The organism is Eubacterium album (assembly GCF_025336545.1).
Taxonomy (GTDB): domain Bacteria; phylum Bacillota; class Clostridia; order Lachnospirales; family Lachnospiraceae; genus Eubacterium_U; species Eubacterium_U album.
On record NZ_JAODBU010000008.1, the window covers coordinates 1 to 57,671 of the forward strand.

The following is a 57,671-nucleotide window of genomic DNA, read 5'->3' on the forward strand; positions in this document are numbered from 1 at the left end:
CAGTCAGGATTTGCAGGAATGAGATATTCAATATCAAATACAGCAGAATATGGTGATTATGTAACAGGACCAAAGATTGTTACAGCAGAAACAAAGAAAGCAATGAAGAAAGTACTTAGTGACATTCAGGACGGAACATTCGCAAAAGAATTCTTACTTGATATGTCACCGGCAGGACGTCAGGTACACTTCAAGGCAATGAGAAAGTTAGCTTCAGAACATCCATCAGAAAAAGTTGGACAGGAAATCAGAAAACTTTACAGCTGGAATAATGAAGAAGACAAGTTAATCAATAACTAAGATTGATTTTTAATGAAATGCGGTTAATTCGATAGGATTGACCGCATTTTTTAGGCTCTTTTTTAGCATGAGGTAATCCAAAGAGTATAATCAGGTTGCGAATAACATCCACAGTTTGGTATTTTTTATTTTAAAAGGTAGACAATTTAAACTTCAAGTAATAAAATTAAAAAGATATACAAATATAATAAAGAAATAAGACTAAGTAAAATGGGAATAGTGAAAAACAAAAAGAAAGACAGAGGTAAGTTTGATGAAAATATATAATGGATATAAACGTTTACCAAGAAATTATACTCTTATGACAGATGAATATGAATTTACAATGGCGAACGGATATTATCAGAATGGAATGCAAAATCAGATTGCTGCATTTGATGTTTTCTTTAGAAAAGTGCCTAACAATGGCGGGTATGCTATTATGGCAGGATTAGATAAAGTAATAGAATACATTAAAGATTTCAGTTTTGGAGAACAGGAATTATCATATTTAGAAAGAAAAGGATATGGTAAGTCATTTGTAGAATATTTAAAAAATTTGAAATTCTCGGGTGATATATATGCAATACCTGATGGAACTCCTGTATTTCCAAATGAGCCTATAATAACGGTAAAAGCACCTATAATTGAAGCACAGATAATTGAAACTGCAATTTTATCTATGGTTAACGGAGCAATGGAACATGCAACAGGAGCAAGAAGAATAGTAGAAGCTACTCCTGATGATGTGACAATAATGGAATTTGGAGCTAGAAGAGCAGATGGTTGTGAAGCAGCAATAGATGCGTCAATATATGGAATTATGGCAGGATGTGATGGAACAAGTAATGATATTGCTGCGGATATGCTTAATATGAAAGGACTGGGAACTCAGGCACATAGTTGGATTGAGTCATATGACACTGAGTATGATGCATTTTTAGCATATGCAAAAGCTTATCCGGATAATTGCTTATTATTAGTTGATACAATTGATACTCTAAGAAGTGGCGTTCCAAATGCTATAAGAGTTGCAAAAGAGTATTTAGTTCCAAACGGTTATAGATTAAAAGGAATTAGAATTGACTCAGGAGATTTAGCTTATTTATCTAAGAAAGCAAGAAAAATGCTTGATGATGCAGGATTAGAAGATGCAGGAATATGCTTAAGCAATGGACTTACAGCTGAATCAATAGAATCATTAATTATACAGGGAGCAGAGTTCTCAAGTCTTGGTGTTGGCGATAACATTTCTAAACCTGAAGGAAGAATGGGATGCGTATATAAAGAAGTTGCATTAAAGAAAGATGGAAATTGGATTCCTAAAATAAAATTAAGTAATGATGTTTCAAAGACAATCAATCCTGATTTTAAAAAATTATATAGAGCATATGATAAAGAAACAGGATATGCAATTGCAGATATAATGGCAAGAAGAATAGAAAATGTATCAAGGGATAAAATAGTTATTGCTGATCCGGCCAATATATTAAAACATACTACAATTACTAATTTTAAATTAGAAAAATTACAAAAAACAATATTTAAAAATGGTGAATTAGTGTATGACGATCCGGAAATTTTAGAAAAACAGAAGTATTGTAATGAACAAATGAAAAAAATTTATCCTGAAGTAAAGAGAACAAAAATGCCACATGAGTATTATGTTGACGGAACTGAAGAATATGTGGAATTTAAAAATGTTTTGATTGACGAAACAAAGAAAATAGCTAAAAATAAAATATAAAACTTAAAAAGTTGAATAGAAACTAAACTTTTTGCTTAATTTTTATTCAATTTTTTAGTTTATATGCAATAAAAATCAGTTTTGCATTTAATTTATGCAATAAAAATTGAACATATCACGTTTAATTAGTAGATAATAGAGTATGAGATGATACTAATTACGGGGTGAATAAAAAGGGGATATAATAAGGTAATATTTATGCAAAGTGAAAATAATAAAATAGATGAAGGATTATTTGCAAAAATAGCAGATGGTGATAATGAAGCTTTTGCACAATTATATTATGCATCGTATAAACAATTGTATGGGTTTTTATTATCGCTTACGAGAAACAAAGAAGATGCAGAAGATATGCTGCAAAATACATATATAAAAGTGCGTAATGGAAGTCATTTATACACAAAACAAGGTACACCTATGGGGTGGATGTGTCGTGTCGCAAAAAATGTATATCTCGACCACATAAGAAAATATGGAAAAATTACAAAAGTTGATTTTGATTTGGTGGAGAATTATGTGACAGATAATGAAAATAATGTTAGTGAACAACGAATTTTATTAGAACAGGCACTTGCGTCATTAAAAAAAGAAGAAAGAACGATTGTAATTATGTACATATATATGGGGATGAAACATAGAGAAATTGCTGAAATTACAGGATTACCGCTATCAACTGTATTATCTAAATATAACAGAGCATTAAAAAAAATGAAGAGTAAAATTGAAGCATAGGAGGCATATGATGAAAGAAAAGGATATAAAAGAAATTTTAGATGACAAATTTGAATCAATGGCTCCGGATTTAGTTAATAAAATTTGTGAAAATAAAATAGAAAAAATAAAAGACGAGTCTGAACTTTTTGGTAATGATGAGCCGTTATTTAGAAATAATAATAAAGTTATATTTGGTGGTATTGTTACTGCTATGGTGGCGTGTATTATGATTGTTATAATGGTATTTTCTCCAAAACAGCAGTTTAAGGAGGAAAAATATGCTTTTTCCATAATTGTAGATGTTAATCCAAGTATTACGGTACAATTTAATAAGGAAGGATGCGTTGAAAAAATTGTAGCAGGAAACAAAGATGCAAAGTTAATTGTAAAAAAATTGAGAAACAAATTGGATGAAAAATCTAAATGCGAAGATGTAATGAATGGAATTATAAAAGAAATATCGAATGAAGGATATTTGAAAAAAAATAAGAATTCTATGCTTGTAACAGTTGTGTCAGATAATGCAAAGACAAGAAAAGAAGTACTAAATTCAGTTCAATATAATACTGAAAAATACGAAATTGATAAGGGAAAGAAATTTAAAACAATTTATCAGGATATAAAAGTAGATAAAAAGGTTGAAAAAGTTGCAAAGAAAAATAATGTTTCACTAGGAAAAGCTGCATTGTGTATAAAATTGGCAGAAGCAGGAAAGGAAGATTATAATAAACTATGTAGGAAAAGTATTAATACCCTGGCAGGAGAAGTTGAAAAAAAGGGTGTGGCAAATGACGATGATGAGCTAATATTGAATATAGAACCAGCAATAGTTGAAGAAGAGATTTCTGAACCTTTTACTGAAGAAGAAATCACAGAAACGATAAGTGAAACAGAAAGTCAGGAAACTACTTCTGAATATGAAAGTGAAGTAACGACAGAAGAAACCAGTGAAGTAGAAAATACACAGGAAATTGAAACTACACAAAGTCAGGAAATACAAACAACTCTTGAGAGCGAAACAAAACAAGGTGTAGTTAAGTAAATAGTTAGTTGATAACTTTACTCCCTTGAATAATGTCCATATCAGATAAATATTTATTGAGAGTATTTAAAACTAATTTTTTATTTCCGCTCCATAAAGGCTCTATTAATAAAGATTTTGGACCATCTCCGGTTAATCTATGAATAACAATGTTTGAAGGAATGTGCTCAAGACATTTGCCTATCAGGGAAACATATTCATCCATAGTGAAAACATGAAAAGGATTTCGCATATAAATATCTGCAAGAGTAGTGTTTTTTAATATGTGGAGTAATTGAAGCTTAATGCCTTGAATATGTAAGGAGCAAACATAATCAACTGATTGTAATATATCTTCCATAGATTCTCCGGGAAGTCCTAATATTAAATGTACTATAATATCTATATTAGCTTGATTGAGACGTGTTACAGCGTTATTAAAACAATCCAAATTATAACCGCGATTAATGAATTCTGCAGTTTTTTCGTGAATTGTCTGTAATCCAAGTTCAATCCAGACAGGTTTAATTGAATTTAATTCATTTAAAAGTGCAATTACTTCGTCAGGCAAACAGTCAGGTCGTGTCCCAATTGACAAAGCAACAATATCAGGATGATTTATTGCTTCTGTAAATATTTTTCTTAAATATTCAACAGAACCATATGTATTTGTAAATGATTGAAAATAGGCTATGTATTTACCTGATGATATTTTCTTTGAAACTTTTTCTTTTGCTTCCTCAATTTGGGCAGTTATTGAATATGAAGGATTGCTGGCAAAGTCACCTGAACCACCTTCACTACAAAAAATACAACCACCCGTACTAATATTACCATCTCTGTTAGGACATGAAAGGCCGGAACTTATAGACAATTTATATACTTTACATCCAAATTTATTTCTTAAATAAGCATTTAAAGAGTTGTAATACATTGCGGATACTCCTTTATAAATTAGTAAAATGATAAAAGTGACAATATTGAAATTGTCAGCATAAATAATAGTATAAAGTTTATGCCAGGGGCAAAAGGTTTAAGGCCACATGAGCTTGCTAATGAGTGGGTGAAAGACCTTTTTGATTCCAACATAAAGTTATAAACTATTATACTAAACACACTTTGTTGTTTCACGCTTTTTTGTTTTGACATAATAATATATCTTATCATAAAAAGTAGCAAAAATAAAATATACATACAGGTGAAATAAGATGTAAAAATAACCAAAAAAGAAGACGTTATATTGGCTATATTTGTCCGTGGAAAAACAAGCTTAGTCATAGAAAAACAAAGGAAAAAATGATATAATTTTATATAAATAAAGGAATCGGATTTTAGAAAGGAGGAATTCATTATGGAATTTTATGAAAACAAAAAAGGAATGGTGATTTTCTTCGGATATTTAGCTGTTATGTGCTTTTTATTATGGTGTTTTATGATGGCAGTGTAATTTGATTTCATAAGGTCAAAGTCACGTAAACGAAAAAACTCATCTTACATGAAGAGTAATGCATGTGAATATGCAAATAATCATGTAAGATGAGTTTTGTTGTTATATACAAAAAAGTCATGTGTATAACAAGAGAAAAGCGGAGCGAGTGGGATTCGAACCCACGTGCCCAAGTAAATGGACAAACTGATTTCGAGTCAGTCTCGTTATGGCCTCTTCGATACCGCTCCAAAAAGCAACAAGAAATTTATAACATATTTTAAAGAAGAATGCAACAAAACGGAAAAAGAAGAACACTATATATTTGAAGGGTAAAGTGTACACAACCTGGAAAACACTATTGTTTATTCAGGAATAAATTATGGAGAAAACAATATGAATTATGAAATCAATGATGTAGAAAAAGCAAAGGTGGGAAATAAGACTGCATTTGAAAATCTGTATTCAGCAGTATATAGAGATTTGTACAAATTTGCATTTTACACAATAGGAAACAGTGAACAGGCTAAAGATGCAGTAAGTGAAACATTTTTAGATGCTTATAAAGGAATTGGAAAACTAAAAAACACAGATAAATTTGATATTTGGATTATAAAAATATTATCAGGCAAATGTAAAAGACAAATGCGGGAAAAATATGATAAAGTAACAATTCAAAATCCTAAAGTTATCCAATTTGATGAATTAACAGGTGTTGAAGGAAAAACAGATAATAAAGAAGAAAAAATCGACTTGGAAAGGGCTATGAGCATATTGAATAAAACAGACAGAATGATTGTGACTTTATGCATTATAGAAGGATATAAAAGTGAAGAAGTCGGAAAAATATTACATATTAAATCATCAACCATAAGATCTAAATTGAATAGAAGTTTAAACAAATTGAAAAAATATTTGGAGGATTAGGAATGGATAAGAAAGATTTTTTTGAGGATGTAAATAAAGAAAACAAAAAAATTGCAAGTTTAATAAAAGAGGAATCTGATAAAACAATAATTCCTGACAAAATGAACAGTGAAGAATTAAACGGATTATTAAACAAAAGTAATGAAAGAAAAAAACAGGGAAAAATACTTAAAATTGGAACAATTGCCGCATGCCTTGCGTTAATTGTTGGAGTATTTAATGTTACATACAATTATATAACTAACGATAATAATAGTGGAACGTTCAATGTAGTTGTAAATGAAAAGAATAATGAGAGCAAATCAGACAATAATGAAAGTTATTCGGATATATATGATAAACTTAAAAATTTACAAATTGCAAATAATGCAATTTACTATGGAATGAAAGAAAGAAACGGACTTAAAACTGCAAAATCTGAAAGTACTAATGTAGCAGATTCTTCAGCATCATCACAATCTAAATCTTACAATACAAATGTACAGACGCAAGGCGTAGATGAAGCAGATATCGTAAAGACGAATGGCAAGAATATATTTCTTCTTAATCAAAGCAAGAGTAAAGTTTTAATATGCAATGCTGATGGAGAAAATACTAAACAGGTTGGAGCAATAAACTTATCATCAGGAAAAAATAAAAATAAATATGAGTATCAGGAAATGTACGTTAATGATAATAGACTCGTAGTTTTTGCAAGTAAATATAGTTCTTCAACCGGAAAAATGGGATGTTATGATATAGCAATTTATTCGGGAAATACAGAAGTATTGATTTACGATATAACAGATATTGAAAATGCTAAATTAGCATCAACTTTGAAGATAGAAGGCAATTATAATTCTTCAAGATTAGTTGGAAATATTTTATATACTGTTACAAATAAACCGATAGACAATATTTCAATAGATAATTGCGTACCATATGTTCAAAATGAAAAAATGGCAGCTTCGGATATTTATATTCCTGAAAATAGTGATGGTAGTGATTATGTTATTGTTACATCAGTTAATATTTTAAAACCCGACAAAATAATGGGAACAAAGGCTATAGCTGTCGGAAATACTAATGTTTATATGAGTGAGGACAATTTGTATTTATGCATATCAAAAAGCAGTGAGGAAGATATTTCTGACACAAAGGAAGGAAAAAAATATATAAGCAAAATAGATATAAAAGATAAAGATGTAAAAATAAGAAAGGAATATAAAAAATATCTTAAAAAAGCATATCCGGATATTAATTTTAATGAAGTATATGCAAAAGAAAAAGTTGTTTATGTACGTGAAAAAAGCAATACCGAAATAATAAAAATACAATGCAAAGATGGAAATTTGAAAATAATTGCAGATGGAGTTGTAGATGGAACAATAGATGACAATTTATCTGTTGATGAATATAAAGGGCATATTAGAATGGTTACAACCGTTAATGATTATAAAAATCTTGTTAGTAGAATTGTTGTTTATAATAAACAGGATGAAGTAATCGGATACGAAGACATATATAATGAAAAAGTTTTAGAAAATGATTTCTATAAAAATGATATGCACAATAATCTGTATGTTTTAGATTCAGGCATGAAAGTTGTTTCAAAAACAGAAGGATTAGCTGAAAATGAAGAAATTTATTCAGCAAGATTTATGGGCGATTATGGATATTTTGTTACATATAGAAATACAGACCCTCTTTTTGCAGTTGATTTTTCTGATATAGAAAATCCAAGTATTATTGGAAAATTAAAAATTTCCGGATACTCAGATTATTTGCATTTCTATGGAGAAGATAGTTTATTAGGATTAGGAATGAATACAGAAAATGAAAATAATCAGGAAATAAAACTTGATATGTATAATATTAAAAATGGAAAAGCTGAATTAGAATCCAGAAAGGTGATAAGTGGAACTGAATATTCAGAAGCGTTATATAATTATAAAGCGGTTATGGTATCTTATGAGAAAAATATAATCGGATTCATGGCTGAAGAATATAAAAATGGTAATATAGAAAATTATTATTATATATTTGGATATGATAAAGAAAATGAAAAATTTGTAAGAAGAGCAAAAATAAAAATGTCCGGAAATATATATTCTTCTAGAGGATTATATATAGACGATAATTTGTACGTTATTGGATTTGATGGAAATGTAATAGTTCTCGATATGGATAATTATAATGAATTGTTAAGATTTAAAATGAAATAAATAATTATCATCAATTGACGCTGATTGAATTTTGTTATAAAATAGTGCATTAGAATAAAAGCGTATTCAATTAAGGAGGAATCTGAACATGGGAATGACTATGACTCAGAAAATTCTTGCAGCACATGCGGGATTAGATAAAGTCGAAGCAGGACAGTTGATTGAAGCCAATTTAGATTTGGTTTTAGGTAATGATGTAACAGCTCCTGTAGCGATTGGCGAAATGAAAAAAATGAATGTTGATTGTGTGTTTTGCAAAGATAAAATTGCATTAGTACCAGATCATTTTACACCAAATAAAGATATTAAATCAGCAGAATTATATAAATGCGTTAAAGATTTTGCAGAAGAAAACGAAATTACTAATTACTTTGAAACAGGAAGAGTTGGAATTGAACATGCATTACTTCCTGAAAAAGGGTTAGTTGTTGCCGGAGACGTAGTTATTGGTGCAGATTCACATACATGTACATATGGAGCCCTTGGAGCTTTCTCAACAGGTGTAGGAAGTACTGATATGGCAGCAGGTATGGCTACAGGTCAGGCTTGGTTTAAAGTTCCATCAGCTATTAAATTTAATCTTACAGGTAAACCGGCTAAATGGGTAAGTGGAAAAGATATTATTTTACATATAATTGGTTTAATCGGTGTTGACGGTGCATTATACCGCTCAATGGAATTTGTTGGAGATGGAATTAAATACTTATCTATGGATGACAGATTCGCTATGACAAATATGGCAATCGAAGCAGGTGGAAAGAATGGTATTTTCCCTGTAGATGATTTGGCTATTCAGTATATGAAGGAACATTCTACTAAAGAATTTACAGTATATGAAGCAGATGAGGATGCTGAATATGATGAGGAATACACTATTGACTTAAGTAAATTAAGACCGACAGTTGCATTTCCACATCTTCCTGAAAATACAAGAACAATTGACGAAGTTGGCGAAGTTAAGATTGATCAGGTTGTTATTGGTTCATGTACAAACGGAAGAATTGAAGATATGAGAATTGCTGCCAAAGTATTAGAAGGCAGAGAAGTTAAAAAAGGTGTAAGAGCCATAATTTTCCCAGCAACTCAGGCAGTATATTTACAGGCAATTGAAGAAGGCTTAATTCAGACTTTCATTAAAGCCGGATGCGCAGTAAGCACACCAACATGTGGCCCTTGTCTTGGAGGACATATGGGTATTCTTGCAAAGGGAGAAAGAGCAATAGCTACAACAAACAGAAACTTTGTAGGACGTATGGGAGACCCTGAATCAGAAGTTTACCTTTCAAGCCCTGCAGTAGCAGCAGCAAGTGCAGTTACAGGTAAGATTTCAGGACCAGAAGAATTAGGACTATAGGAGGCAGAAATGGAAGCTAAAGGAAGAGTATTTAAATATGGCGATAATGTTGATACAGATGTAATTATTCCAGCAAGATACTTAAATGTTCCTGATGCAAAGGAACTTGCAAAGCATTGTATGGAAGATATAGACGTTGATTTTGTAAAAAATGTCAAAGAAGGCGATATTATAGTAGCTGATAAGAACTTTGGATGTGGTTCATCAAGAGAACATGCACCAATAGCAATTAAGGCATCGGGTGTAAGTTGTGTTATAGCTGAAACATTTGCCAGAATTTTTTATAGAAATGCAATAAATATTGGTTTGCCAATTATTGAATGCCCGGAAGCTGCTAAAGGCATTGAGGCAGGAGACGTGGTAAGAGTTAATTTTGATACAGGTATGATTTACAATGAAACAAAAGGAACTGAATTTAAAGGTCAGGCATTCCCGGAGTTTATGCAGAAAATCATTAAAGCAGAAGGTTTAATAAACTATATAAATAACAAATAAGGTTATCAGTAGGAGGAAAAGATGGAAGTATTATACAGAAGTACCCGTGGACAAGGTGGAGAAGTAAAGGCATCACAGGCTATTTTAAAAGGATTAGCAGATGATGGAGGATTATTTGTACCTACAACTATTCCAAAGTTAGAAGTATCTGTAAATGAATTGTCAAAAATGACATATCAGGAAGTTGCATATGAAGTTATGAAATTATACTTTACAGACTTTACAGAGGAAGAATTAAAGAATTGTATTAATAAAGCATATGATTCTAAATTTGATACAGAAGAAATTGCTCCATTAGCAGAAGTTGATGGCGCATACTATTTGGAACTTTTCCATGGCGCAACAATAGCATTTAAGGATATGGCATTGTCAATACTTCCACATTTACTTACAACATCAGCTAAAAAGAATGATGTTAAAAATGAAATTGTTATTTTGACAGCTACATCAGGTGATACAGGTAAGGCTGCTTTGGCAGGATTTGCAGATGTTAAAGGAACAAGAATTGTAGTATTTTATCCACATGGTGGAGTAAGCCCTATTCAGGAAAAACAGATGGTTACACAGAAAGGTGATAACACATTTGTTGTAGCAATAAATGGAAACTTTGACCAGGCACAGAGTGGAGTTAAAGCTATATTTGGAAATAAAGAACTTGCAAAAGAAATGGATGAAAAAGGATTCCAGTTCTCATCAGCAAACTCAATTAATATTGGACGTCTTATCCCACAGGTTGCTTATTATGTATATGCATATGCAAAATTATTTGCAGAAGGAAAAGTTGCTAAGGATGAAAAAATTAATGTTGTAGTTCCAACAGGTAACTTTGGTAACATTTTAGCAGCTTACTATGCAAAGAATATGGGACTTCCGATTGATAAATTAGTATGTGCTTCAAATGACAATAAAGTACTTTATGATTTCTTTGAAACAGGATGCTATGATAGAAACAGAGAGTTTATTTTAACAAACTCACCATCTATGGATATTTTGATTTCAAGTAATCTTGAAAGATTAATTTATAAAATTGCTGAAAATGATTCAGAAAAGAATGCTGAATTAATGGCAGAACTAGCAAAAGACGGAAAATATACTATTACTGATTCAATGAGAAAGCAACTTGCTGATTTTTATGGAAATTATGCTACTGAAGCTGAAACAACAGAAGAAATTAAACGAGTATATGACAAGACAGGATATATTATGGACACTCATACTGCAGTTGCTTCATGTGTATATGGTAAGTACAAGAAAGATACAAATGATGATAAGGTAACTGTTATTGCAAGTACAGCAAGCCCATTCAAATTTACAAGAAGTGTTATGAATGCAATTAATCCTGCATATGATAAGCTTGGCGATTTTGAATTAGTTGATGAATTAAGCAAGATTGGAAATGTTAAAGTTCCAAATGCAATTGAAGAAATCAGAAACGCAGAAATCCGTCATAATAACTTATGCAATGTAGATGAAATGGAATCTGTTGTAAAGAAATTTTTAAATATGTAAAGAGAGCATAATTGTGTAAACATGTAGTGCACAAGAGTTTGTGAAGTATTATTTTATTTCTCAGATATATATTTAAAAATTTGAAATATGAAGTTAAATAATATAAATATATTGTAAGCGAAGGTAATACCGTAAATTACAAATACAAAGGTCTTTTTGTTGATGATGTTTAATGACAAAAAGACCTTTGTATCTATTTAAAAGGTAGAAAACTTTTGTAATATGGAGAGAATAAATGAACAATTTTTTTGGTATGCTTGCCCGAATGAAATATATAAACAGATGGGGGCTTATGCGAAATACAATTCAGGAAAATATAGCAGAACATAGTTTAGATGTGGCTGTTATTTCCCATGCTTTAGCTACTATAGGAAATATCTATTTTAATAAACAAAATGATGCAGAACACATAGCGGTTTTAGCGATGTTTCATGATACATCCGAAATTATTACGGGAGATTTGCCTACACCTATAAAATATTATGCACCTGAAATAAGAGATTCTTATAAAAAGGTAGAGGAAGTGGCTACTAATCAGCTTATAAATGAATTGCCGGAAGAAATGAGAAAGGTTTACAGAACTATCTTAAAAGAAGAACAAAATGAAGAGTGGAAATATGTAAAGGCTGCAGATAGATTATCAGCATATATAAAGTGCATAGAAGAGTCAAAAATGGGAAATACAGATTTTGTTAATGCACAAAATTCAATTAAAAAGAGTATAGACGAAATGAAGATGCCGGAGATTGCTTTTTTTATTGAAAAATTTCTTCCATCATACAGTATTACATTAGACGAGATAAATTAATTACCGGACAAGGCAGGAGTGTTAATGGGAAAATCACTATTTATAGCAGAAAAACCAAGTGTTGCTGCTGAATTTGCAAAAGCATTAAAAGAGAATACAAAACGTGGTGACGGATATTTAGAAAGTGAAAATGCTGTAGTAACATGGTGTGTGGGTCATTTGGTTACTATGAGCTATCCGGAATGTTACGATGAAAAATTGAAAAAATGGAATATTCAGGATTTGCCTTTTATTCCGGAAGGAGAATGGAAATATGAAGTAATTCCTGGAGTAAAAAAGCAGTTTAATATTGTAAAAGGTCTTTTGAACAGAGAAGATGTAGAGACGATATATGTTTGCACTGACTCAGGAAGAGAAGGAGAATATATATACAGACTGGTGGCTCAGGAAGCAGGAGTACATGATAAAGTACAAAAACGTGTATGGATTGACTCTCAGACTGAAGAAGAAATTTTAAGAGGAATTAGGGAAGCAAAAGATATATCTGAATATGATAATTTGTCTGACGCGGCTTATTTAAGAGCGAAGGAAGATTATTTAATGGGAATTAATTTCTCTAGATTATTAACTCTTAGATATGGAAATTCAATTGCAAGATTTTTAAATAAAAAATACACAGTAATTTCTGTAGGTAGGGTTATGACGTGCGTATTAGGAATGATATGCAATAGAGAACGGGAAATAAGAAATTTTGTAAAAACACCATTTTACAGAGTAAATGGTAAATTGCAGATTGAAGATTACAAAGTAGATGCAGAATGGAAGGCAGTTGAAAATACAAAATATTTTGAAACACCATTTTTATATAAGGAAAATGGTTTTAAAGAAAGAAAGACGGCAGAAGAATTAATTGAGGCAATAAATGTTTCACAGCCGGTCGAATTAATGGTTAAGTCAATTACTAAAAAAGATGAAAAAAAGCAACCTCCATTGTTATTTAATCTTGCAGAACTTCAGAATGATTGCTCTAGATTATTTAAGATAAATCCTGATGAAACATTGAATGTAGTTCAGGAACTATATGAAAAGAAACTGGTAACTTATCCAAGAACTGATGCACGAGTTTTATCTACTGCGGTATCAAAAGAGATTTATAAGAATATAAATGGATTAAGAGGATTTACTCCGGTAAAAGGATTTGCTGAAAATATTTTAAAAGCAGGTTCTTACAAAGGGTTAGAAAAAACTAAATATGTAGATGATAAGAAGATAACAGACCATTATGCAATAATTCCTACAGGACAGGGATTAAATGGCTTAAATAGTTTAAAACCGGTTGCACAGAAAGTATACGTGCTTATTGTAAGAAGATTTTTAAGTATTTTTTATCCGCCGGCTATATACAAAAAAGCATCATTGATAGGAAATGTTAAATCTGTTTTCAAAGATGGTAGTGAAACAATGGAACAATTTGGAAGCAATTTTAAAATATTAGTTCAGAAAGGTTATTTTGAAATTGCAGGCGTTCCGGGCGAAAAGAAAAGCTCAAAAGATAAGCAGGAAAATGATGCTGAAAATCAGGATGGCACTAATGATAGTGAAAATCAGGAGTTAACACTAGACAGCAAATTTTTTGAATTGTTGAAAAATATAAAGAAAAATGATAAAATTTCAATGGTAGGTCTGGATATTAAAGAAGGTGAAACAAAACCACCAAAAAGATATAATTCAGGTTCTTTAATTCTTGCAATGGAGAACGCAGGTCAGCTTATAGAGGACGAGGATTTAAGAGCTCAGATAAAAGGAAGTGGAATTGGTACAAGTGCTACCAGAGCTGGAATAATAACCAAACTACAAAAAAATGAATACATTAAGTTAAATAGTAAAACACAGATTGTGACACCAATGCAATTAGGAGAAATGGTTTATGGCGTAGTTTATATGTCAATAAGATCTCTTCTTAACCCTGAATTGACAGCAAGTTGGGAATTAGGTCTTACCAAGGTTGCAGAGGGTGAAATAACAGCTGATGAATATATGAAGAAATTAGATGATTTTATAAGAGGTAGAACAGATAATGTTCTAAGAATCAACAATGCTAATCAGATGGTGAATTACTATAATTATGTGGCACAATTTTACAGGAGGAACAAATAATGTGTGGAATAGTAGGATATGTGGGCAGTAAAGACTGCGCTGATGTATTAATAGACTCATTAAGTAAACTTGAGTATAGAGGATATGATTCAGCAGGAATAGCAGTATTTGAAAAAGGTGAAATATCTGTATGTAAGGCAAAAGGAGAATTAAAGAACCTTACAGAAAAAATGAAAAAAGAACATAAACCATATGGACATTGTGGTATTGGACATACAAGATGGGCAACACATGGTGAACCATCAGACATTAACTCTCATCCACATGGAAATAAGAGAGTATCAATTGTACACAATGGGATTATAGAAAATTATAAAGAAATTAAAGATTTCCTAATTGATAAAGGATATACATTTGTAAGTGAAACAGATACAGAAACAGTTGCAAAATTATTAGATTACTATTATGAAGGTGATCCTATAGATGCAATAATTAAGACATTAAAAGATGTTACAGGTGCATATGCATTGGGAATTATTTTTAAAGATTTTCCTGATACAATTTATGCAGTAAGAAAAGACAGCCCGTTAATTATTGGAAAAGGTGAAGAAGAAAACTTTATCGCCAGCGATGTACCTGCAATCTTAAAATATACAAGAAATTATTATCTTCTTGAATATGGTGAGATTGCAACAATTAAGTCAGATAGAATTGAATTTTGTGATTTTCATAAGCAGAATATTAAGAAAGAAATTCAGGTTTCAGAACTTGATATGGATGCAGCTGAAAAGGGTGGATATGAACATTTCATGTTAAAAGAAATACATGAACAGCCAACAGCAGTAAATACAACAATTGCACCAAGAATTGTGAATGGTATGCCTGATTTATCAGAATGTGGACTTACACCTGAAAAATTAAAATCATATCATAAGTTATTTATTGTTGCATGTGGTACAGCAATGCATGCAGGAATGGTTGGAAAGTATGTAATTGAAAAATTAGCAAGAACAGAAGTCACAGTTGATATTGCATCAGAATTTAGATATAGAGACCCTATAATTGGAAAAGATGATTTGATGGTTGTTGTATCACAGTCAGGTGAAACGGCAGATACTAAGGCAGCATTGCAGTTAGCACATGAAAGAGGCGCAGAAGTACTTTCAATTGTTAATGTTAAGGGCTCTTCAATTGCAAGAGAATCAGATATGGTTCTTTATACTCATGCAGGTCCTGAAATCTCAGTAGCATCAACAAAAGCTTTCTCAGTACAGATGTCTGTTATGTATTTAATAGCATTTGAAATGGCATATGCTAAAGGATGTATAGACGAAGCAGAGTGTAAGAGACTTACAGAAGAGTTAAAGAATATTCCTGAAGTTTTAGAAAAAACAATGCAGGCTGAGAGTAAATGTAAATATATTGCCAGCAAGTTAATAACAGCGTCAAGCTTATTATATATTGGTAGAGGGCTTGATTATGCACTTAGTATGGAAGGCTCACTTAAGTTGAAAGAGATTTCATACATTCATTCTGAAAGTTATGCTGCAGGCGAATTAAAACACGGAACAATTTCTCTTATTACAGATGGTATGCCGGTAATAGCAGTTGCTACACAGAGTCACTTACTTGAAAAAACAGTAAGCAATATTGTTGAAGTTAAATCAAGAGGGGCAATGACAATTACTGTTTGTAAGGAAGGAGAGCAGTTTGCAGAAGGTGTAAATGATTATATAGTAGAAGTACCTGAATTAGAAGATGTATTAATGCCAATGGTAACAGTTATTCCGTTACAGATGATAGCTTATTATACTTCTGTATTAAAAGGATTAAATGTAGATAAACCAAGAAATCTTGCAAAATCAGTTACAGTAGAATAAGATCATATCGAAAAACTGTTACTTATATTAGTAACAGTTTTTCTTTAAATAGTGAAAGAAAAATAATTCACAAAGAGAGGTGCTAGAATGTACAAAATAAAAGATTTATATGATTTAAACGAAACAATTGCAGCTAAATTATTTGATGGGGTAGAATATCCATGGGAAGTATTAGCTAATATAGGTGATTTTATAATTGAATTAGGTAAGACTTTGCCGAAAGATAAATTTGACCATCCACAGGAAGATATATGGATTGCTAAAGATGTAACAATAGCAAAAACAGCAACATTAAACGGACCATTGATAATTGATGAAGGTACAGAAGTAAGACCTGGGGCATTTATCCGTGGAAAAGTTATTGTTGGAAAAGATTGTGTTGTTGGTAATTCTACAGAATTAAAAAATGTTGTATTATTCAATACTGTTCAGGTCCCACACTATAATTATGTTGGAGATAGTATTTTAGGAACGCATTCGCATATGGGAGCCGGATCAATTACTTCAAATGTAAAATCAGACAAAACATTAGTTGTGGTTAAAGATGGAGAAGAAAAGATTGAAACAGGTTTAAAGAAATTTGGAGCAATGCTTGGAGATTACGTAGAAGTAGGATGTGGTTCAGTCCTAAATCCGGGAACAGTCATTGGAAGAAATGTAAATATCTATCCTTTATCAAGTGTTAGAGGCGTAGTTAAAGCCAATTCAATCTACAAAAAGCAGGGAGAAATAGTAGAAAAAAGATAAGGTAAAAAATAGATTGTTATACGACAATCTTCAAGTGGAAATGCAAATTATAATGTTAAAGTTTTGTGAAAATAATAAATAGTCAGTATTTTCCATTGATAAAAAGAATAATATATTCTATAATAATATTACAAACAACACAGTCATTGATTGTGTTTGTTTCCTTGGAATGCTCGTAGACTTGTATATTTTGAACCTACATTTATCGAGACGGGATTCCTATATCTTTGCATGGATGTCAGGCCTCATATATGCCGTCAGTACATAGTACAGGTGGCTAGCTAGTGGAAGGCAGAAGTGTGAATGCGGTTGCCCACCTGGCGCAAGCTAGGACTCAAAAGGCAAGGACGGCATTTCGAGTATAAATCAAAAGATAAGTTGGCACAGCATTTTTGCTGTGCCTTTCTTATGTAATAGTAAATTTAGATATAAAGCTGTAAGTCGTATTTGAAAGGCTGGGTGCAAAAAATGAAAAAGATAATTTTTGCTTTATCTACAATACTTATAGTTACTTTTTGTGCATATACAATTAAGTGTCAGGATGTACTTATAAAAATCAATCAGTTAAAAACATATGGTCAGGATATCATAGTTAATAAAATTATATATGATGATGAAAGCAAAGCAAATGAAGAAAAAAATCAGACTGAAAAAATTATAAATATGGAATTGAATAATGTAAGAATAGTTCTTATGAATAGTGATTTTAGTTCGATTTATCACAATAATATAGAAATAAAGAAAAAAGAAAAAATAAATATTAATTATGGAAAAGACTTTCAAAATTCAGAAATTGTAAATGAAGATAAAATAATTTCATGTGGGTCAGAATATTTTAATGGAAGTAGTATAATAAAGATTTCAAATAATAAGAAAAAAATTCATATTAACTCGATAAAAAGAAATGGAAAAATTAACGGTTACAAAGGAGATATATATTTATATAAGACAGAAAATGGAATTGTTGTAGTAAATGAAGTGGGAATTGAAGACTATGTAGCGGCTGTTGTATCAAGTGAATTAAATAACTCATATCCAAATGAAGCATTAAAAGCCCAGGCTGTTTGTGCAAGAACATATATTGCAAAAAGAATTAATAATGAAAAATATAAGGAATATAATGCTTTTGGAGATGATAGTACAGCGTATCAGGTATACAATATAGTTGAGCCTGATAATAAAATAAAAGATGCGGTAGCACAAACAAAAGGCGAAGTAGTTACTTATAATGATAATTTAATAAACACTTATTTCTTTTCTACATCATGTGGGTATACTACAGATTATAAAATTTGGGGAACAAAAAAACAAAAATATCTGGAAAGCGTTCATGTAAAACAAAATTTAGAAGAAGCAGAAACGCAGGCAGATTTTGATACTTATATAAAAAAGAAATCTAAAACGGATTTAGAAAATAAATATCCGTTCTATAGATGGAATGTAAAAATGTCTAAGTCTCATTTAAGATATGTTGTAAATAATTATATAGGATACGATATAGGAAAAATTAGCAAAATAGAAATTAATAATAGAGGTGCAGGAGGTATAGTTTCTAATATTACCGTGTACGGAAAAAATAAGCAGATTAGCATAAGCAACCAAATTAATATAAGAAAAGCACTTAATCCATATGGCTTAGGGATAAAGCTTAATGATGGTGATATAAGGAGTAATATGTCAATGCTTCCTAGTAGTTTTTTTTCAATTGAAAACATTTATAGGAATGGAAAATGGTGGGGGATTAAAATATATGGTGGAGGATTTGGACACGGTTGCGGAATGAGTCAGAATGGTTGCAAAGAACTTGCACTTTCCGGCTATAGTTACGAAGATATAATTGAATTTTTTTATAAAAAAACAGCAATTGCCGTTATTGGTTAATTGCTGTTTTTTTTGAAATTTCAGGATAAAAATAAACATTTATTTCTGCTCCGATAAATAAAATGTAAATACAAAAGTAAATCCAAAACATCATAATTATAACTGCGGTTAAGCTGCCATACATATATGTCATATTAGAAAAATTATCTACATAAATTGAAAATGCAAATGAAAACAAAATCCATCCAAGAGAACTGAATACAGCTCCAGGTAATATTTTCCTGAATTTAGCTAACTTTAAATTTGCAACCTTGAATATTATTAGAAAGAATAGTGTTAATATTATAAAAACTGCCGAGTAACTTGTTATTGTATATAAAACAGAAACATTTATCAAAGGCGGAACAATTGAAATTGCAAGTTTAAACAGTTTGTTTCCAAATACTAAAAGTACTAATGTGACAACCATGGCAATTACAAAGAAAACAGTATATATCATAGAGATAAATCGTGATATAAAATAGTTCCTTGATGAATGCACATTATAAATATTATATATACCAAACATAACAGATAATACACCTTTTGACGCAGACCATATAGCGACAATAGCTGTAATGGAAATAACAGTACCGGATACATTTGAATACATCTCGTTTATTATTTGAATAATAAGAGGCTTAACGCTATCAGGTAAATAAGAATTTGCAAAATTAACTATGTAGTCTTCAGTGATTGGAGTAAGCCCAATCATATTTAAAATCAACATAGCAAATGGAAAAATTGAAAGCATAATAAAGAAAGAGGCCTGAGCACTATATACACCAACCTTGTCTTTACCAATTGCATTAACAAAATCCATGATAGTGTTGATAAATTTATTTTCTATTTTTTTCATAAATATACCCTTTTCATTTTAAATAGAAGAAAATGATATTACTTCTAATAAATAATTATATTCTTTTTGTATTTAAATAATTCCTTTAGTAATTTAAGGAAAACATATTTATTATAACATTTTTTGTTTAATGAAACAAGAAAGACGAAAACTAATAATGAACAGAGTAACAACAGCAGAATGGTTATTGCTGCAAAATGAGTTAAATAATGCCTAATTAGCGTGTTGACACTAAATTTTATGTGTGTTAGAATTACTAAAGTTAAAGGCAATGATAGTGTAAGTAAAGTTGCAGTATTCTTTAAGAGAGAAAGATTCATCGGCTGAGAGATTTTTTAGGTTACGCTGCAATTTGAATTTCCCACTGGAGCTGCATTTGTAAACGGAATTTTCTTAGTAATGAATGACGTTTATGCGCGTTAAGCATATAGAGAGCTTGATTATTTTAATCAGGAACTAGGGTGGTACCGCGGATATTTCCGTCCCTTAATCAAGGGTACTTTTTTTATGCAAAAAAATATTTTAAATAGTATCCGAAAATAAGTGAAAGGAAAAATAAATAATGAAGGAAAAGTTAAAAGCAATCAGAGAAGAAGCTGTTTCTAAAATCTTAGAATCAGAAAACTTAGATAAGTTAAATGAAATTAGAGTTGCTTATTTAGGTAAAAAAGGTCAGTTGACAGAAGTACTTAAAGGAATGAAGGACGTTGCTCCTGAAGACAGACCTAAGGTTGGACAGATGGTAAATGAAACAAGAACAGCCATCGAAGAAAAAATGGAAGAAGTAAAAAATAATTTGGCAGCTAAAGCAAGAGAGGCTAAATTAAAGGCAGAAGTAATTGATGTTACACTTCCTGCAAAGAAAAATAAGATTGGTCATTTACATCCAAATACAGTTGCATTAGAAGAATTAGAAAAGATTTTCGTAGGACTTGGATATGAAGTTGTTGAAGGTCCGGAAGTTGAATATGATTACTATAACTTTGAAGCTTTAAATATTCCGGCAAACCATCCGGCTAAAGATGAACAGGATACTTTCTACATAAACAGAAATATGGTTTTAAGAACTCAGACATCATCAGTTCAGGTGCATGTAATGGAAAATGAGAAACCTCCTATCAGAATTATTTCACCGGGAAGAGTTTTCCGTTCAGATGAAGTAGATGCAACACATTCACCATCTTTCCATCAGGTAGAAGGACTTGTAATAGATAAGAATGTTACATTTGCTGACTTAAAAGGAACATTACAGGAATTTGCAAAAGAATTATTTGGAGCAGATACAAAGGTTAAATTCAGACCTCATCATTTCCCATTCACAGAGCCAAGTGCTGAAATGGACGTTACATGCTTTAAATGTGGAGGAAAAGGATGCAGATTCTGTAAAGGTGAAGGATGGATTGAAATTTTAGGATGTGGTATGGTTCATCCTCATGTATTAGAAATGAGTGGAATTGATCCTGAAGAATATACTGGATTTGCTTTCGGCGTTGGTTTGGAAAGAATCGCATTATTAAAATATGAAATCGATGATATGAGATTGTTATATGAAAATGATGATCGTTTCTTATCACAGTTCTAATTTTGTTTATAGAGAAAGGAAGAATTAATCATGAATACACCATTATCTTGGATTAAAGCATATGTTGATGATTTGGATTGTACAGATCAGGAATATATGGATGCAATGACTTTGTCAGGTACAAAGGTAGAAGGATTTGAAAGATTAGATGCTGACCTTGATAAAATTGTTGTAGGTAAAATAGAAAAAATTGAAAAGCATCCTGATGCAGATAAACTTGTTGTCTGTCAGGTTAATGTTGGAAAAGAAACAGTACAGATTGTTACCGGAGCACAGAATGTATTTGAAGGTGCCATCGTACCAGTTGTTCTTGATGGAGGAAGAGTTGCCGGAGGACATGACGGCTCAAAGACTCCGGGTGGTATTAAAATCAAAAAAGGAAAACTTCGTGGAGTTGAAAGTTTTGGTATGATGTGTTCAATAGAAGAATTGGGCTCAACAAATGAAATGTACCCGGAAGCACCTGAAAATGGAATTTATATTTTCCCTGAAGGAACAGAGGTAGGAAGTGATGCAGTAGAAGCATTAGGATTACATGACAGTGTATTTGAATATGAAATTACATCTAACAGAGTTGACTGCTACAGTGTAATTGGTATTGCAAGAGAAGCTGCAGCAACATTTAGAAAACCATTCCATGCACCTGAAACTCATGCAGTTGGAACAGATGGAGATGTTAACGAATATATTAAAGTAGAAGTTAAAGATTCTGATTTATGCTCAAGATATTGTGCAAAAGTAGTTAAAAACGTAAAAATTGGACCATCACCTAAATGGATGCAGAGACGTTTAGCAGCTTGTGGAATCAGACCAATTAACAATCTTGTAGACATTACAAATTATGTTATGGAAGAATTTGGTCAGCCAATGCATGCTTACGATTTAGATACAATTGCAGGTAAACAGATTGTTGTAAGACGTGCAAATGATGGTGAAACATTTACAACACTTGATGGACAGGAAAGAAATCTTGATAGTGAAATGCTTATGATATGTGATGGAGAAAAAGCAATTGGATTAGCAGGAATCATGGGTGGAGAAAATTCAAAAATCACAGATGATGTTAAAGATATGGTATTTGAGGCAGCATGCTTTGATGGAACTAACATCCGTTTATCATCAAAACGTTTAGGCTTAAGAACAGATGCATCAGGAAAATTTGAAAAAGGATTAGACCCTAATAATGCTGAAGCAGCAATCAACAGAGCATGTCAGTTAATAGAAGAACTTGGAGCAGGTGAAGTTGTTGCCGGAATAGTAGATATCTATCCTGAAAAGAAAGAAGAAAATACAGTTAAATTTGAGCCTGAAAAAATTAACAAGTTATTAGGAACAGACTTATCAAAAGAGGAAATGTTAAGTTACTTCCCTGCATTAGAATTAAAATATGATGATAATACACAGTTAATTACAGTTCCTACATTTAGACAGGATTTATACAGAAAATGTGATATTGCAGAAGAAATCGCAAGATTTTATGGATATGACAAGATTCCAATGACACTTCCGTCAGGAGAATCAACATCAGGTAAGATTCCACTTAAAGTACAGATTGAAAAAATTGCAAGTTCAGTTGCACGGTTCTGTGGATTCTCTCAGGCAATGACATATTCATTTGAAAGCAAGAAAGTATTTGATAAACTTTTATTACCTGAAGATTCAGAACTTAGAAATACAGTTTCTATAATGAATCCATTAGGTGAAGATTTTAGTGTAATGAGAACTACATCGTTAAATGGAATGCTTACATCACTTGCAACAAACTTCAATAGAAGAAATAAGAATGTTAAGTTATTTGAACTTGGAAATATTTATCTTCCAAAATCAATGCCTGTAACAGAACTTCCAGATGAAAGAATGCAGTTTACACTTGGATTTTATGGAGAAGGTGATTTCTTTACAATGAAAGGTGTTGTAGAAGAATTCTTTTCACAGGTTGGAATGGATAAAAAAGTAACATATGATGCTAAAGCAGGAAAGACATTTTTACATCCGGGACGTCAGGCAAATGTTATTTATAATGATACAGTTGTTGGTTATTTAGGAGAAGTTCATCCTGAAGTATTAGATAACTATAATATTAAAGACAGAGTATATGTTGCAGTAATTGATATGCCATATATCGTTGAAATGGCATCATTTGATACAAAATATAAAGGAATTGCTAAATATCCTGCTGTAACAAGAGATATTAGTATGGTAGTTCCAAAAGAAATACTTGTAGGTCAGATTGAAGAAGTAATAGAGAAATGTGCCGGAAAGAATCTTGAAAACTATCAGTTGTTTGATATTTATGAGGGAAATCAGATTGAAGAAGGATTTAAGTCAGTTGCATATAAGATTGTATTTAGAGCAAGTGACAGAACACTTGAAGAAGCTGATATCACAAAGGCAATGAACAAGATTCTTAAAGGATTACAGGAACTTGGTATTGAATTAAGAGGTTAAAGGACAAAAATGGATCATATAGAACTTTTTAATAAAATGATTGAGTATTATGAAGGCGATCCAAAGAGAATACAGCATTTTACAAAAGTATTTGAATATTGTAGACTCATTGGAATAATGGAAAATATTCCTGAAAAAGAGCAGTTCGCTTTAGAAACAACAGCTTTAGTTCATGATATTGGAATAAAAAAAGCAGAAGAAGTACATGGAAAAGGAAACTGTAGTGGAAAATTACAGGAAAAACTTGGACCTGAAATTGCTGAAAAAATGTTAAATGAATTAGGTTATCCTAAAGATGTCATTGAAAGAGTAAGTTATTTAGTTGCTCATCATCACACATATAATGATATATGTGACAGCGATTACCAGATTTTAGTTGAAGCAGATTTTTTAGTTAATATATATGAAGACGGATTGCCGTCTCAGAATGTAAAGGCTGCTTATGAAGCTGTATTTAAGACAGAATCAGGCAAGCGTATATGCAGAACGATGTTTGGAATTAAATAATTTTAATTCATGCATTATTTGCAAAGTTCCAATAAAGAAAGGAACATTGTCTGTGCGGATGTATGTGAACAAAGTTTTTCATATATCTGTAGGATTAAATTAAACAGGGAAGGTTGGAATAAAATTTCAACCTTTCCTTTGTTGCTATAGTAGGAAACAAAATGAACGAAGTTCATTTTTTATAAATGTTTCCGACGAATAGCCGCTGACAGAAGGGCAGGGGCATTACATATTGCACAGGAGAATAAAATGAAATTTGTAATACAAAGAGTAAATCATGCATCAGTTAAGGTTGATGGAAATGTAGTAGGTAAAATAGATAAAGGCTATATGGTACTTATAGGTATATCTGAAAATGATACAAAGGAAATAGCAGATAAAATGATTAAGAAAATGATTGGCTTAAGAATTTTTGAAGATGAAAATGGAAAAACAAATATTAGTTTAAAAGATGTATCAGGTGAACTTTTACTTATTTCACAATTTACTTTGTATGCAGATTGTAAAAAAGGAAACAGACCTTCTTTTATCAATGCGGGAAAACCAGATATGGCAAATGAAATGTATGAATACATTATAGAACAATGCAAAAAAGAAATAAGCGTTGTTGAAAAAGGAATATTTGGCGCAGATATGAAAGTTAGTCTGGAAAATGATGGACCATTCACAATTGTTTTAGATAGTAAGGAAATTATAAAATAATGGAAAAAACAATGAATTTACATGATTTTTATTATGATTTACCACAGGAACTGATAGCTCAGGACCCACTTGAGGACAGAAGTAGTTCAAGACTTATGGTATTAAACAAAAACACAGGAAAAATACAACATCATATATTTAAAGATATTGTTAAATATTTGCATAAAGGAGATTGTCTTGTAATTAATAATACAAAAGTTATTCCTGCCAGACTTTTTGGAAGTAAAGTCGGAACAGATGCGAAGATTGAAGTATTATTATTAAAAAGAAAAGAAAATGATGTTTGGGAAACATTAGTTAAACCGGGTAAAAAATGCAAAGTTGGAACTGAAATTTCATTTGGTGAAGGACTTTTAGTTGGAAAGGTTATTGATGTTGTTGAAGAAGGTAACAGATTAATACAATTTAAATATGAAGGCATATTTGAAGAAATACTTGATAAGTTAGGACAGATGCCGCTTCCACCATATATTACACATCAGTTAAAAGATAAAAACAGATATCAGACAGTATATGCAAAGTATGAAGGTAGTGCCGCAGCGCCTACAGCAGGTCTTCATTTTACAAAAGAATTGTTAAATGAAATCAAAGAAAAGGGTGTTGAAATTGCAAATGTAACTCTTCATGTCGGACTAGGTACATTTAGACCTGTAAAAGTAGAAAATGTATTAGAACATCATATGCATTCCGAATTTTATGATGTAGAGGAAGAAGAGGCTAAAAAGATTAATGAATGCCGTAAAAATGGTGGACGAGTTATTGCTGTAGGGACAACAAGCTGTAGAACACTAGAATCTGTTACAGGTGAAGATGGCATTGTTAAGGCAGGAAATGGCTGGACAGAGATATTTATTTATCCGGGCTATAAATTTAAGGCAATTGACTGTCTTATAACTAATTTTCATCTTCCTGAATCAACACTTTTAATGCTTGTATCAGCACTTGCAGGAAGAGAAAATATTATGGCAGCTTATGAAGAAGCAGTAAAAGAAAAATATAGATTTTTCTCATTTGGAGATGCTATGTTTATAACAGATAATGAAACAGAAGAATAGACACATAAACTTATATGAGGATTAGTAATGACAGATGTTTATATAGTACAGAAATTAGAAAATAATAAAGATATTATTGTAAATGTGCCGGGTTCAAAAAGCATAACTAACAGAGCATTAATGTTAGCTGCATTGTCTGATGGAGAGTGTAACTTAGATGGGGTACTTTTTAGTGATGATTCCAGAGCATTTTTAGATTGCCTTGAAAAATTGGGATTTCAATTATTTATAGACGAAAATGAAAAAAGAGTAAAGGTTGTTGGAACATCAGGGGAAATACCAAATAGAAAAGCAACAATAGATGTAAGAAGCGCTGGAACTGCAGCCAGATTCCTAACGGTTATGCTTGCAGTTACAGGAGGAGAATATACTCTTAATTCTTCAGAACAAATGAAAAAAAGACCGATGGGTGAAATTATTGATTTGATAAGAAATGCAGGAGTTAAGATTAGTTGTTTAGAAGAAGAAGGTCATTTTCCATTTATTATTTCTTCAAATGGTTTAGACAAGAAAGAAGTTTCGATTAACACAGATACAAGTAGTCAGTATGCAAGTGCATTATTAATGGCTGCTGTTATGACAGGTTTGAAAATAAAACTAACAGGAAAACGTGTTAACGGTGCATATATAAAAATTACCTTAAATATGCTTAAGCAATTTGGAATTAAATATGTTCAATTTGAAGAAAATAAATATAATATAGAAAAACAAAGGTTCAGATTAGAAAAATATCAGATAGAACCTGATATGTCAGGAGCATGTTATTTCTATGCAATGTCATTAATGATTAAGAAAAAAGTTTTGGTAAAAAATCTGCATTTAAATTCAATGCAGGGAGATATTAAATTTTTATATGCTTTGAAAAAAATGGGATGCCTTGTAAAAGATACTGATGAAGGGATTATAATTGATGGTTCAAATGTATCTGAATACAAAGGAATAGAAATTGATATGAATGATTTTTCTGATCAGGCATTGACAATGGCGTGTGTAGCTGCATTTGCAAAAAGTAAAACATTAATAAAAAATGTAGGACATATAAAAATGCAGGAGTGTGATAGAGTAAATGCCATAATAACTAATCTTAATTGTTTAGGAATAAAAGCAAGAGAAGAATTAGCGGATGGTAAAGTTAATATTTGCATTGAACCGGGAAAAGTCAACAGTGGAGAGATAGAAACTTTTAATGACCACAGAGTTGCTATGGCATTTACACTTATTGGGTTAGTTTGCGGAGGCATAACTATAAAAAATCCGATGTGCTGTAAAAAAACATTTGAAAATTACTTTGATATAATTGATTCGTTGTATTAAATAAAAAAGTGTAACAATTATTTTTGTTAATTGTTACACTTTTTGTTATATTTATTGTCTCTTTACTATGTCATATTTATGTCTTTCAAGCATTTCTACAGCTCTATCAGCTGAATCCTGGTCATAGAAAGAAATTTTAAGAACACCATCTTCAAATTCCCTATTATGAACAATTCCGATATTTTTAATGCTGACGCCACTTGTTGCAAGGATAGTTGCAATAGTAGCAATTGCACCTGATTCATCGATAATATTACAGTAAATTCTGTAACTTCTAGGTATGATAGAATTGTTATGTTCTTCAATGTTATCTCTGTAATCACGGCTTTCAGTAATAAGAGCATTGATGTCTGAGCCACGTTTGTTATCAAGGCTTGATTTAATATCTTTTAAATCATGAATATATTTGTCAAGCATAATGCTGATGTTTTTGGTGTTAGTCATACAAATCTGTTCCCACATTTCAGGTGAAGAACTGGCGATTCTTGTTATGTCTTTAAAACCTCCGGCAGCTAAAGTTTTCATATACTCTTCCTTTGAGTCGTTATGTTTTACTAAGTTAACAAGACTGGCTGCAATCAAATGAGGAAGATGACTAATTGCTGCAACAACTTTATCATGTTCTTCATAAGATATACGAATTGGAATTGCTCCAATCATTTTAACAATTTTAGTTAATTCATCTACATATTTTTGCTCGACTTTATTTGTAGGAGTAAGAGGGTAGTATGCATTTTCAACAAGTCGGTCATTAGCATTTTCATATCCTGTTTTCTCAGAACCGGCCATAGGATGTCCGCCGATAAAATGTTCTTCAAGACCAATGGCATTTACAGCCTGATGAATATTTGTTTTTACACTACCAACATCTGTTATAATACAGTTATCATTTATAATTTTTTTTAAAATACTTAGGTATTCAACATTTTTTTCAACAGGAGTGCATAAGAAAATATAATCACATTGTGAAAATGTTGAATCAACCTTATCAGTTGCAATATTTGCAGTACCATCATTTAAAGCTAATGTTCTGGATGATTCACGTCTGTTATATACAATAATTGTTGATTCAGGTAAAACACGTCGAATAGCTTTTGCAATAGAACCACCAATTAATCCGATTCCAATAAATCCAAATGTTAGTTTTCTCATTTTTTAAGTCCTTTCTTCCCGTAAATTAATCTTCCAACTTTAACGCTTTAAAGTTTAGCACTTTAAAGCAAGATATTCAATATAAAATTTAAACTTTATGTATTAAATAAAAAATTATAAGAATTATTCAAGGCATTATAACCCATTTTATAGGAAAAAACAAATTTTTATTGTAACGTTTTTTAACATAGAGGAATGTTGTAAATCATATAATAATTTTGTAAAATAGATTATATGATAATGAACGGATTAATTAAATATTAAAAATGGTGAACGAAATTATTTTTTATAAATGTTTCAAGAAATAAGCCACCAACCACTGGAAGGGGCAATACATAATAATATTAGGAGGGTACAGCTATGAATGTGTATAAAACATCTCAGGTTAGGAATGTAGTTTTTTTAGGACACGGAGGCGCAGGTAAAACTACATTAGCAGAAGCAATGGCGTACGCAACAGGAGTGATAACCAGAATGGGCAGTGTCGATAATGGAAACACTATAAGCGATTATGACTCAGAAGAAATTAAGCGTAAGTTTTCTATTAATGCGGCAGTTATTCCAATAGAATGGAACGGATTAAAGATTAATATATTGGATGCTCCGGGTTATTTTGATTTTGTCGGACAGACAGAGGATGCCATGAGTGTGGCAGATGCAGCTGTAATAGTAGTAAATGGCAAAGCAGGATTAGAAGTAGGAACGATAAAGGCATGGGAAATATGTGAACGAAGAAAAATTCCAAGAATATTTTTTATTACAGGAATGGATGATCCTAATGCTAAATATATGGAAACCGTAAAGCAATTAAAGGAAACATTTGGTAAACAGATTGCTCCGTTTCATTTGCCAATAATTGAAGATGGCATTTTAACAGGATATGTAAATGTTGTTAAAATGGGTGGACGAAAATTTGTAGGTGATAATGGCGAATATGTGGAAAGAGATATACCGGATAATCTTGAAAGTGATTTGATTCCATGTAGAGAACAGCTTATGGAGGCTGTGGCGGAGTCAGACGAAGAACTTATGGATAAATATTTTAGTGGGGAAGAATTTTCAAATGAAGAAATATCAAAAGCACTTAGAAAAAGTGTAATAAGTTGTGACATAGTTCCTGTACAAATAGGAGCAGGTATTAACTGTAAAGGTGTAAATATGCTTTTACAGACATTCGAAAAATATTTCCCATCACCTGATAAGGCAGAGGTATTTAAGAAAGGAAAAAATCAGGATACAGGTGAGGATGTAATAGCTGATTTTGATGAAACTAAACCTGTAACGGCATATGTATTTAAAACAATAATGGATCCGTTTGTCGGTAAATATTCATTAGTAAAGGTAAGAACAGGTATACTTAAGGCATCAACTACAGTTTATAATCCGTCAAAAGGAATCGAGGAAAAATTAGGAAAACTTTATACTATATGTGGCAAAAATATTTCTGAAATAACCGAATTACACGCAGGAGATATAGGAGCGGTAGGCAAGCTTACAAGCACCAGAACAGGCGATACTTTAGCAACAAAGGAATGGCCGGTAGTTTATCACCCAACTACAATGTCTAAACCATATACATATAAACGATATAAGGCAGTAAAGAAAGGTGAAGAAGATAAATTAGCACAGGCATTGGTTAAGTTGTGTATAGAAGATTTGACACTTAAGACAGTAAGTGACGAAGAAAACAGACAACTTTTACTTTATGGTATAGGAGATCAGCAGTTAGATGTTGTAGCAAGTAAATTAAAGGAAAAATATAAAGTAGAAATTGAATTGTTAAAACCAAAATTTGCATTTAGAGAAACAATTAAAAAGAAAGTTCAGGCTCAGGGCAAACATAAAAAACAGTCAGGCGGACATGGACAGTATGGCGATGTAGTAATTGAATTTGAGCCATCAGGAGATTTATCAAGACCATATGTATTTGAAGAAAAGATATTTGGTGGTTCAGTTCCTAAAAATTATTTTCCTGCGGTCGAAAAAGGAATACAGGAAAGCGTTTTAAAGGGACCTCTTGCAGGATATCCTGTTGTTGGAATTAAGGCAACATTAATTGATGGTTCGTATCATCCTGTAGATTCGTCAGAAGTTGCATTTAAAACAGCAACCATGATTGCATTTAAGAAAGGATTTATGGAAGCGATGCCTGTATTACTACAGCCAATGGCATTACTTACAGTTACAATACCTGATAAATTTACAGGAGATGTAATGGGAGATTTAAATAAGAGACATGGAAGAGTTGTTGGAATGACTCCTGATAAAAATAATATTCAAATTATAGAAGCAGAAATTCCTATGTCTGATTTGTATGGATATTCAACAAGCCTTAGAGCAATAACAGGTGGACTTGGCGAATTTGAATATGTATTGTCCAGATACGAGCAGGCACCGGTTGATGTACAGGAAAAAGAAGTGCGTGAAAGAAGTGAGGCTAATAATAAATAATTTTGCATGATTCTTGTGTAAAGTATTATGTTTGAAATTATAAAAACTAAATGATATGTTAAATGTAAGTGACTATAGGGTTATTTGCTTAAGCAAATAATCCTATAGTTTAATATTGTGGTAGGATTGTGAGAGCGCGTAGCACAGAACAATCCGTAGGCATCAAAAACTCAATATTATATTGTAAAAGAAAATAAAGTGAACACGACTCATTTAGTTTAACGTTTCTAACGATTAGTTGTTAAATAAAGAAAAATAAATTATAAAGGAGAGAATGAGATGGATATTAAAGAAATATTATCAAAAGTTGATCATACGTTATTAAGACCGGAGGCGACATGGAATCAGATAAAAAATATATGTGATGAGGGCATTAAATACAATACAGCTTCAGTATGCATACCTCCTAGCTTTGTAAAACAGGCTGCAGAATATGTTGATGGAAAAATTGCAATATGTACGGTAATTGGTTTCCCAAATGGATATAATACTACAGAAGTAAAATGCTATGAAGCACAAAGTGCCGTTAAAGATGGTGCTAGTGAAATTGATATGGTTATAAATATTGGATGGGTAAAAGAGGAAAAATGGGGAGAAATATTTAATGAGATTAACAAAGTAAAAGATTCATGTAATGGAAAATTACTTAAAGTTATTATTGAAACCTGTCTTTTAACAGATAAAGAAATAGAAAAAATGTCAGAAATAGTTTCTCTTTCAAAAGCAGATTATATAAAGACATCAACAGGATTTTCCACAGAAGGGGCAACTTTCCATTCGGTAAAATTATTTGCTGACAATGTATTCAACAATACTAAAATTAAAGCCGCAGGTGGAATCAGTAGCTTAGAAGATGCAGAAAAATTTATTGAATTAGGAGCAGACAGACTTGGAACAAGCAGAATTGTAAAAATAGCTAAAGAAAAAGAAGAAAATCAGTAGGGAATATCATATATCAGGGCTTATGAGCGACGTCTATATTCTATTGCAAAAATAACCATTTGTTGTATAATATAACAGTATGCGTGAAATTATGGGAAGGAATGATTTTGTGAGTAGAAAAGATAATTCAAAAGCTAAAAATTTAAAAAATATAATTACAACATTAATAGAGGTTATTATTGTTGCAGCTATTATTTTTGGCGGCCTGATGTATGTTCAGCATAGATTACAGTCAAGAGGAACTGCAAGTACACAAGGAAAAGGAATTGACAGTAAAGAAGAAACACAGGATGAAGAGCAGAATAGTGGGACAGGTAAATATAATCTTGTGGTCAATATAAAAAAGAATGCTCTCATTGTATACGAGACAGACAAGGATAATAATGAGGTTCCTACCTATGTCTTTCAGTGTTCCGTTGGAGATGGAATAAATGAAGGCAAGGGTAAGGTTCAGAAAAAATACACTTGGCTTGATATTAATAAATCATGGCATAAATATAACTCACAGATTTCTGAAAACAGTTGGATTCAGTCAGTTAATTATAGTGAAAAATATAGTTGGACTTTAAATAAAAAATCATATAACAGTTTAGGAGAAAAGCAAAAAGCAGGTTCATGTATTTTGCTTACTGCAAGAGATGCAAAATGGATATATGATAACTGTGGAACAGGAACTAAAGTTAAAATTGTAAAAGGTTCAAAGAAGGATGTATTACCTATGGAACCGCTTACAAAGACTGAAACATATAAAAAATGTGGGTGGGATCCTACTGACACTGATGAAGCTAATCCTTATTTAAAGCTTGCTAACAGTACAATTGCTGTTGGTGATAAGGTTGTATATGTTGAAAAAGGTACAGATGTAAAATACCTTGAAAATATAATTGCAATTAATGCTAACGGACAGGATGTTACATCGAAATTAAAATACAATAAAATAGATTCAGGCACGCTTGGAAAAAATAAAGTTAAATTTACATATAAAAATAAAGCCGGAGAAAAATTTTCTCAGACAGTTGTATTTAAAGTAATTGATACGACCTGTCCTAAGGTAACATTATCAACATATAAATTTAAATATGAAGTTAAGAGTGCAAGCATAAAAGATTATCAGAAAGATAAAGTAAAAAAAGCAATAGAAGATTTAGTTAAGTCAAAAGCAAGTTGTGATGAAAGTGGAGTTACAATTAAAGCAGTGGCTTTTCCTAAAGATCAATTAGAAATTGGAGATAATTCCGTTAAAGTAATTGCTACTGATGAATCAGGTAATATTGGAAACTGTGAAGCAACAGTTGAATTAGTTATTAAGGAAACTAAATTAAATAAGAAACCAAAAGTACCTGAATCGACTAAGCATAAAAAAGAAGAAACTACTACAAAGAAGAGTAAAGAAGAAACAACGACAAAGAAAAAGTCTGAGGAAACAACAACACAGAATTCTAAAGAAATAACTTCTCAGACTAGTGAAATGCAAACAGCAGCAAATTTAGCTGAGTAAATAATAAAATGATTATAAATTATAATCTATAATCTAGGAGGAAAAATAATTATGTCTACAGCTTATAATCATAAGACAGTTGAAAAAAAATGGCAGAAATATTGGCAGGAAAATGAGACATTTAAAACAGATGTATGGGATTTTAGCAAGCCAAAATATTATGCTCTTGATATGTTCCCATACCCATCAGGTGTAGGACTTCATGCAGGACATCCGGAAGGCTATACAGCTACAGATATTATGTCACGTATGAAAAGAATGCAGGGATACAATGTACTTCATCCAATGGGATATGACTCATTTGGACTTCCTGCAGAACAGTATGCGGTAACTACAGGTAATCATCCTGCAGAATTTACACAGAAGAATATTGCAACATTCTCAAAACAGTTAAGAGAGTTAGGATTTGATTATGATTGGTCTAAGATGATTGCAACATCTGATCCTAAGTTTTATAAATGGACACAGTGGATATTTAAAAAATTATATGAAGCAGGATATGCAAAACATATTGATATGCCTGTAAACTGGTGTGAAGAATTAGGAACAGTTCTTTCAAATGACGAAGTAATTGATGGAAAATCAGAACGTGGAGGATATCCTGTTGTTAGAAAGAATATGAAACAGTGGGTAATCGACCAGCCTGCATTTGCAGAAAAACTTTTGGAAGGCTTAGAAGAAATTGACTGGCCTGAATCAACAAAAGATATGCAGAGAAACTGGATTGGAAAAAGTACAGGTGTAGAAGTAGAATTCGAAATCGTAGACGGAGGAAAATTCTCTATCTTTACAACATGTATTGAAACAATATATGGAATTACATTTATGGTATTAGCACCGGATGGTGAAATTGTTAAGAGTCTTATGGACAGAGTAGAAAATAAAGAAGAAGTTGAGGCATATATTGCAGAAACAGCTAAGAAGAATGATTTTGACCGTACAGAATTAAATAAAACAAAATCAGGTTGCAGACTTGAAGGCATTTATTGTATCAATCCTGTAAATGGTAAGAAAGTGCCTTTATTTATTGGCGATTTCGTACTTGCAAGTTATGGTACAGGAGCTGTTATGGCAGTTCCAAGTCATGACCAGAGAGACTTTGAATATGCGATAGCACATAACATCGATATGATTCAGGTAATTGAAGGCGCAGATGTATCTGAGCATGCATTTGAGAAACAGGATTATCTTGGAAAAGGTTGCAAGCTTATTAATTCTGAAGAATTTACAGGCCTTACAGTTGAAGAAGCAAAAGTTGCAATTACAAAGAAATTAGTAGACATGGGAGTTGCAAAGGAAACAGTAAATTATCACTTCCGTGAATGGATTTTTGCAAGACAAAGATACTGGGGAGAACCTGTTCCTTGTGTATATAAAGAAGATGGAGAAATTTATTTCCTTCCTGACGAAGAACTTCCATTAATTCTTCCACCATTGGATGATTATAAAGGAAAGAATGGTAAAGCTCCTCTTGAAAATGCTGTTGAATGGAAGCAGTATGATAAAAATGGAATTAAGGGTGTGCGTGAAACAGCAACAATGCCCGGTTCAGCAGGATCTTCATGGTATTATATGCGATATATTGATCCTGATAATGATAAAGAATTTGCAAATCAGGAATTGTTAAAACACTGGATGCCTGTAGATTTATATGTAGGTGGTCCTGAACATGCTGTAGGTCATTTAATGTATTCACGTATTTGGAACAGATTTTTATATGACCAGGGTCTTTCACCTGTAAAAGAACCATTTAAGAAGTTAGTTCATCAGGGAATGATTCTTGGTGAAAATGGTATTAAGATGGGTAAGAGATTCCCTGAATTTGTTGTAAATCCAAGTGATATTGTAGAGGAATATGGTGCTGACACATTAAGATTATATGAAATGTTCATGGGACCAATTGAAGTTTCAAAACCATGGAATTCTGATGCAGTACAGGGAGCTTATCGTTTTATTAAGAGAGTATGGGCATTCTTTACAGATGAAGAGAAAATTGTAGATGAAAACGATAATACATTAACAAAGATTTATCATCAGACAGTTAAGAAAGTAACAAATGACTTTGAAGAGTTAGGATATAATACAGCTATTGCTCAGATGATGACATTTGTTAATGAAGTATACAAAGCAGGAAAATGTCCAAAAGAATATGCAGAAAACTTTATTAAAATGTTTTCATGTATATGTCCTCATGTAGGTGAAGAAATCTGGCAGATTTTAGGTCACAATGATACAATTGCATTTGAAAAATGGCCTGAATATGATGAGAGCAAGATGGTAGAAGATACAATTAAAGTTCCTGTACAGATAAATGGTAAAACAAAAGCAGTCGTAGAACTTCCGGCTGATGTTTCAAAAGATGATGCTATTTTAGCAGGAAAAGAAGCAATAGCAGACAAGCTTACAGGAAACGTTGTAAAAGAAATTTATGTTCCGGGACGAATCATTAACATAGTAATGAAATAATTGGGACAAAAAACACAATAAAATAATTTCTTGAAATAAAATAGAATTTATATTTCGGGAAATATAAAATGACGCAGGTAATGTTATCTGCGTCATTTTTATCTTGGGATTCTGCTAATCAGTTTGTATCCATTTTCCTTTATCCATTTTCTTTGAACTCTGTAATTTGGTAATACATTTTCAACAATAGACCAAAAACGGGGAGAATGGTTCATTTCAATTCTATGACTTAGTTCATGAATAACAACATAATCAATTACGTCTTTAGAAGTAAGCATAAGCAGAGCATTAAAATTAAGATTGCCCTTACTGCTACAACTTCCCCATCTCGTTTTCTATGTTCTAATTGAAATACGGTTATAGGAAACACCCATTATTTTTGCAAAATAAGAAACACGTGTTGGAATATAATCGGAAGCAGTAGATATTAAATTGTTTATTTCATCTTTTGTCAAATAATTATTTTCTAAATCAGCCTGATTGTTTTTTATTTTGCTTAAATGGGAATTAATCCAGTCCTGTTTACTGTTAACAAATTTTAATACGTCATTGTTTCCCATGAAAAACGGAACTCTTACAATAAGCGTTCCGTCATGTTTTATTTCTAAACACATAGTTTTTCTTTTACTTTTAATTATTTTAATAGGATATTCGCTCATCTTTAAGGTACCTTTCATATCGTCAAAAGCATAGATAGTGTATGTAAATAATTTGAATTACATGCAAGTTATAGTATTTAAAACATCCATATTTAATTTAATTTACACGCAGATTACAGTATTCAAACTGTCCATATCTAATACAATTTTTACACAATCTAATACAATTTATACATAATCTAATAAATATATATATGTAATAAATATACTTATTAAAATGAGTAAAATCAAGAAGCTATCTTGCAATTTTAAATTCTATCAAATTATCAGGAAAAATCAGCTCTTCTTATTTTTGCTCATTAATTTTGTAAGACGCTTAACCATTTCAATTCTTTGTTGCTCTTTTGGAGTCATTTTTTGTTTTAAGACATTTAGAATTGCATCGGTTTCTTCATTTGTAAATGAAGCTCCCTGTTTTGTTGCTTCATTTGATGCTTTAATGAAATAAGGAATCATTTGCTTTGCATCCATTTCACCTGTGTTTTCAACAATATCTGTAAGAATCTTTAATTTTTCATTAGAAATACCTGATAAAACAGGGTCATTCATCCATTCGTTATTGCTCATATAAAATCTCCATTCTGCCACAATAAATGCAGCACATAATAATTTTTAATCTGCATTATTACACGCACAAATTCTTATAAAATGTATAATGAAAGCAGATAAATTTAAGTTAAAACATTTCTTTAAACATATCCATATATTCACCAAACATAGATTCTTTTGCCTCGTCATCCATTGAAAACATATCCATCATACCAATAAAGGTTTCAAACATTTCCTGTTCCTCAGTTGTAAGATAATCTTTTATAATGGGATATAAAGTAGAAAAATCAAGAGGCTTGTCACAATTCATGGCTTTATAATTTCCATTTTTATCTTTAATCATATATGAACCGGGGTTAATGGAAAATGAATTTTTTAATTCCTGAAATTTCACATATATTCCAAGAGATTTGCCCGTATCATAATCTATGTAAGGGAGAACAGCCTTTAGAATCTGCAGATTTCTGTTAGTAAGCATGCTGTCAAATAACGTTTGCTTCATATTTGCATTATCCATAAGGCTGACCTCCTTTTTAATTTAAATGCTTAATGCCATTAGTAATAAAAACAGATTCGTATCTTCTAAAAAATTAGTGGCAAGTTCATTTTCCAAAAGACATTCTAAATCATATTGATAATAATCTTTCGAATCAATTAACAGCCGCAACCATTTCCAAAGAAGCCACCGTTATTATTTCCGCATGCACAAAGAAGTACTAAAATCCAAAGAATGCTCTGGCAACCACAGCCATCGTTTCCTCCACAACCGCATCCGTTATTTCCACCACAGCAGAATAAAAGGATAAGAATTAAAAATAAAGTATTGTTTCCTCCTTCACAACCGCATCCACATCCGCAGTTTGTTGCTGCTAAATCACTCATATTTGTTTCCCCTAAAATATTGTTTACACTAAATAATATGTAATGAACTTAAAATTGTTTACAAAAAAATAAACTTTAAAAGAAAAAAACATATATTAAAGTATAGACAACATGAGAATTTTTATAGAGTTGCTTAGTACATATCATATTATTTATTGGAAAGTTGAAATGAATACAGTTAGAAAATTATTGAAAATAGATTATATAGAAGAAAAGGGAATATTTGGGCAGGATATTGTTGTAGCAATACTTGACACAGGAATGGCAGAACATCCTGATTTGAAGGGAAAAATTATATTATTTAAGGATTTTATTGGAGACAGGGAAAAATGTTATGATGATAATGGACACGGAACTCACGTTGCAGGGATAATAGCCGGAGAATCTAAGGATAGATTATATGGAAGAATGAATATAAATGGAATTGCAAAAAGGTCTCAGCTAGTTGTTTTAAAGGTTCTTAATGCAAAGGGAATAGGCATAGAAGATAAAGTTATAGATGGTATTAAGTGGATAATAGATAATTATGAAAAATATAATATAAAAATAGTAAATATATCCTTTGGAACAATTCATAATAATTGCTCAGAAATGCGCTTGGTTAAATATGTAGAAATACTATGGCAGTTAGGATTAGTTGTGGTTGCAGCTGCAGGTAATAATGGTCCTGATATAGGCAGTATAACTGTGCCCGGTGTGAGTAAAAAAATTATTACTGTTGGTGTAGTAGAGGATGGGAAAAAAGTAAATGTAAATGGGAGATACACATCGAATTATTCTGGAAGAGGTCCAACATGTGAATGTATTCAAAAGCCTGATTTGATAGCTTATGGTAATAATATTGTAAGCTGCAACAATAATTATAAATTGAAAAAATATACAGTAAAAAGTGGAACATCGATGGCAACACCTGTTGTTACAGGATGTGCTGCATTGTTGCTATCTAAATATACTGAATTAAAAAATATAGATGTGAAAAGAAAGATGATAGAATCATGCAAGGATGTTAATTTGCCGGCTAATATTCAGGGCGCAGGAGTTATAAATCCTGTAGAATTATTGGGTGTTAAATGATGATTGTTATATTTGCTTTTATATATTTATGATGATTAAACTATAATACGCATCAAATATTTTGCCGGTTATAGATTTTTAAATCAAGTCTTTAAAAGTGTAAAGTGTTAAAATGTTTAGTTTACAAAGATGGTTCAATGAAGTATAATTTAACACGAGTATATTTCTAGGAGGAAGTAAGATGGCAAAAATTAAGATGACAACTCCATTAGTTGAAATGGATGGAGATGAAATGACAAGAATTCTTTGGAAATTAATCAAGGATGAGTTATTAGAACCTTTCGTAGAGTTAAAGACAGAGTACTATGATTTAGGCCTTGAGTACAGAAATGAAACAAATGACCAGGTTACATTTGATTCAGCAGAAGCTACAAAGAAGTATGGGGTAGCTGTTAAGTGTGCAACAATCACACCTAATGCAGCAAGAATGACAGAATATAATTTAAAAGAAATGTGGAAGAGTCCAAATGGAACAATTCGTGCAATTCTTGATGGAACAGTATTTAGAGCTCCAATTATTGTTAAAGGAATTGAACCATACGTTAAGAATTGGACAAAGCCAATTACAATAGCAAGACATGCATATGGTGATGTATATAAGGGAAGCGAAATGAAGATTCCGGGACCTGGAAAGGCTGAAATTGTATACACAAATGAAGCAGGAGAAGAAACAAGAGAATTAATTCATGAATTTAAGGGTGCAGGAATTGTACAGGGTATGCATAACCTTAACGATTCAATTGAAAGTTTTGCAAGAAGCTGCTTCAATTTTGCATTAGATACAAAGCAGGACTTATGGTTTGCAACAAAAGATACTATTTCTAAGAAGTATGACCATACATTCAAGGATATTTTTGCTGATATTTATGAAGCTGAATATAAAGAAAAATTTGAAGAAGCAGGAATTGAGTATTTCTATACATTAATCGATGATGCAGTAGCAAGAGTTATGCGTTCAGAGGGCGGATATATTTGGGCTTGTAAGAACTATGATGGCGACGTTATGTCAGATATGGTTGCAACAGCATTCGGTTCATTATCAATGATGACATCAGTACTTGCTTCACCAAATGGTTACTATGAATATGAAGCTGCTCATGGTACAGTTCAGAGACATTATTATAAGCACTTAAAGGGTGAAGAAACTTCAACAAATCCAATTGCAACTATTTTTGCATGGTCAGGTGCTTTAAGAAAACGTGGTGAGTTAGATAATATCCCTGAATTAATGGAATTTGCTGATAAGCTTGAAAAGGCATGTATTGATACAATTGAAGATGGAGAAATGACAGGAGATTTATATATTATTTCTACATTAGAGAATAAAAAGAAATTAAATACACAGGATTTCATTTTAGCAATAAGAAGACACTTAGAAGCATTACTTTAATTTTGATGTATATAATTATCGATTTAAAATATAAGATGAACATTTTATATTTTGAATATAAAAAATTTATTTAAGGAGAAAGTATAATGAGAAAATTAGGAAAAATGATTACTTTACTTGCAGCTACAACTATTATGGCTGTAGGAATGATTACAACAGCGTTTGCGGCTGATGCAATTACACCGACAGAATTTTATTATGGCACAGAAGCAATGACAGCTCCACAGACATTTAGCTATAATAATAGCAATTTTATTAATGGAAAGTATTATCAGGGTGTTGTTGTACCTGTAAATGTTACTAAGGCGGGAAGCTTAAAAGTTGTAACAACAGCTACAAGTGTAGTAAAGGATATTAATATTGAAGTATATTCTGATGCAGCATGTACTAACAGAATGGAATATTTAACAGATTTGAAGGTTGGTTCAACAACAGTTGAAGATTATGTTTCATTTTCAAATGCGGGAACATATTACATAAAATTTGATTCATATTGCTATAACGGTGAAGATGTTTATACAAATACATTCACAGTACAGACAGGATTCTATACACTTGATGCAAAAGTAATCAAGGATGGTGAGACAATTACATATTATAGAAACTCAGGCGAAGATAAGTATGTTTTTAATTATACAGCTACAAAGACAGGAAAAGTTACAGTAACACTTCCTTATTCTATGGGCAGTTATGTAACATTTGTTGATTCAGGTAAGACTGTATGTGAAAAAAAATGGGTATCTGATTTGACAAGTGACAGTCAGGCATCTTTTGCAGTAAAGAAGGGTAAAACTTATAAATTTGAGGTTACTTCTAATGGAACATCATATGGTAAAGAACAGAGCTTTTCTTTAAAGGAGACAGCTGTTAAGGCTAAAAGCAGAGCTAAGAGAGCTAAAGCAGTAAATATAAAAAAAGGAAAAACAGTAAAGGGAATTGTTACAGCAGGAGATAAGAAAGCAAATTGGTATAAATTTACAGTAAAGAAAAAGAAACCTGTTACAATAACTCTTGACGGTAATGTAGAAAATAATCTCAAATTTACTATTTACAATAAAAAAGGTAAAAAGATTGATAGCACATCATATTATGGATACAAGAGAGATTTAAAACTTACATATAGTACAACTTACGGAAAGGCTAATGCAGGAACATACTATATTAAGATTGAAAAAGCAAATGCAAACAGCAATGGAGTTTATTCTATAAAGTGGAAATAAATTTATTTGAATATGGAATAGACAATTTTTATTATTAAAATTAAAACATAAAATTATAGCACTTGGCTCATAATGTGGGTCAAGTGTTTTTATGCGTTATAATAAATATTTATTCCCAATGCCAATAGACTAATAAAATATTAGTGTATTGGTATTAGGAACAAATCAGAAAAAAAGAAAGGATAGTATGTAAAAAATGAAAGAAAATTTAAAGAAATTATTTCAGTATTACAAACCGTATAAACATGTATTCTTTATAGATATGTTTTTCGCATTTTTAGCATCAATTATAGCGCTTGTAATTCCGTTAGTAGTTAGATATGTGACTTCAACAGTAGTATATTTACCGGCTAAAGATGTTTTTAGACAACTTATAGTTATAGCAGTAGTTGTAACAATATTAATTGCAATACAGGCATATTCTAATTTTTATATTTCAAATTATGGACATGTTATGGGAGCAAAAATTGAATATGACATGAGAGCAGAAATATTTGCACATTATCAGAAATTATCTTTTTCATTTTATGATGACCAGAAGGTAGGACAGCTTATGTCAAGGGTAACATCAGATTTATTTGACATAACAGAGTTACTTCATCACGGACCGGAAAATTTGACAATTTCTTTTATAAAAATAATAGGGGCTCTTATTATTCTTTGTACAATCAGTCCACAACTTACAATTGCAGCATTTATTCTGGTACCGTTTATGATTTGTTATGCTTACTTTTTTAATAAAAAAATGAAAAAAGCATTTAAGAAAAACAGAGTAAAAATAGCAGCAATCAATGAAAAAATTGAAGATAATTTATCAGGAATACGTGTTGTTAAATCATTTGCAAATGAAGAACTTGAAAATGAAAAATTCCAAATTGGAAATCAGGAATTTTTAGAAGCTAAAAAAGATAATTATAAATATATGGGTGGTTACAATTCGGGATTAACTGCATTTACTACAATGATTAATCTGATTGTAATAATCGTAGGTGGATTTTGTATAACAAGAGGAATTGTAAATGTAACAGACATGATTACATTTTTACTTTATATAAATATATTTACGGATCCAATTAAGACTCTGATTGATTTTACTGAACAGTTTCAAAATGGGTATTCAGGTTTTGAAAGATTTTTGGAAATATTGGAAATTGAACCGGATATTAAAGATAATGCTGATGCAATTGAATTAAATGATGTAAAAGGAAATATTAAATTTAATGACGTTTCATTTAAGTATAATGACACAGCACATAGAGTATTAAAGCATATTAATTTGGAAATTCCACAAGGACAGTATGTAGCTTTGGTTGGTTCATCAGGTGCCGGAAAAACCACTTTGTGTAATTTGATACCGAGATTTTACGATGTTACAAAAGGCGAAATTACAATTGATGATACTGATATTAGAAAAATAAAATTAGAGAATCTTAGAAATAATATTGGAATTGTGCAACAGGATGTGTATTTGTTTGCGGGAACAGTGTATGACAATATACGTTACGGAAAGAAAAATGCAACGAAAGAAGAAGTTATTGAGGCTGCAAAAAATGCAAATGCCCATGAATTTATTATGTCACTTCCAAATGGATATGAAACTGATATAGGGCAAAGAGGAATTAAATTGTCAGGTGGACAAAAACAACGATTATCAATTGCAAGAGTATTTCTTAAAAATCCGCCTATTTTGATTTTTGATGAAGCAACATCAGCTCTTGATAATGAAAGTGAAAAAGTAGTTCAGGAATCTTTAGAAAAGCTTGCAAAAAACAGAACAACATTAGTTATTGCACATAGACTAACAACAATCAGAAATGCAGAAAAGATTCTTGTTCTTTCTGAAAATGGAATAGAAGAGCAGGGAACACATGATGAGCTTATAAATAAACATGGAATATATTATGATTTATATAATGTAAATAATTAGTAGAAAATAAATACAAATGCCGCCATCCGCATAGCAGGTGGTTTATAGTCCGAAAACAATCATACGCTGCGTGATTGTTTTCGGACAGACTAAAGTACATAAACAAAAAAATCAGGGTGGGTTTAAACCATCCTGATTTTTATATAAAGGACCTATTGCTTATTTATTTTTTTGTCTACTATATTATAAATTGTACTAATTACAAAACATAATATTCCACAGACAAAAAAGCTTAAAGCATGTCCGATAGTGTTATCATATGTAATATCTAATAAAATTAGTTTTGCAATGCTTACTAAAGAAAGTACAAGCCCGTAAATACGAAGCGATTTGAAAGAAAAACAAAATCCTAACACAATACATAATATTGCAAACAAAAAAGCAAAAATGCTAATTAAGTAATTTGGTGAATTGAATGAATTTAAAATTATAACCATTAGAATAGTGAATTTAATTCCAACATATATACCAAAAGTAATTTTTTCTTTCTTTAAATAATTCTGTGAATTTATCAAAAATAGTACTAGAGTCACTAGTATGGCAATGATATGTAATGCAGGACTATTTAGTTTGATAATAAAACGTAATCCACAAATCATTAAAAATAAATTTACAATATCAGTTGTAATATTTGTACTTTTTTCATTCTTTCCTGATATCCAGTTTTTAGAGAATGGCGTGAACTTTGCTACAATATTAACTAAACATATAATAATAAAGCTTGTAAAATCCTTAGCTATATGTGCAGAAAATAAAGGAGCAATTATATTGCTAAAATCATTTATCGTAATAAAGATGAACATACAGTATAATAATATTTTTATTTTGTTACTATAATCTTTTGTATATTTCATTAAGAATGAAAATAGACATAAAAGTGAAATACTAATGAGTAATCTTGAAATATTATTAGTAGAACTGTTTAGTACGAAAAATATAAAATACACAATACTGAATATCTTATATATATATTGCTTGTAAAAATAACCGTATACAGCAAATGGGATAATAAATATTGATAAATAAAAATAATTATAAATAAAATTTCCGCTGTTATCAAAAGCAATTTGTACCATACTAATTATCGGAACAAGCATCATAGCAGTTTGAAGAAGTATAATATCAAATTTGTTTTCGTCTTTAAATTTTAATTCAATTCCAATAAGAATTAAGAGCGCTACAGCTATATTAAAGAATTCATTGAAACTAAAACAATATAAGGTCGTTAAAGCAATATAATAAAACATATTTGTAATACTGAATACAGCAGAAAAATTGTTATCTACTTTCATTTTAACAAACCCGGTAATAATAATAGAGGATATAAAAAGTAGTAGGATGCAGTAAGACAAAATAATCACTGTGCTATTTCCTGCATAAAGTTTATAGTCAGGCATTGTAGCCTTAAAAGTAAATAAGCATATCATATTGAATATATTGCAAATTGAATTTTTGTGATAATCATCTTGAATATTAGTGTAATAAAATATTGATTCTGTTACTACAAAAAATGCAGAGAGAAAAAGCAATTTGTTCCAATCGCCTGAAGCGTGACAAAAATAAGTGCCAAATAAAATGGAAATTGTAATACCTGCCTGACCAATAATTGCAAAAATATATGATTTTGTTTTAGATAATACACAAACAAATAATGCCCATACAAATATAAATAAATATAATGTTATTTCGTTAATAATTTTAAAATACATGTTACTCAGCAACAATGAAATGAATATTGCCCCTGTGCCACATCCACTAATTGAAATATAAAGCTTGTTATGTGAATCTTTTTTTAGAAGAAAAATTCCGGCTATCATAAGTGCAAAACTGAAAATATATAAAATTAAAATTTTTGCAGTATCAGATAACATTGGCAATACTAAAGTGGCAAATAAAATTAAACTGATAAAAATTAATACAGAGGCAAAAATTCCCATTAAAGATTTGCCCATGAGTAATTCAAAATTATTGAAATTTTTAGTTGAATTTTTTCTAACACCATTGTCAATGCTAGTGCCTGTAGTAGAAGTGACAGGTGAATAAGGATGAACCTGACCCTTAGAATAATAAGGCTGTGGTGCAGAACTGTGCCCGGCAGAATAATAAGGTTGTGGATTAACCGGAGGTTTGTCCGCAGAATATGTATTATTATGTTCGGTTTCATTCTCAACAGATAATTTTAAAAGATTTAACTGGTTGTTAAGATAGTCTAATTCTTTTGTTAAGTATTCAATTTTATTTTCGATTATAGCTTTGTCTATGTTTTCTTTATTGTTAGAATACTTTTCAATTAAATCATTTAGTTCTAATCTGGTTTTAATTAGCTTTTCTTCATATTGTAAAATATCGTGCATAAATACCCCTTTTATATACAGAAATAATAAAAAAATAATTTCTGTATGTATACATTATTTTTGAATAAATAATATGCCCGCTACTAAAATACGCATTGTATATTTTGTAGAGAGCATATTGTAAACATTTGTTAATTAAATTGACTGTTATTCAATTACAGTACCAATTTTTCCTCTGATTGCATCTTTAGCTTTAGCAAGGTTAGAAATGATAGCCTTTCTTCCCTTCTTTGCTAATACGAAATTGAGAGATGCATCAATCTTAGGAAGAGAAGTAATAGGATCAAAGTATCCTTTATCAATTAATTCTTCAGCTTCTTTTGTAGTTAAAGTACCGAGTTCTTTAACTTCTCCGTCTACATCAATTGTAAGATTATCACTTGATGTAAGAATCATAAGAGCATCAGCATCTAACATGTCTGCAAGTTTAGCTGCTGTATAATCTTTTTCAATAACAGCACTGGCACCTTTTAATCCTGTACGCTGTTCAAGAACAGGAATTCCACCGCCACCTGCTGCGATAACTAACTGATGAGCATCAACTAAAGCCTTGATTGCATCAATTTCATAAATATCAATTGGCTTAGGACTTGCAATGATTCTTCTGTAGCCTTCATCGCCTTCTTCGTATTCAACGTAGTTACCTTTTTTCTTCTCATTTTCAGCTTCTTCCTTAGTCATAAGACGTCCGATAACTTTAGAAGGAGCGTTAAATGCTCTGTCAAAAGGATCAACTCTTACCTGAGTAATAATAGTACTTACAGGTTTATATAATCCTCTTGAAAGTAACTCTGAACGAATTGCATTCTGTAAATCGAATCCAATATATCCCTGACTCATTGCACTACAGATTGACATAGGTGCAACAGTTCTGTCAGGGTCAAGTCTTGAAAATTCAGTCATTGCAGTCTGAATCATTCCGACCTGAGGACCATTACTGTGAGTAATAACAACATCATATTTTTCTTCTACCAAATCTGCAATAGCTTTTGCAGCAAGTTTTACACGTTCCTGTTGTTTAGGAAATGATTCACTAAAAGCATTTCTTCCTAAAGCAACTACAATTTTTTTGTTAGCCATAAGTAGTCTCCTTTACTGATATCAGGATAAAACCTGATGTAATTTGAGGTCCGTTGAGACCAAAATCTTATAAATATTTTAACTTATAATAAGGAAAAATACAATAAATAAACCGTTTATTCGTCAAGTAAATCGGATAATTCTTCCCATTGAGCCATTAGCTCGTCGAGAGTTTCGCTAATTTTATCCTGTTCTTTACTGATTTCGTTTAATTTAGCTGAGTTTTTAGCAATTTCAGGGTCAGCTAAAAGTTCATCTAATTCATTTAAACGCTCTTCATTAGCTTTTATCTTTTCTTCAACTTTTAAAATATCATTTTTCAACTTCCTAATCCTTGCCTGTTCGGCTTTCCTTTCTAAATAATTTTGCTTATTAGTAGAAGCAGAAGGAGTATTAGAAGAAGTTTGCTCTTCTTTTGGAGCATATATTGCTGTAAGTTCGTCCTTCTTTTCTTCGTAATAGTCATAATTTCCAATATAATTTACAATTGCTTTATTTGTTAATTCAATGATACGTGTGGCAGTTTGATTAATAAAATATCTGTCATGAGATACATAAAAAATTGTGCCGGTATAATTGTTTAATGCGTTTTCAAGAATTTCTTTTGAAACCATATCAAGATGGTTAGTAGGTTCATCTAATATAATGAAATTAGCTTCTGAAAGCATTAATTTTGCTAAAGAAAGACGACCTTTTTCTCCACCACTTAAATCTCCTACGCGTTTAAATACATCATCACCTGTAAACATAAAAGCGGCTAACACATTTCTGATTTTTGTGTTTGTAAGATTAGGATAAGAATCGCTCACTTCATCAAACAAAGTATTTGAATCATTTAATGTATGATGTTCCTGATCATAATATCCGATATTAACATTTGTTCCGAGAGTAAAAGAGCCGCTATCTGCAGCAATTAGTCCGTTTATAATTTTTAAAATTGTAGTTTTTCCGGTTCCGTTATCACCGATAAGAGCAACACGTTCACATCTCTTAATTTCAAAAGAAATATCGGAAAATAATGATTTGTTATCAAATGACTTTGCTAAATTTGAAACACTTAAAACATCATTGCCACTCGTACAGTTTGGTTCAAGTCTAAGAGTCATGGCATTTTCATATGTATCAGGATTATCGATTACTTCCATTTTACTTAAAGCTTTTTCACGACTTTCAGCACGCTTATAAAACTTTTCCTGTTTATATGAGCGAAGCTTGGCAATGACTTCTTCCTGATGCTTTATTTCAGCCTGTTGTTTGATATAGAGTTTAATTGCTGCTTCTCTAAGTTCTTTCTTTTTAACAGCGTAAGCTGAATAGTTGCCATCGTAAACATGGCAGTGTGTATTTTCTATTTCAACAATCTTAGTTACAATCTTATCTAAGAAATAACGGTCGTGGGCAACGATTACAACAGCTCCGTTATAGTTAGACAAATAAGTTTCCAGCCATTTGATAGAATTTAAATCAAGATGGTTTGTAGGTTCATCCAATAAAATAATATCCGGTTTTTGAATTAAAAGTTTACATAGTGCAACACGGGTTTTTTGACCTCCGGATAAAGTTGAAATTTTTTTATTAAAATCACTGTCTTCAAAACCGAGTCCACGAAGAGTACCATCAACCTCACTTTTGTATGCGTATCCGTTTAACAATTCAAATTGATGATGTAGATTCGTGTAACTGTTAACTATATCATCATAGTTGTCGCATCCGTTTGCCATTAAGGATTCATATTCCCTTAATTTATTTTCCATATCTATAATATTTTGCTTTACGGAAAGTACTTCTTCATATATAGAATTGTCTGTATCTAAATTCTGATATTGGGCAAGATAACCAACAGACTTGTCCTTTCCGATAATTACATCCCCTGAATCAGATGAAAGTTCATTCATTATTATTTTTAATATAGTAGACTTTCCGGCTCCATTATTGCCTACAATGGCAGCTTTTTCATGGTCATTTACAAAAAAACTGCAATCGTCAAGAATAACTTCTTCACCATAAGCCTTGCTTATATGATTGCATGATAAAATCATAGGAATCCTCCTGTGTTTGTAGTGTTTTTATATAATCAGCAAAAATAGGCTGATACCACGTAAGATTATAAAACGAAAAGCTAAAACAATCAATGAAATACTGTAAAAGAACAGTGTCAAAAAGAATGATAAATATTTGACAATGTTTGCCCTAAAACATATAATTGAAGTGGTTAAATAACGAAGGAGAACGGAAATGAGAAAAATATCCAAGGCGGTAATCACAAGATTGCCAAGATACTATAGATATTTAGATGAATTAATACAGCAGGATGTCGAAAGAGTTTCGTCTAAAGAATTAAGTGACATGATGAATGTTACGGCCTCTCAGATACGACAGGATTTGAATAATTTTGGTGGGTTTGGACAACAGGGGTACGGATATAATGTTAAATATCTGTATGATGAAATCGGAAAATTATTAGGACTTGATGTGACGCATAAGATGATAATTGTAGGTGCAGGAAATCTTGGACAGGCAATTGCAAACTATGGAAATTTTAGAAACAGAGGTTTTGAAATTACGGCTTTATTTGACAAAAATAAAGATTTAATTGGTAAAAAGACAGTGAATGGGACTGAAATCAGAGACATTTCTACTATAATAGATTATGTGAAAAATGAAAATATTGAGATTGTGGCATTGGCACTTCCTAAAGGACCGGCAACAGATATTGCTGAAAAATTAGTCGAATGTGGAGTGAAGGCATTTTGGAATTTTGCTCACACTGATTTAGGATTTAGCGATGACATAATAGTTGAGAATGTTCATTTATCAGAAAGCTTAATGAAACTTACATATAGAATATCAGAAAAAGCAAATAAAAATAAATAAGAGGTGAAGTACTATGGAAAGAATAATTTCTGGTACGGATATGAAAAAGGTTGATGAATATACAATTAATGAAGTTGGAATCCCAAGTTTAGTATTAATGGAAAGAGCAGCAAAGAGTGTTGCTGATTTAATTGAAGAAACAACAGATAAAAACAGTGAGGTAATTGCTATTGCCGGAACTGGTAATAATGGTGCCGACGGCGTTGCAGTTTGCAGGATGTTATACATAGATGGATATAACACCTGCATTTATATTATGGGAAACATAGATAAGGCAACACAGGAATTCAAAACACAGATTGAGATAGCACAGAAAGTTGGAATTGAAATCAAAGATGCTTCAAGACTGACAAGAGATGAAATGGATAAGAAACACGTAATTGTTGATTCAATATTTGGAGTCGGATTATCAAGAAATGTAGATGGCGATTACAAAAAGTTAATTGAAGCAATAAATCAAAGCAAGGCTAAAGTTTATGCTGTAGACATTCCATCAGGCCTGAACGCAGATACAGGAAAAGTGATGGGTGTGGCTGTTAAAGCGGATTATACTGTATGCTTTGGAGAACTTAAACTTGGAGCAGTTCTTTATCCAGGAGCAGATTATTGTGGAAAACTATCATTTGATAATATAGGTTTTCCGGATGTTTCCTATAAGAAGTGTGAAACAGTTTATAAATACCACACAAGCGATGATTTAAAACTAATTCCGAAACGACCGAATTATTCTAATAAAGGTACATATGGAAAACTTCTTGTTATAGCAGGTAATAAAGATATAACAGGGGCAGCGTTTTTATGTGCAAAGGCAGCGTTTAGGACAGGAGCCGGACTGGTAAGAATATTTACTGCAAAGGAAAATCGTGAAGTAATACAAAAACTATTACCTGAAGCAATGGTAAATGTATATGATACAGATGATTTTGACAAAAAGGCTTTAGATGCCTGTATAGAATGGGCAAATGTTATTGCAATTGGTCCGGGAATTGGAACGGGTGGAATACAAAAAAATATGGTTGAAGCAGTTCTTGAAAGCAGAAAGAACACGGTAATAGATGCAGATGGAATTAATGTTATTTCACAAAATGTTAAACTAAAAAAAATGCTTCATAAGAATGTAATATTGACACCGCATTTAGGCGAAATGGCCAGATTTGAAAATAAAACGATAGATGAAATAAAGGACAATCTTGTAAAAAGTGCTTTCAATATTAATTATATGTACAATGCAAATGGAATTCTAAAAGATGCAAGAAGCGTTGCTGTTACGCAAGATGATATATACATAAATATGACAGGAAACAGTGGCATGGCGACTGCAGGCTCGGGAGATGTGCTTACTGGAATTGTTGCAGGATTGTTGGCTATTGGGTGCAATGTAGAAAACGCTACAACGCTTGCACCATACATTCATGGAATTGCCGGAGATTTGGTAGCAACAAAGATGCCTAAAGCCTCTATAATGGCTACTGATATAATTGAGGAAATAAAAAATATTATGCCTCAGTAAATAATTGTGACACAATAATGATAAAGTTTCATTTAAAACTGTACATAATAGAGATAATTTGAAATTGTAATGTAATAAAAAACGATAAAGATATAAATTCAAATAATTTATAAACGTGGAGAAGAAGAAAATGAAAAGAGAAATATGTGAAGAAGAATATTTTAGGGGCTATGCAGAAATCAATCTGGATGCAATATACAAAAATGTATATGAGATGAAAACAAGACTTAATAAAAATACAGGAGTTGTTCTTGTAATAAAAACAGATGGGTATGGGCATGGAGCAGTGCCTATAGCTAAAGCACTTGATGATTTGTGCTATGGATATGCAGTTGCAACTCCATATGAAGGCAATAATTTAAGAAATCATGGACTTAATAAACCTACATTTTTATTAGGTTATGCGGATGAATCATCGTACGATATGATTATAGAAAAAGAATTAATTCCAGCAATTTTTTCTTTAGAAATGGCAACAAAATTATCAAAGCACGCACAAAAACTTGGCAAAGAAGTAAAGATTAATATTGCTGTTGACACGGGAATGAGCAGAATTGGTTATATTCCGGGAAGTGATGCAGTAAAAGAAATTGTTGAAATAAACAAACTTCCTTTTATAAAAATAGAATCTATATTTACACATTTTGCAAAAGCAGACTATGTTGACAAGTCATTTGCTGACAAGCAGTTTGATGAGTTTGTAAATTTTGTTGATGAAGTAGAAAAAAATGGAGTTAAGATTCCGATACATCAGTGTGCAAATAGTGCAGCAATGATGGAAATGCCAAAGACTTCATTATCATTGTCAAGAGCAGGAATTTCAATGTACGGATTGTATCCATCAGATGAAATGAGCCGTGAAAATATGAAACTATATCCTGCATTATCTCTTCACAGTCATGTAGTTTACGTAAAAAAAATTAAAAAAGGAAGAGGAATAAGTTACGGACAGACTTATATAGCACCTCATGATATGAAAATTGCTACAATTCCACTTGGATATGGGGACGGATATCAGAGAAATCTTAGCAATAAAGGATATGTACTCATTAATGGCAGAAAAGTAAATATTGTGGGTAGAGTATGCATGGATCAATTTATGGTTGATGTTACGGGAATGGATGTTAAAGAAGGAGATAAGGTAACTCTTATTGGAAAAGAAGGAGACGAAGAAATAACAGTTGATGAATTAGCAGCATTAGCAGGAACCTTCAATTATGAATTTGTATGTGACTTAAGCAAACGTATTCCAAGAGTTTATGTTAAAGATGACAAAATAGTTGGAACAAAAGATTACTTTGATGACAGATATGACGTTGATCTGTAAAATAATTAAATTTTTCCAAAAATGAATACACATTTTGAAAAGTGGAATAATATAATTGTGTTAACACAATCTATTTTTTGGAGTGTGGATATGGTTATTAGACGTGGTGATATTTATTACGCTGACTTAAGACCTGTAATTGGGTCAGAACAGGGTGGAATAAGACCTGTGCTTATTATTCAGAATGATACAGGAAATAAACACAGCCCGACTGTTATTATTGCAGCAATTACGTCAAAGATGAATAAGGCGAAACTGCCAACTCATGTTGAGGTTGATTCGCATAAGTATAATATAATAAAAGATTCAGTTATTTTATTAGAACAGTTAAGAACGATAGATAAAAAAAGATTGAAGGATAAGGTATGTCATTTAGATGATGAAATCTTAAGTGCAGTCAATGAGGCATTAGCTATAAGTTTAGAACTCAATACATAATTTGCAAAAGTTGACTAATAATAGATAAAATGATATATTTTTATAGTGTGTGTTTTGATTAAGACACAATGAAAATCAGGATTAAATCCTGTTATAAGTTATAAATACGGAAGAGAGGATATATAAATGTCAGGACATTCAAAATTTGCTAATATTAAGCATAAAAAAGAAAAAAATGACGCAGCAAAAGGAAAGATGTTTACCATCATTGGTAAAGAAATTGCAGTTGCAGTAAAGGAAGGCGGAGCTGATCCGGATAATAACAGTAAGCTTCGTGATGTTATTGCTAAGGCTAAGGCTAACAATATGCCTAACGATACAATTGAACGTGGAATTAAGAAGGCTGCAGGTAACGTTAATGCAGTTAATTATGAATCAGTTACATACGAAGGATATGGTCCTAACGGAACAGCTATTATCGTTGATGCGTTAACAGATAATAAAAACAGGACAGCAGCTAATGTCAGAAATGCATTTACTAAGGGTGGCGGAAACGTTGGAACTCAGGGATGTGTATCTTTTATGTTCGATAAAAAAGGTCAGATTATAATTGACAAAGAAGAATGTGATATGGAAGCAGATGAGTTAATGATGATTGCACTTGATGCAGGTGCAGAAGATTTCTCAGATGAAGAAGAATGCTATGAAGTTCTTACTCAGCCTGAAGAATTTAGTGCAGTAAGAGAAGCATTAGAAGCAGCTGGTGTTAAGATGACAGAAGCAGAAGTTACAATGATTCCACAGAATTATGTAACACTTACTGACGAAGAATCTATTAAGAAGATGAATAGAATTATCGACTTATTAGATGAAGATGATGACGTACAGGAAGTTTTCCACAATTGGGATGAATAAATAAAAGGAAAAATATGAATACAGTACTGTTTGATTTAGACGGAACGCTTTTACCAATGAATATGGATGATTTTATGGATACATATTTTAAGGCGTTAGAGTCAAGATTTGAAACGTTAGGATTTGATCCTGAGAAAATTAAAAAATGTTTATGGGCCGGAACAAAAGCCATGGTTGCTAACGAAGGCTACATAACAAATGAAGAATGTTTTTGGAATGTTTTTGAAAAATATTTTTCGGATGACGGGAAAAAATTAGAACGTAGAAAAAGAATTAAGATAGAAAGAGAAATGACTAAGTTTTACAAGAGTGATTTTCAGGTGGCAAGATTTAATACAAGACCTGACAGTCTTGCTAATGAATGTGTTGATTTACTTAAAAGTAAAGGATATCAGATTGTTGTAGCAACTAATCCTTTATATCCGCAGGTTGCAACATATGAAAGACTTAGTTGGGCAGGATTTGAACCGGATGAATTTTTGCATGTTACTACATATGAGAATTCGTGCTTTAGCAAACCTAATCTGAATTACTACAGACATTTGCTAAAGACATTAGATAAGGATGCTGAAGATTGTCTGATGGTTGGTAATGATGTAGATGAAGACATGTGTGCATTAGAAATTGGCATGGATGTATTTTTACTTAATGAATGTCTAATCAACAGTAAGAAAAAAGATATTTCTCAATATAAAAAAGGAAATTGGAAAGTGTTTAGGGAATATATAGACACTCTTCCGAATATTTAATGAAGACAAAGGGGGCTTCAATAGAGGCTCCCTATATGTATGTATAAATTTATTTTTGTTTTTGGGAGAAAATTATGAAGGATAAAATAATTAATCCGTTGTTGTTACTTCTTACAGCAATAATTTGGGGAAGTGGATTTGTAGCACAGAGTGTTGGAATGAATTTTGTTCAGCCATTTACATTTAACTTTTCCCGATGTATTGTCGGAGGCATATTTTTAGCCATATATATTATGGTTATGGGTAAAGGAAGTAAGAAATCAAAAAAGAGTACGGAAGCAGTATTTATTGGAGGATTGTGTTGTGGATTATGCCTTTTTGGTGGGATGACATTTCAACAGATAGGAATTCAATATACTGAGGTCGGAAAAGCAGGATTTCTCACAGCAATGTACATAGTGTTAGTACCTGTATTGTCAACTATGTTTTTAAGAAAGAAAACAGGAATACATATTTGGCTTGGAGTTGTATTAGCAGTTGTAGGAATTTATTTGTTGTCGATTTCTTCTGACTCATTTACAATTGTCAAAGGCGATATATATGAAATTATATGTGCATTAATGTTTGCCCTTCATATTTTGGTAATTGATTATTTCAATACAAAAGCAGATCCGGTAAAAATATCATGTGTTCAGTTTTTTGTATGTGGCATTTTAAGTGGTGTGTTTATGATGACAGCAGAACAGCCACAGGTTCAATATATATTAGCTGCATGGCAGCCGATATTGTATGCAGGCATTGTTTCAACTGGAATTGGATATACATTACAGGTTGTAGGACAAAGAAATGTTAATCCAACGGTTGCATCTTTAATTTTGAGTTTAGAGTCAGTTGTATCTGCAATTGCAGGGCTTTTAATTTTAGATCAGCAGTTGACTCAGCGTGAAATATATGGCTGTATATGTATGTTTGCTGCAATTGTTCTTGCACAGTTGCCAATAAAGAATACATAATCAGTTAGCAACAGATTAATATGATAAGTTCAATATAGTTGCAAAATTATATTGTCTTAAGTATAATAAACCTATTGTAAAAATAGGAGGAAACAAAATGAACCAAGTTCATTTTATGTAAATGTTTCCGACGAATAGCCACCGACCGAAGGGCGGGGGCAATACATATTATTTAGGAGGAAATTCAAATGAAAAAAGTATTAGTAGTAGCACTTTCAGCAATTTTAGCTGTATCAATGTTTACAGCATGTGGAAGTAAAAAATCAGAAACAGCTAATGGAACAGTTAATGAAGACAAGTTAATTATGGGAACAAACGCAGAATTCCCACCATATGAATATTATGGAGATGACGGTGAAGTTACAGGTATTGATGTAGAAATAGCGCAGGCAATTGCTGACAAATTAGACCTTAAATTACAGGTTGAAGATATGAACTTTGATTCAATCATTACAGCAGTACAGAGTGGAAAAGCAGATGTTGGTATTGCAGGAATGACAGTAACAGAAGACAGACTTAAAAATGTTAACTTTACGGACAGTTACGCAACAGGTGTTCAGGTTGTTATTGTAAAAGAAGGTTCAGATATTACTACAGTTGATGACTTATTTGCAGATGGGGCAAATCATTCAATAGGTGTACAGAGTGGAACAACAGGTGATATTTATTGTACAGATGATATCGAAGGTAAAAAATTAGGAACAGTTGAAAGATTTAACAAAGGTGCAGATGCTGTTCAGGCTTTAATCGCAGGAAAGATTGACTGTGTAGTTATTGATAATCAGCCGGCAAAAGAATTTGTAGCTGCAAACGAAGGATTAAAAATTCTTGATACAGAGTATGTAACAGAAGATTATGCTATTGCTATTAAAAAAGGAAATGATAAATTAACAGAAAAAATAAATGGAGCATTAAAAGAATTAAAGGATGAAGGAAAGGTTCAGGAAATCCTTGACAAATATATTAATGCTGAATAATTAGTAACGGGGAAACAAAATGAACGTAGTTCATTTTATGTAAATGTTTCCGATGAATAGCCGCTGACCGAAGGGCGGGGGCATTACATATTTTATAGGAGAAACAATGGAGAATTTTATTATTAAAGCTTTTTCTATGGCTGACATAAAAGATGATTTTGTACTTAATTTTATAAAGGATAACCGTTGGAAATATTTGACTGACGGTTTGAAAATAACTCTCGAAGTTACATTCTTTGCAGTTATTTTAGGTATTGTTTTAGGTTCGGTAATAGCTATTATCCGTTCTACTTATGATACAAATTATGAAAGTATGAAATCTAAAGTCGGTAAGGCAGTATTAAAGATTTTAAACTTAGTAGCAAAAATTTATTTAACAGTAATCAGAGGAACACCGGTAGTTGTTCAGTTAATGATTATGTATTATGTAATTTTTTCAACATCAAATAATAAAGTACCTATTGCTATTTTGTCATTTGGAATTAATTCTGGTGCATATGTTGCTGAGATAATTAGAAGTGGTATTATGGCAATTGACAGAGGTCAGTTTGAGGCAGGAAGAAGTTTAGGATTTAATTACATTCAGACAATGATTTATATTATTCTTCCACAGGCATTTAAGAATATTTTACCTGCCCTTGCAAATGAATTTATTGTTTTATTAAAGGAAACATCAGTTGCAGGTTATGTTGCTCTCCAGGATTTAACAAAGGGTGGAGATATTATTCGTAGTAGAACATATAGTGCGTTTATGCCACTTATAACAGTTGCTGTTATTTATTTGGTAATGGTAATGTTCTTTACTTATTTAGTTGGAAGATTAGAAAGGAGACTAAGAAATGATGAAAGATAATAGTCAGCCTTTAATT

47 protein-coding genes, 1 tRNA gene, 1 other RNA gene, 2 pseudogenes and 1 other annotated feature (1 of these 52 running past the window's edge) are annotated in these 57,671 nt (G+C 31.5%); of the genes and pseudogenes, 39 read left to right on the forward strand and 12 right to left on the reverse strand.

The features are described 5' to 3' along the window. The 4 genes and pseudogenes from N5B56_RS08800 to N5B56_RS08815 all read left to right on the forward strand — a co-directional run. Positions 1-300, forward strand: a pseudogene (locus tag N5B56_RS08800) (ketol-acid reductoisomerase); the annotation flags it as partial. A 253-nt stretch (positions 301-553) separates the two neighbouring features. Continuing rightward, positions 554-2,026: a nicotinate phosphoribosyltransferase gene (locus N5B56_RS08805; protein ID WP_147585993.1), complete on the forward strand. Its 1,473-nt coding sequence runs from the start codon at positions 554-556 to the stop codon at positions 2,024-2,026. Between the two features lie 198 nt (positions 2,027-2,224). Beyond that, on the forward strand, positions 2,225-2,758 hold the full coding sequence (locus N5B56_RS08810) for an RNA polymerase sigma factor (RefSeq protein ID WP_117910156.1): 534 nt from the start codon (positions 2,225-2,227) through the stop codon (positions 2,756-2,758). Between the two features lie 10 nt (positions 2,759-2,768). Further along, positions 2,769-3,782 carry an anti-sigma-I factor RsgI family protein gene (locus N5B56_RS08815; protein WP_260978760.1) on the forward strand — a complete coding sequence of 338 codons (1,014 nt, stop codon included), beginning with the start codon at positions 2,769-2,771 and terminating at the stop codon, positions 3,780-3,782. Between the two features lie 4 nt (positions 3,783-3,786). On the opposite strand, the gene mnmL is transcribed toward N5B56_RS08815, so the two are convergent. Both mnmL and N5B56_RS08825 read right to left on the reverse strand, forming a co-directional pair. Further along, complete coding sequence (gene mnmL, locus N5B56_RS08820) at positions 3,787-4,695, reverse strand: tRNA modification radical SAM protein MnmL/YtqA (RefSeq protein WP_022089066.1); 909 nt, start codon at positions 4,693-4,695, stop codon at positions 3,787-3,789. Between the two features lie 653 nt (positions 4,696-5,348). After that, positions 5,349-5,438 (reverse strand) — tRNA-Ser (locus tag N5B56_RS08825). A gap of 145 nt (positions 5,439-5,583) precedes the next feature. On the opposite strand from N5B56_RS08825, the gene N5B56_RS08830 reads away from it, so the two are divergent. The 11 genes from N5B56_RS08830 (at position 5,584) to N5B56_RS08880 (ending at position 19,029) form a co-directional block, all read left to right on the forward strand. Then, complete coding sequence (locus tag N5B56_RS08830) at positions 5,584-6,114, forward strand: RNA polymerase sigma factor (protein ID WP_260978761.1); 531 nt, start codon at positions 5,584-5,586, stop codon at positions 6,112-6,114. Between the two features lie 2 nt (positions 6,115-6,116). After that, positions 6,117-8,318, forward strand: coding sequence for a beta-propeller domain-containing protein (locus N5B56_RS08835; protein ID WP_260978762.1), 2,202 nt, complete (start codon positions 6,117-6,119; stop codon positions 8,316-8,318). Between the two features lie 88 nt (positions 8,319-8,406). Beyond that, on the forward strand, positions 8,407-9,672 hold the full coding sequence (gene leuC, locus N5B56_RS08840) for a 3-isopropylmalate dehydratase large subunit (protein ID WP_022089070.1): 1,266 nt from the start codon (positions 8,407-8,409) through the stop codon (positions 9,670-9,672). Between the two features lie 9 nt (positions 9,673-9,681). Next, positions 9,682-10,167, forward strand: a complete 486-nt coding sequence (gene leuD, locus N5B56_RS08845; protein WP_022089071.1) for a 3-isopropylmalate dehydratase small subunit — start codon at positions 9,682-9,684, stop codon at positions 10,165-10,167. Positions 10,168-10,188: 21 nt separating this feature from the next. Beyond that, positions 10,189-11,676 (forward strand): threonine synthase, encoded by a 1,488-nt coding sequence (gene thrC, locus N5B56_RS08850; RefSeq protein ID WP_117910160.1) that lies wholly within the window; start codon positions 10,189-10,191, stop codon positions 11,674-11,676. A gap of 235 nt (positions 11,677-11,911) precedes the next feature. After that, positions 11,912-12,484, forward strand: a complete 573-nt coding sequence (yfbR, locus tag N5B56_RS08855) for a 5'-deoxynucleotidase (protein WP_022089073.1) — start codon at positions 11,912-11,914, stop codon at positions 12,482-12,484. A gap of 24 nt (positions 12,485-12,508) precedes the next feature. Beyond that, positions 12,509-14,581 (forward strand): DNA topoisomerase, encoded by a 2,073-nt coding sequence (locus N5B56_RS08860; protein WP_022089074.1) that lies wholly within the window; start codon positions 12,509-12,511, stop codon positions 14,579-14,581. Further along, entirely contained in the window at positions 14,581-16,401 is a 1,821-nt protein-coding gene (gene glmS / locus N5B56_RS08865; protein WP_022089075.1) for a glutamine--fructose-6-phosphate transaminase (isomerizing), read from the forward strand. Before N5B56_RS08860 ends, glmS begins: the two co-directional genes overlap by 1 nt. An 87-nt stretch (positions 16,402-16,488) precedes the next feature. Further along, positions 16,489-17,148, forward strand: coding sequence for an LbetaH domain-containing protein (locus tag N5B56_RS08870; RefSeq protein ID WP_022089076.1), 660 nt, complete (start codon positions 16,489-16,491; stop codon positions 17,146-17,148). Between the two features lie 158 nt (positions 17,149-17,306). Next, positions 17,307-17,514: non-coding RNA, 6S RNA (ssrS, locus tag N5B56_RS08875), on the forward strand. A 102-nt stretch (positions 17,515-17,616) separates the two neighbouring features. After that, complete coding sequence (locus tag N5B56_RS08880) at positions 17,617-19,029, forward strand: SpoIID/LytB domain-containing protein (RefSeq protein ID WP_260978763.1); 1,413 nt, start codon at positions 17,617-17,619, stop codon at positions 19,027-19,029. Here N5B56_RS08880 and N5B56_RS08885 read toward each other — a convergent pair. Next, positions 19,019-19,867 (reverse strand): YihY/virulence factor BrkB family protein, encoded by an 849-nt coding sequence (locus N5B56_RS08885; RefSeq protein WP_022089078.1) that lies wholly within the window; start codon positions 19,865-19,867, stop codon positions 19,019-19,021. The genes N5B56_RS08880 and N5B56_RS08885 overlap by 11 nt on opposite strands. Positions 19,868-20,129: 262 nt before the next feature. Beyond that, positions 20,130-20,357 (forward strand) — a binding site (T-box leader). 72 nt (positions 20,358-20,429) lie between these two features. Here N5B56_RS08885 and pheS point away from each other — a divergent pair. The 6 genes from pheS to aroA all read left to right on the forward strand — a co-directional run bounded on the left by pheS (position 20,430) and on the right by aroA (position 27,475). Then, entirely contained in the window at positions 20,430-21,449 is a 1,020-nt protein-coding gene (gene pheS / locus N5B56_RS08890) for a phenylalanine--tRNA ligase subunit alpha (protein WP_260978764.1), read from the forward strand. Between the two features lie 30 nt (positions 21,450-21,479). Beyond that, entirely contained in the window at positions 21,480-23,897 is a 2,418-nt protein-coding gene (pheT, locus tag N5B56_RS08895; RefSeq protein ID WP_260978765.1) for a phenylalanine--tRNA ligase subunit beta, read from the forward strand. A 9-nt stretch (positions 23,898-23,906) separates the two neighbouring features. Continuing rightward, the gene (locus N5B56_RS08900) at positions 23,907-24,404 is read left to right on the forward strand and encodes an HD domain-containing protein (protein WP_260978766.1); all 498 of its coding nucleotides are present in this window, start codon (positions 23,907-23,909) and stop codon (positions 24,402-24,404) included. 249 nt (positions 24,405-24,653) lie between these two features. Beyond that, on the forward strand, positions 24,654-25,106 hold the full coding sequence (dtd, locus tag N5B56_RS08905) for a D-aminoacyl-tRNA deacylase (RefSeq protein WP_022089082.1): 453 nt from the start codon (positions 24,654-24,656) through the stop codon (positions 25,104-25,106). Between the two features lie 11 nt (positions 25,107-25,117). Further along, positions 25,118-26,161, forward strand: coding sequence for a tRNA preQ1(34) S-adenosylmethionine ribosyltransferase-isomerase QueA (gene queA / locus N5B56_RS08910; protein ID WP_117910201.1), 1,044 nt, complete (start codon positions 25,118-25,120; stop codon positions 26,159-26,161). Between the two features lie 27 nt (positions 26,162-26,188). Continuing rightward, a complete protein-coding gene (aroA, locus tag N5B56_RS08915; protein WP_260978767.1) occupies positions 26,189-27,475 on the forward strand; it encodes a 3-phosphoshikimate 1-carboxyvinyltransferase in 1,287 nt (428 codons plus the stop codon). Positions 27,476-27,526: 51 nt separating this feature from the next. Here aroA and N5B56_RS08920 read toward each other — a convergent pair whose 3' ends face one another. Continuing rightward, entirely contained in the window at positions 27,527-28,627 is a 1,101-nt protein-coding gene (locus tag N5B56_RS08920; RefSeq protein ID WP_260978768.1) for a prephenate dehydrogenase, read from the reverse strand. A gap of 360 nt (positions 28,628-28,987) precedes the next feature. Here N5B56_RS08920 and N5B56_RS08925 point away from each other — a divergent pair, with 360 nt between their 5' ends. From N5B56_RS08925 to leuS, 4 genes are all read left to right on the forward strand, one after another. Continuing rightward, entirely contained in the window at positions 28,988-31,078 is a 2,091-nt protein-coding gene (locus tag N5B56_RS08925) for an elongation factor G (RefSeq protein ID WP_260978769.1), read from the forward strand. A 279-nt stretch (positions 31,079-31,357) separates the two neighbouring features. Continuing rightward, positions 31,358-32,020, forward strand: a complete 663-nt coding sequence (gene deoC, locus N5B56_RS08930; protein ID WP_022089087.1) for a deoxyribose-phosphate aldolase — start codon at positions 31,358-31,360, stop codon at positions 32,018-32,020. A gap of 109 nt (positions 32,021-32,129) precedes the next feature. After that, positions 32,130-33,518, forward strand: a complete 1,389-nt coding sequence (locus N5B56_RS08935; RefSeq protein WP_260978770.1) for a L,D-transpeptidase — start codon at positions 32,130-32,132, stop codon at positions 33,516-33,518. 51 nt (positions 33,519-33,569) lie between these two features. Beyond that, complete coding sequence (gene leuS, locus N5B56_RS08940; protein ID WP_022089089.1) at positions 33,570-35,984, forward strand: leucine--tRNA ligase; 2,415 nt, start codon at positions 33,570-33,572, stop codon at positions 35,982-35,984. A 98-nt stretch (positions 35,985-36,082) separates the two neighbouring features. Here leuS and N5B56_RS13535 read toward each other — a convergent pair. From N5B56_RS13535 to N5B56_RS08965, 5 genes and pseudogenes are all read right to left on the reverse strand, one after another. Further along, positions 36,083-36,307 (reverse strand): annotated as a pseudogene (locus N5B56_RS13535) (M48 metallopeptidase family protein); the annotation flags it as partial. A 12-nt stretch (positions 36,308-36,319) separates the two neighbouring features. Continuing rightward, positions 36,320-36,643 carry a M48 family metallopeptidase gene (locus N5B56_RS08950; RefSeq protein ID WP_260978771.1) on the reverse strand — a complete coding sequence of 108 codons (324 nt, stop codon included), beginning with the start codon at positions 36,641-36,643 and terminating at the stop codon, positions 36,320-36,322. 276 nt (positions 36,644-36,919) lie between these two features. Beyond that, entirely contained in the window at positions 36,920-37,210 is a 291-nt protein-coding gene (locus N5B56_RS08955; protein ID WP_022089091.1) for a hypothetical protein, read from the reverse strand. Positions 37,211-37,319: 109 nt separating this feature from the next. Beyond that, positions 37,320-37,709 (reverse strand): hypothetical protein, encoded by a 390-nt coding sequence (locus tag N5B56_RS08960; protein ID WP_260978772.1) that lies wholly within the window; start codon positions 37,707-37,709, stop codon positions 37,320-37,322. Between the two features lie 137 nt (positions 37,710-37,846). Beyond that, a complete protein-coding gene (locus N5B56_RS08965; protein WP_022089093.1) occupies positions 37,847-38,074 on the reverse strand; it encodes a hypothetical protein in 228 nt (75 codons plus the stop codon). Positions 38,075-38,242: 168 nt separating this feature from the next. On the opposite strand from N5B56_RS08965, the gene N5B56_RS08970 reads away from it, so the two are divergent. The 4 genes from N5B56_RS08970 to N5B56_RS08985 all read left to right on the forward strand — a co-directional run bounded on the left by N5B56_RS08970 (position 38,243) and on the right by N5B56_RS08985 (position 43,685). Further along, complete coding sequence (locus N5B56_RS08970) at positions 38,243-39,148, forward strand: S8 family peptidase (protein ID WP_260978773.1); 906 nt, start codon at positions 38,243-38,245, stop codon at positions 39,146-39,148. Between the two features lie 181 nt (positions 39,149-39,329). Further along, positions 39,330-40,538: an NADP-dependent isocitrate dehydrogenase gene (locus N5B56_RS08975; protein ID WP_022089095.1), complete on the forward strand. Its 1,209-nt coding sequence runs from the start codon at positions 39,330-39,332 to the stop codon at positions 40,536-40,538. Between the two features lie 86 nt (positions 40,539-40,624). After that, positions 40,625-41,758 carry a PPC domain-containing protein gene (locus N5B56_RS08980; protein ID WP_022089096.1) on the forward strand — a complete coding sequence of 378 codons (1,134 nt, stop codon included), beginning with the start codon at positions 40,625-40,627 and terminating at the stop codon, positions 41,756-41,758. 196 nt (positions 41,759-41,954) lie between these two features. Further along, positions 41,955-43,685, forward strand: coding sequence for an ABC transporter ATP-binding protein (locus tag N5B56_RS08985; RefSeq protein WP_022089097.1), 1,731 nt, complete (start codon positions 41,955-41,957; stop codon positions 43,683-43,685). Between the two features lie 152 nt (positions 43,686-43,837). On the opposite strand, the gene N5B56_RS08990 is transcribed toward N5B56_RS08985, so the two are convergent. From N5B56_RS08990 to N5B56_RS09000, 3 genes are all read right to left on the reverse strand, one after another. Beyond that, complete coding sequence (locus tag N5B56_RS08990) at positions 43,838-46,039, reverse strand: DUF2339 domain-containing protein (RefSeq protein ID WP_260978774.1); 2,202 nt, start codon at positions 46,037-46,039, stop codon at positions 43,838-43,840. Positions 46,040-46,186: 147 nt separating this feature from the next. After that, positions 46,187-47,119, reverse strand: coding sequence for a carbamate kinase (gene arcC, locus N5B56_RS08995; protein WP_117910174.1), 933 nt, complete (start codon positions 47,117-47,119; stop codon positions 46,187-46,189). Between the two features lie 116 nt (positions 47,120-47,235). Further along, a complete protein-coding gene (locus tag N5B56_RS09000) occupies positions 47,236-49,158 on the reverse strand; it encodes an ABC-F family ATP-binding cassette domain-containing protein (protein ID WP_260978775.1) in 1,923 nt (640 codons plus the stop codon). A 196-nt stretch (positions 49,159-49,354) separates the two neighbouring features. Between N5B56_RS09000 and N5B56_RS09005 the strand changes: the two genes are divergently transcribed. From N5B56_RS09005 to N5B56_RS09050, 10 genes are all read left to right on the forward strand, one after another. Then, positions 49,355-49,993 carry a redox-sensing transcriptional repressor Rex gene (locus tag N5B56_RS09005; RefSeq protein WP_022089101.1) on the forward strand — a complete coding sequence of 213 codons (639 nt, stop codon included), beginning with the start codon at positions 49,355-49,357 and terminating at the stop codon, positions 49,991-49,993. Between the two features lie 13 nt (positions 49,994-50,006). Further along, entirely contained in the window at positions 50,007-51,503 is a 1,497-nt protein-coding gene (locus N5B56_RS09010; protein WP_260978776.1) for an NAD(P)H-hydrate dehydratase, read from the forward strand. Between the two features lie 130 nt (positions 51,504-51,633). Continuing rightward, positions 51,634-52,830: an alanine racemase gene (alr, locus tag N5B56_RS09015; protein ID WP_260978777.1), complete on the forward strand. Its 1,197-nt coding sequence runs from the start codon at positions 51,634-51,636 to the stop codon at positions 52,828-52,830. Between the two features lie 90 nt (positions 52,831-52,920). After that, positions 52,921-53,268: a type II toxin-antitoxin system PemK/MazF family toxin gene (locus N5B56_RS09020; protein ID WP_022089104.1), complete on the forward strand. Its 348-nt coding sequence runs from the start codon at positions 52,921-52,923 to the stop codon at positions 53,266-53,268. Positions 53,269-53,394: 126 nt separating this feature from the next. Then, positions 53,395-54,123, forward strand: a complete 729-nt coding sequence (locus N5B56_RS09025) for a YebC/PmpR family DNA-binding transcriptional regulator (protein ID WP_022089105.1) — start codon at positions 53,395-53,397, stop codon at positions 54,121-54,123. A gap of 14 nt (positions 54,124-54,137) precedes the next feature. Next, entirely contained in the window at positions 54,138-54,872 is a 735-nt protein-coding gene (locus tag N5B56_RS09030; protein WP_147585971.1) for an HAD family hydrolase, read from the forward strand. A 74-nt stretch (positions 54,873-54,946) separates the two neighbouring features. Further along, on the forward strand, positions 54,947-55,825 hold the full coding sequence (locus N5B56_RS09035; RefSeq protein ID WP_260978778.1) for a DMT family transporter: 879 nt from the start codon (positions 54,947-54,949) through the stop codon (positions 55,823-55,825). A gap of 188 nt (positions 55,826-56,013) precedes the next feature. After that, positions 56,014-56,802 carry a transporter substrate-binding domain-containing protein gene (locus N5B56_RS09040; RefSeq protein ID WP_022089006.1) on the forward strand — a complete coding sequence of 263 codons (789 nt, stop codon included), beginning with the start codon at positions 56,014-56,016 and terminating at the stop codon, positions 56,800-56,802. Positions 56,803-56,908: 106 nt separating this feature from the next. Further along, positions 56,909-57,655, forward strand: coding sequence for an amino acid ABC transporter permease (locus N5B56_RS09045; RefSeq protein WP_022089007.1), 747 nt, complete (start codon positions 56,909-56,911; stop codon positions 57,653-57,655). After that, on the forward strand, positions 57,642-57,671 hold the start of the coding sequence (locus tag N5B56_RS09050) for an amino acid ABC transporter ATP-binding protein (RefSeq protein ID WP_336306365.1). The gene runs 723 nt beyond the window's last position; only the first 30 of its 753 coding nucleotides appear in the window; its start codon is at positions 57,642-57,644; the stop codon falls past the right edge of the window. The genes N5B56_RS09045 and N5B56_RS09050 overlap by 14 nt, the downstream gene beginning before the upstream one ends.

Bases quoted from the DNA above. Each gene is read 5' to 3' on its own strand.
- N5B56_RS08830 (WP_260978761.1), top strand. From the start codon at position 5,584: ATGAATTATGAAATCAATGATGTAGAAAAAGCAAAGGTGGGAAATAAG.
- N5B56_RS09035 (WP_260978778.1), top strand. From the start codon at position 54,947: ATGAAGGATAAAATAATTAATCCGTTGTTGTTACTTCTTACAGCAATA.
- N5B56_RS08810 (WP_117910156.1), top strand. From the start codon at position 2,225: ATGCAAAGTGAAAATAATAAAATAGATGAAGGATTATTTGCAAAAATA.
- N5B56_RS08980 (WP_022089096.1), top strand. From the start codon at position 40,625: ATGAGAAAATTAGGAAAAATGATTACTTTACTTGCAGCTACAACTATT.
- dtd (WP_022089082.1), top strand. From the start codon at position 24,654: ATGAAATTTGTAATACAAAGAGTAAATCATGCATCAGTTAAGGTTGAT.
- N5B56_RS09020 (WP_022089104.1), top strand. From the start codon at position 52,921: ATGGTTATTAGACGTGGTGATATTTATTACGCTGACTTAAGACCTGTA.
- yfbR (WP_022089073.1), top strand. From the start codon at position 11,912: ATGAACAATTTTTTTGGTATGCTTGCCCGAATGAAATATATAAACAGA.
- N5B56_RS08860 (WP_022089074.1), top strand. From the start codon at position 12,509: ATGGGAAAATCACTATTTATAGCAGAAAAACCAAGTGTTGCTGCTGAA.
- N5B56_RS09025 (WP_022089105.1), top strand. From the start codon at position 53,395: ATGTCAGGACATTCAAAATTTGCTAATATTAAGCATAAAAAAGAAAAA.
- N5B56_RS09010 (WP_260978776.1), top strand. From the start codon at position 50,007: ATGGAAAGAATAATTTCTGGTACGGATATGAAAAAGGTTGATGAATAT.
- glmS (WP_022089075.1), top strand. From the start codon at position 14,581: ATGTGTGGAATAGTAGGATATGTGGGCAGTAAAGACTGCGCTGATGTA.
- N5B56_RS08975 (WP_022089095.1), top strand. From the start codon at position 39,330: ATGGCAAAAATTAAGATGACAACTCCATTAGTTGAAATGGATGGAGAT.
- mnmL (WP_022089066.1), bottom strand. From the start codon at position 4,695: ATGTATTACAACTCTTTAAATGCTTATTTAAGAAATAAATTTGGATGT.
- N5B56_RS08920 (WP_260978768.1), bottom strand. From the start codon at position 28,627: ATGAGAAAACTAACATTTGGATTTATTGGAATCGGATTAATTGGTGGT.
- N5B56_RS08925 (WP_260978769.1), top strand. From the start codon at position 28,988: ATGAATGTGTATAAAACATCTCAGGTTAGGAATGTAGTTTTTTTAGGA.
- N5B56_RS08965 (WP_022089093.1), bottom strand. From the start codon at position 38,074: ATGAGTGATTTAGCAGCAACAAACTGCGGATGTGGATGCGGTTGTGAA.
- N5B56_RS09040 (WP_022089006.1), top strand. From the start codon at position 56,014: ATGAAAAAAGTATTAGTAGTAGCACTTTCAGCAATTTTAGCTGTATCA.
- N5B56_RS09030 (WP_147585971.1), top strand. From the start codon at position 54,138: ATGAATACAGTACTGTTTGATTTAGACGGAACGCTTTTACCAATGAAT.
- arcC (WP_117910174.1), bottom strand. From the start codon at position 47,119: ATGGCTAACAAAAAAATTGTAGTTGCTTTAGGAAGAAATGCTTTTAGT.
- N5B56_RS08885 (WP_022089078.1), bottom strand. From the start codon at position 19,867: ATGAAAAAAATAGAAAATAAATTTATCAACACTATCATGGATTTTGTT.
- pheT (WP_260978765.1), top strand. From the start codon at position 21,480: ATGAATACACCATTATCTTGGATTAAAGCATATGTTGATGATTTGGAT.
- N5B56_RS08870 (WP_022089076.1), top strand. From the start codon at position 16,489: ATGTACAAAATAAAAGATTTATATGATTTAAACGAAACAATTGCAGCT.
- N5B56_RS08835 (WP_260978762.1), top strand. From the start codon at position 6,117: ATGGATAAGAAAGATTTTTTTGAGGATGTAAATAAAGAAAACAAAAAA.
- N5B56_RS09045 (WP_022089007.1), top strand. From the start codon at position 56,909: ATGGAGAATTTTATTATTAAAGCTTTTTCTATGGCTGACATAAAAGAT.
- N5B56_RS08950 (WP_260978771.1), bottom strand. From the start codon at position 36,643: ATGAGCGAATATCCTATTAAAATAATTAAAAGTAAAAGAAAAACTATG.
- alr (WP_260978777.1), top strand. From the start codon at position 51,634: ATGAAAAGAGAAATATGTGAAGAAGAATATTTTAGGGGCTATGCAGAA.
- N5B56_RS09005 (WP_022089101.1), top strand. From the start codon at position 49,355: ATGAGAAAAATATCCAAGGCGGTAATCACAAGATTGCCAAGATACTAT.
- N5B56_RS08880 (WP_260978763.1), top strand. From the start codon at position 17,617: ATGAAAAAGATAATTTTTGCTTTATCTACAATACTTATAGTTACTTTT.
- N5B56_RS08900 (WP_260978766.1), top strand. From the start codon at position 23,907: ATGGATCATATAGAACTTTTTAATAAAATGATTGAGTATTATGAAGGC.
- leuC (WP_022089070.1), top strand. From the start codon at position 8,407: ATGGGAATGACTATGACTCAGAAAATTCTTGCAGCACATGCGGGATTA.
- N5B56_RS08815 (WP_260978760.1), top strand. From the start codon at position 2,769: ATGAAAGAAAAGGATATAAAAGAAATTTTAGATGACAAATTTGAATCA.
- N5B56_RS08970 (WP_260978773.1), top strand. From the start codon at position 38,243: ATGAATACAGTTAGAAAATTATTGAAAATAGATTATATAGAAGAAAAG.
- aroA (WP_260978767.1), top strand. From the start codon at position 26,189: ATGACAGATGTTTATATAGTACAGAAATTAGAAAATAATAAAGATATT.
- N5B56_RS08960 (WP_260978772.1), bottom strand. From the start codon at position 37,709: ATGGATAATGCAAATATGAAGCAAACGTTATTTGACAGCATGCTTACT.
- deoC (WP_022089087.1), top strand. From the start codon at position 31,358: ATGGATATTAAAGAAATATTATCAAAAGTTGATCATACGTTATTAAGA.
- leuD (WP_022089071.1), top strand. From the start codon at position 9,682: ATGGAAGCTAAAGGAAGAGTATTTAAATATGGCGATAATGTTGATACA.
- thrC (WP_117910160.1), top strand. From the start codon at position 10,189: ATGGAAGTATTATACAGAAGTACCCGTGGACAAGGTGGAGAAGTAAAG.
- N5B56_RS08805 (WP_147585993.1), top strand. From the start codon at position 554: ATGAAAATATATAATGGATATAAACGTTTACCAAGAAATTATACTCTT.
- leuS (WP_022089089.1), top strand. From the start codon at position 33,570: ATGTCTACAGCTTATAATCATAAGACAGTTGAAAAAAAATGGCAGAAA.
- N5B56_RS08955 (WP_022089091.1), bottom strand. From the start codon at position 37,210: ATGAGCAATAACGAATGGATGAATGACCCTGTTTTATCAGGTATTTCT.
- N5B56_RS08990 (WP_260978774.1), bottom strand. From the start codon at position 46,039: ATGCACGATATTTTACAATATGAAGAAAAGCTAATTAAAACCAGATTA.
- queA (WP_117910201.1), top strand. From the start codon at position 25,118: ATGAATTTACATGATTTTTATTATGATTTACCACAGGAACTGATAGCT.
- pheS (WP_260978764.1), top strand. From the start codon at position 20,430: ATGAAGGAAAAGTTAAAAGCAATCAGAGAAGAAGCTGTTTCTAAAATC.
- N5B56_RS09000 (WP_260978775.1), bottom strand. From the start codon at position 49,158: ATGATTTTATCATGCAATCATATAAGCAAGGCTTATGGTGAAGAAGTT.
- N5B56_RS08985 (WP_022089097.1), top strand. From the start codon at position 41,955: ATGAAAGAAAATTTAAAGAAATTATTTCAGTATTACAAACCGTATAAA.